At 64.7% G+C, this 45,445-nt stretch carries 43 protein-coding genes; 13 read left to right on the top strand and 30 right to left on the bottom strand.

The genetic code is table 11. The annotated features are described in order from the left end of the window. Positions 1-186 precede the first annotated feature (186 nt). From FXB38_RS06740 to FXB38_RS06700, 9 genes are all read right to left on the bottom strand, one after another. Positions 187-378, bottom strand: a complete 192-nt coding sequence (locus tag FXB38_RS06740) for a hypothetical protein (protein ID WP_148749969.1) — start codon at positions 376-378, stop codon at positions 187-189. 66 nt (positions 379-444) lie between these two features. Further along, on the bottom strand, positions 445-1,287 hold the full coding sequence (locus FXB38_RS06735; RefSeq protein ID WP_148749968.1) for a hypothetical protein: 843 nt from the start codon (positions 1,285-1,287) through the stop codon (positions 445-447). A gap of 247 nt (positions 1,288-1,534) precedes the next feature. Next, positions 1,535-3,424 (bottom strand): PQQ-binding-like beta-propeller repeat protein, encoded by a 1,890-nt coding sequence (locus FXB38_RS45320; protein ID WP_148749967.1) that lies wholly within the window; start codon positions 3,422-3,424, stop codon positions 1,535-1,537. A 2-nt stretch (positions 3,425-3,426) separates the two neighbouring features. Continuing rightward, the gene (locus FXB38_RS06725) at positions 3,427-3,891 is read right to left on the bottom strand and encodes a hypothetical protein (protein ID WP_148749966.1); all 465 of its coding nucleotides are present in this window, start codon (positions 3,889-3,891) and stop codon (positions 3,427-3,429) included. Between the two features lie 10 nt (positions 3,892-3,901). Further along, positions 3,902-5,644 (bottom strand): alpha-amylase family protein, encoded by a 1,743-nt coding sequence (locus FXB38_RS06720; RefSeq protein ID WP_148749965.1) that lies wholly within the window; start codon positions 5,642-5,644, stop codon positions 3,902-3,904. 132 nt (positions 5,645-5,776) lie between these two features. Continuing rightward, the gene (locus tag FXB38_RS06715) at positions 5,777-6,448 is read right to left on the bottom strand and encodes a hypothetical protein (protein ID WP_148749964.1); all 672 of its coding nucleotides are present in this window, start codon (positions 6,446-6,448) and stop codon (positions 5,777-5,779) included. A gap of 87 nt (positions 6,449-6,535) precedes the next feature. After that, positions 6,536-7,282, bottom strand: coding sequence for a hypothetical protein (locus tag FXB38_RS06710; protein ID WP_187434703.1), 747 nt, complete (start codon positions 7,280-7,282; stop codon positions 6,536-6,538). Between the two features lie 133 nt (positions 7,283-7,415). After that, a complete protein-coding gene (locus FXB38_RS06705; RefSeq protein WP_148749963.1) occupies positions 7,416-7,664 on the bottom strand; it encodes a hypothetical protein in 249 nt (82 codons plus the stop codon). A 123-nt stretch (positions 7,665-7,787) separates the two neighbouring features. Next, positions 7,788-8,753, bottom strand: a complete 966-nt coding sequence (locus tag FXB38_RS06700) for an NAD(P)H-dependent flavin oxidoreductase (RefSeq protein ID WP_148749962.1) — start codon at positions 8,751-8,753, stop codon at positions 7,788-7,790. A 124-nt stretch (positions 8,754-8,877) separates the two neighbouring features. On the opposite strand from FXB38_RS06700, the gene FXB38_RS06695 reads away from it, so the two are divergent. Continuing rightward, positions 8,878-10,440, top strand: a complete 1,563-nt coding sequence (locus FXB38_RS06695; protein ID WP_148749961.1) for an AMP-binding protein — start codon at positions 8,878-8,880, stop codon at positions 10,438-10,440. Positions 10,441-10,782: 342 nt separating this feature from the next. Here FXB38_RS06695 and FXB38_RS06690 read toward each other — a convergent pair whose 3' ends face one another. The 7 genes from FXB38_RS06690 to FXB38_RS06660 all read right to left on the bottom strand — a co-directional run bounded on the left by FXB38_RS06690 (position 10,783) and on the right by FXB38_RS06660 (position 16,352). Next, positions 10,783-11,556, bottom strand: a complete 774-nt coding sequence (locus tag FXB38_RS06690) for a thioesterase family protein (RefSeq protein ID WP_148749960.1) — start codon at positions 11,554-11,556, stop codon at positions 10,783-10,785. An 11-nt stretch (positions 11,557-11,567) separates the two neighbouring features. Next, the gene (locus FXB38_RS06685) at positions 11,568-12,536 is read right to left on the bottom strand and encodes an NAD(P)H-dependent flavin oxidoreductase (protein ID WP_148749959.1); all 969 of its coding nucleotides are present in this window, start codon (positions 12,534-12,536) and stop codon (positions 11,568-11,570) included. Positions 12,537-12,798: 262 nt separating this feature from the next. Continuing rightward, positions 12,799-14,199, bottom strand: coding sequence for an aspartate ammonia-lyase (locus tag FXB38_RS06680; RefSeq protein WP_148749958.1), 1,401 nt, complete (start codon positions 14,197-14,199; stop codon positions 12,799-12,801). A gap of 27 nt (positions 14,200-14,226) precedes the next feature. After that, positions 14,227-14,748: a hypothetical protein gene (locus FXB38_RS06675; protein WP_148749957.1), complete on the bottom strand. Its 522-nt coding sequence runs from the start codon at positions 14,746-14,748 to the stop codon at positions 14,227-14,229. Positions 14,749-14,829: 81 nt separating this feature from the next. Beyond that, positions 14,830-15,411, bottom strand: a complete 582-nt coding sequence (locus FXB38_RS06670; protein ID WP_148749956.1) for a YqaA family protein — start codon at positions 15,409-15,411, stop codon at positions 14,830-14,832. A gap of 56 nt (positions 15,412-15,467) precedes the next feature. Further along, positions 15,468-15,872 (bottom strand): phosphoribosyl-ATP diphosphatase, encoded by a 405-nt coding sequence (gene hisE / locus FXB38_RS06665; protein WP_148749955.1) that lies wholly within the window; start codon positions 15,870-15,872, stop codon positions 15,468-15,470. Between the two features lie 102 nt (positions 15,873-15,974). Next, the gene (locus FXB38_RS06660; protein WP_246229709.1) at positions 15,975-16,352 is read right to left on the bottom strand and encodes a hypothetical protein; all 378 of its coding nucleotides are present in this window, start codon (positions 16,350-16,352) and stop codon (positions 15,975-15,977) included. 227 nt (positions 16,353-16,579) lie between these two features. Here FXB38_RS06660 and FXB38_RS06655 point away from each other — a divergent pair, with 227 nt between their 5' ends. From FXB38_RS06655 to FXB38_RS06635, 5 genes are all read left to right on the top strand, one after another. Further along, entirely contained in the window at positions 16,580-17,620 is a 1,041-nt protein-coding gene (locus tag FXB38_RS06655) for an ABC transporter substrate-binding protein (protein WP_148749954.1), read from the top strand. A gap of 90 nt (positions 17,621-17,710) precedes the next feature. After that, complete coding sequence (locus FXB38_RS06650; RefSeq protein WP_148749953.1) at positions 17,711-19,519, top strand: glucan ABC transporter ATP-binding protein/ permease; 1,809 nt, start codon at positions 17,711-17,713, stop codon at positions 19,517-19,519. Between the two features lie 188 nt (positions 19,520-19,707). Beyond that, entirely contained in the window at positions 19,708-21,192 is a 1,485-nt protein-coding gene (locus tag FXB38_RS06645; RefSeq protein ID WP_148749952.1) for a D-alanyl-D-alanine carboxypeptidase family protein, read from the top strand. A 194-nt stretch (positions 21,193-21,386) separates the two neighbouring features. Next, entirely contained in the window at positions 21,387-23,072 is a 1,686-nt protein-coding gene (locus FXB38_RS06640; RefSeq protein WP_148749951.1) for a long-chain fatty acid--CoA ligase, read from the top strand. A gap of 206 nt (positions 23,073-23,278) precedes the next feature. Beyond that, a complete protein-coding gene (locus tag FXB38_RS06635) occupies positions 23,279-23,764 on the top strand; it encodes a peroxiredoxin (protein WP_148749950.1) in 486 nt (161 codons plus the stop codon). Between the two features lie 175 nt (positions 23,765-23,939). Here the strand turns inward: FXB38_RS06635 and rnhA are convergent, their stop codons facing one another. From rnhA to ispH, 3 genes are read right to left on the bottom strand one after another with little or no spacing between them, the layout of a single operon-like run. After that, a complete protein-coding gene (gene rnhA, locus FXB38_RS06630) occupies positions 23,940-24,404 on the bottom strand; it encodes a ribonuclease HI (RefSeq protein WP_148749949.1) in 465 nt (154 codons plus the stop codon). Then, positions 24,401-25,384: a homoserine kinase gene (locus tag FXB38_RS06625; protein ID WP_148749948.1), complete on the bottom strand. Its 984-nt coding sequence runs from the start codon at positions 25,382-25,384 to the stop codon at positions 24,401-24,403. Before FXB38_RS06625 ends, rnhA begins: the two co-directional genes overlap by 4 nt. A 6-nt stretch (positions 25,385-25,390) precedes the next feature. Continuing rightward, positions 25,391-26,359: a 4-hydroxy-3-methylbut-2-enyl diphosphate reductase gene (gene ispH / locus FXB38_RS06620; RefSeq protein ID WP_148749947.1), complete on the bottom strand. Its 969-nt coding sequence runs from the start codon at positions 26,357-26,359 to the stop codon at positions 25,391-25,393. 264 nt (positions 26,360-26,623) lie between these two features. Between ispH and FXB38_RS06615 the strand changes: the two genes are divergently transcribed. Then, a complete protein-coding gene (locus FXB38_RS06615) occupies positions 26,624-27,319 on the top strand; it encodes a DUF1013 domain-containing protein (RefSeq protein ID WP_187434702.1) in 696 nt (231 codons plus the stop codon). Positions 27,320-27,405: 86 nt separating this feature from the next. Here the strand turns inward: FXB38_RS06615 and FXB38_RS06610 are convergent, their stop codons facing one another. The 4 genes from FXB38_RS06610 to FXB38_RS06595 form a co-directional block, all read right to left on the bottom strand. After that, the gene (locus FXB38_RS06610) at positions 27,406-27,675 is read right to left on the bottom strand and encodes a hypothetical protein (protein WP_148749945.1); all 270 of its coding nucleotides are present in this window, start codon (positions 27,673-27,675) and stop codon (positions 27,406-27,408) included. A 64-nt stretch (positions 27,676-27,739) separates the two neighbouring features. Then, the gene (locus FXB38_RS06605) at positions 27,740-29,662 is read right to left on the bottom strand and encodes a propionyl-CoA synthetase (RefSeq protein ID WP_148749944.1); all 1,923 of its coding nucleotides are present in this window, start codon (positions 29,660-29,662) and stop codon (positions 27,740-27,742) included. A gap of 155 nt (positions 29,663-29,817) precedes the next feature. After that, entirely contained in the window at positions 29,818-31,194 is a 1,377-nt protein-coding gene (locus tag FXB38_RS06600) for a tetratricopeptide repeat protein (RefSeq protein ID WP_148749943.1), read from the bottom strand. A gap of 68 nt (positions 31,195-31,262) precedes the next feature. Continuing rightward, the gene (locus FXB38_RS06595; protein ID WP_187434701.1) at positions 31,263-32,027 is read right to left on the bottom strand and encodes a tetratricopeptide repeat protein; all 765 of its coding nucleotides are present in this window, start codon (positions 32,025-32,027) and stop codon (positions 31,263-31,265) included. A 70-nt stretch (positions 32,028-32,097) separates the two neighbouring features. Here FXB38_RS06595 and FXB38_RS06590 point away from each other — a divergent pair, with 70 nt between their 5' ends. Further along, positions 32,098-33,675, top strand: coding sequence for a cation:proton antiporter (locus FXB38_RS06590; RefSeq protein WP_148749941.1), 1,578 nt, complete (start codon positions 32,098-32,100; stop codon positions 33,673-33,675). 177 nt (positions 33,676-33,852) lie between these two features. Here the strand turns inward: FXB38_RS06590 and FXB38_RS06585 are convergent, their stop codons facing one another. From FXB38_RS06585 to FXB38_RS06565, 5 genes are all read right to left on the bottom strand, one after another. Then, positions 33,853-34,659 (bottom strand): SDR family NAD(P)-dependent oxidoreductase, encoded by an 807-nt coding sequence (locus tag FXB38_RS06585; protein WP_148749940.1) that lies wholly within the window; start codon positions 34,657-34,659, stop codon positions 33,853-33,855. Positions 34,660-34,670: 11 nt separating this feature from the next. Continuing rightward, positions 34,671-35,090 carry a DUF1850 domain-containing protein gene (locus FXB38_RS06580; protein WP_148749939.1) on the bottom strand — a complete coding sequence of 140 codons (420 nt, stop codon included), beginning with the start codon at positions 35,088-35,090 and terminating at the stop codon, positions 34,671-34,673. After that, the gene (locus FXB38_RS06575; protein ID WP_187434700.1) at positions 35,051-37,162 is read right to left on the bottom strand and encodes a TRAP transporter permease; all 2,112 of its coding nucleotides are present in this window, start codon (positions 37,160-37,162) and stop codon (positions 35,051-35,053) included. Before FXB38_RS06575 ends, FXB38_RS06580 begins: the two co-directional genes overlap by 40 nt. Positions 37,163-37,324: 162 nt before the next feature. Beyond that, entirely contained in the window at positions 37,325-38,272 is a 948-nt protein-coding gene (locus tag FXB38_RS06570; RefSeq protein ID WP_148749938.1) for a TAXI family TRAP transporter solute-binding subunit, read from the bottom strand. 187 nt (positions 38,273-38,459) lie between these two features. Continuing rightward, positions 38,460-38,939: a hypothetical protein gene (locus FXB38_RS06565; RefSeq protein ID WP_187434699.1), complete on the bottom strand. Its 480-nt coding sequence runs from the start codon at positions 38,937-38,939 to the stop codon at positions 38,460-38,462. A gap of 194 nt (positions 38,940-39,133) precedes the next feature. Between FXB38_RS06565 and FXB38_RS06560 the strand changes: the two genes are divergently transcribed. After that, the gene (locus tag FXB38_RS06560; RefSeq protein WP_148749991.1) at positions 39,134-39,436 is read left to right on the top strand and encodes a hypothetical protein; all 303 of its coding nucleotides are present in this window, start codon (positions 39,134-39,136) and stop codon (positions 39,434-39,436) included. 62 nt (positions 39,437-39,498) lie between these two features. Here FXB38_RS06560 and FXB38_RS06555 read toward each other — a convergent pair whose 3' ends face one another. After that, positions 39,499-40,719: a hypothetical protein gene (locus FXB38_RS06555; RefSeq protein WP_148749937.1), complete on the bottom strand. Its 1,221-nt coding sequence runs from the start codon at positions 40,717-40,719 to the stop codon at positions 39,499-39,501. 69 nt (positions 40,720-40,788) lie between these two features. Continuing rightward, positions 40,789-41,415, bottom strand: a complete 627-nt coding sequence (locus FXB38_RS06550) for an NUDIX hydrolase (protein ID WP_187434698.1) — start codon at positions 41,413-41,415, stop codon at positions 40,789-40,791. A 72-nt stretch (positions 41,416-41,487) separates the two neighbouring features. Between FXB38_RS06550 and FXB38_RS06545 the strand changes: the two genes are divergently transcribed. From FXB38_RS06545 to FXB38_RS06530, 4 genes are all read left to right on the top strand, one after another. Continuing rightward, positions 41,488-41,913, top strand: a complete 426-nt coding sequence (locus FXB38_RS06545) for a PaaI family thioesterase (RefSeq protein ID WP_187434697.1) — start codon at positions 41,488-41,490, stop codon at positions 41,911-41,913. A gap of 164 nt (positions 41,914-42,077) precedes the next feature. Then, the gene (locus FXB38_RS06540) at positions 42,078-43,100 is read left to right on the top strand and encodes an aldo/keto reductase (protein ID WP_148749934.1); all 1,023 of its coding nucleotides are present in this window, start codon (positions 42,078-42,080) and stop codon (positions 43,098-43,100) included. Between the two features lie 15 nt (positions 43,101-43,115). Next, the gene (locus FXB38_RS06535; RefSeq protein WP_148749933.1) at positions 43,116-44,429 is read left to right on the top strand and encodes a tetratricopeptide repeat protein; all 1,314 of its coding nucleotides are present in this window, start codon (positions 43,116-43,118) and stop codon (positions 44,427-44,429) included. A gap of 214 nt (positions 44,430-44,643) precedes the next feature. Then, positions 44,644-45,222, top strand: coding sequence for a hypothetical protein (locus FXB38_RS06530; protein ID WP_148749990.1), 579 nt, complete (start codon positions 44,644-44,646; stop codon positions 45,220-45,222). Positions 45,223-45,445: the final 223 nt, after the last annotated feature.

Raw genomic sequence — 45,445 nt, 5'->3', positions numbered from 1 at the left:
CGCTCGATCAGCCAATCAGCCCGCTCAGCAACCCGAACATCGCCAAAAGACATCGCAGGCCCTCCGTCCCAGACAGGTCGAAAGGCCTTGAATCACATCCATAAACTCCGGGGAATCACTTTCGGGCATCCCATAGCCCAGGAGCGGGAGGGTGAACAACGTAGCCGTCGCGGTGGGAATCACGCCCTAACCGTTGGAACGATCCTTTTCCGGCGAGATCTTGTTGGCTTCGTCGCGCGCCTTGCGCGCCGCTTCATCGGTGATCTCACGAGGCGTCGGCGCGCGGCCGGGCTTCGCGCCCGATTCCGCGTCGCGGATCGTCGAACGCAATTCTTCGGCCCTCCGCTTGCGGGCCTTCTCGTCGTCATCCGCGCTCATGCGTGTCACCTCCATCGACGCTCCAGTTCACACCAAGCTAATGGCATCTGGAGCGCCGACAAGGCCTCAGGAACCGCTGACCGCCTTGATCGCTTCCCGCAATGCGGCCGCGCGGCTCGTGAACGGATCGTCCTTTGCCGGCTTGCCCTTGAGCGCGCGCATGGACTGTTTGGCGCTGGGGCTGCCCTTGTCGAGCGCTTTGGCGCGACTTGCCTCTGTACATCGGTCGATGGCCGCGCGAACGTTGGTGCCTGTGAGCTTGAGGCCCTCGATCGGTCCATCAGCCGCCTTTGCACCTCCAAACCAGTTGCGCTGCCACCAGGTCTTTGTCGACGGCACGTACCAGCTCAAGTAGCCGTCCTTCAGGACCTGCCGCGGTTCCTTCAGCGATCCGGTGTAGCTGTAGCGGACGCCCGCCGCGGGCATCGGATCGAAATAGTTTGGCGTATAGAAGTCGGAGACCTGGATGCCGTTGATGGTGTAGGCGCAATCCGCCGCCTCGCAGGGATCGCAGACTTCGACCAGGAAGTTGACCCGTCCTTGGCTCTTGACTGGCGACTCGCCGGCAACCGTGCGGCGGCCGAATGGATCGGCGAGCATCTCCAGGCATTCGTGGCTGGCTGTCAGCGACCAGGAGCGATCGTACATGACCAGCGAGAACGGCTGGCCGTGCTTGTCCTCATGGTAGCCCGCAGCCGAAGGATCGCCGATGTCGTCCTTGATGATGATCGGCCAATAATCCAGCGGCACGTCTTCCAGATGTTCATAGGCGGCGACATCGGCGTTGATTTTCCAGATCGGCCCGAAATCGCGCGAAACCTGCTTGGACAGAGCGCCGGCGACCTTAGCCAGCTCGGCCGGCTTAATCTTCGATTCTTCGGAAACAAGTGCAACATGGGCTGTCAGCATGAATGGCTCCAATGAGTACGTTACGATCAAAATTTGGAGGCGCGGGGCGTTCCGAGAGGATTGAAATTCATTGCGCCGAAAATACTGCGAGTGCGCCGCACAACCATAGAGAAACATCTAGATAATATTCAATTTCACAAGCAGATGCAATCGGCCTTTGCTGCCCTCTCCGGACAGTTGCGATGGACAACGGACGTATCCGTGCCGAGAACCGGACGGCACAAGCGCACCGGTTTGGAGCGGCCCTCTAGTTCGTCAGCCCATAGACGTCGAGCTGGCCGTTATAGGTCGGGCGATAGATGCGGCCCTTCCAGACGATCGGGCGGTTGAACTTGGGATGCATGAAGGCGTGCTCTGGACCCCAGTTCTCGCTGTCCCAGATCGCCTGAAGCCGCTTCGAGCCATCCGGATTCGTCGCAAAATTCTGCGCGTCGTAGACCAGGAAACGTCCGGGGCTCAGCATCATGTTGCTGTCCTTGTAGGGGACCATTGCGACGATGATGGCATCAGCGCCGTTGTTGGCCGCGAGCGTGATGCTCCAGCCGGGCATGCCGCCCGATGGACGCGGCGATTGCGGCGAGGCGATCTCGTTGGATCCGGCGAGATAGGTCGAGGTCCCGTCGGCCGCGATCGACCACGCCCGCAGCGCGCTGTTCTCGCCGCCGACGACATGCATTACGCCATGCATGGAGGACGAAAACAGCAGCGGCGTGCCATGCAGATGCCGCGTCGCGCCGCCCGGCCACAGATTCAGCTCCATCGGCGAGGCCGGCGCCGGCGGCACGGTGGGATCGAAGAACGTATAGAGGATCGGCGGCTTCTTGAGCTTGGCATAGTTGGCGGCGAAGTGACCGGCCTGAAGATCGCCCGGTTGCGTGTCCCCAAGCACCGCGGCATTGCCGGTGTAGAGAATGCCGTCCTTGCCCGCCGCAAGCACGGCGTGAGCCGATGCGACATAGACCGGCCCGCCCGAGCCGAAGTCCTGGTCGCTCCATGCCGATTCCTTCATCGCCGCCAGGTGATGCGCCACGACCGGCGCGATCTGTGCATCCATTGCGTCGGGCCCGGACGTCACCGCGACATGCGCCGTCTCGCGCGCATGAAGCGGCGTGAGCGCCATTCCCATCCGCTTGGCATGGCCGATCACCGCGGTCAGCGAGACATTCGACGGCAGCGCGTGCGCATCGTCATCGTCGTCGAGCAGCGCCGCAGCCGCGGCGCCGACCCGGTTGGCATCTGTCCACGGCGTCCACCACGACAGCACCTCGAAATGCGCGAGAGGTCCAGTGTGCAAGGCCAGCCGCACCACACTCTCGCCGAAATCGCCTTGGTGCGGCGAGAACGCGCCGTTGCCGGTGATGACATAGATCGAGCCGTCGGGGGCAATGGCGGGACCGGCCCCGCTCTGCCACAGCCCGCCGCCGGAGCCGGTCACGGTGGAGCACCATGCAGCCGCAATATGCCAGTCATGGACGTCAACCGCGATCAACCAGCCCCGCGCCGCCGCCGAGGTCTCCCTGACCGTGCCGAAGGGAATCAGCACGTGGTTCTGCGTCAGCGTCAGTGCGCTGCGTTGCTTGCGCTGGATCGAGACGAATTTCTGCACGGGCAGGCCACCTGGCGGGGTGTAGACCGCGCCCTCCAGATTCAACAGCTTGTCATGCACCTTCGAGCCGTCGCTGATCCGCAAGCCCGCGAGAAAATGCTGGGCCCTGGCAACGCTGCCATCATCGCTGATCCAGGCGCAGGCATAGAGAATGCCGGTGGCTTCGTCGATCACGGGGGTCGAGAGGATCCCCCAATCGACATTGGTCATGTGACCGTCGATGGCCAGCGTTCCGACGATGGGACGGCCGAGATTCGTCGCCCAGATTTTTTCGCCGGTGACCGCATCGAAGGCGTAGACCCAGTTGCCCATGGTGGCCTGGAAGATCAGGTCGCGGGTCTTGCCATCAGGTGTGTGCACGCCGCCGACAGCGAGCGGCTGCGCCTCGAGCCGGGGATCGTCGGGAATAGGAATGCTGAAGAGCTTTGCGATGCCCCTGGTCCGGACGGCGGTCGCCGTCAGTACCGTCTCGGCATTGGTCGCGCCGGTCCTGGCCAGATTATAGCTACGGGTGGTGACGGAGGCGGCCATGGTCAGGCTCCCCAGGCAAGGAGGCTTCCGGCCGCGATCAGGCTGGCCGCAGCAAGTGGTCGCGCATCGCGCGAGCCTGCGCGGCACCAGCTCAGCACGACGGCTCCGCAGGCAAAGCCGAGTCCGGCCATGATCGCGCTCGACAGCGCAAGGGCCGGCGCATCGCCCGTGCGCGACACGACATTGTCGATCGCCAGCAGCGGCGGCAACACATAGAGCCATCCCGGTGCATTCACGAGACGTTGCGCGATGGGCAGTCCGACGAGAAGCGCCGCACCGCTCGCCATCAGCAGCATCGCTGCAAGCCCACCTGCGGGCGGCAGGCTGACGCCGAGTGCCGAGCCGAGCCCGTCGCACAGGCCGAACATCAGTGCGAGCGGCAGCACATGCCGCCCCGGCACGACGAAAGACAGCGCAAAGGCGGCAATGAGGCTGTCGGCGGACGTCCACAACAGATGCAATGACATTGGGATCCTCTCAAACGATTTGTGGAGCAAGGTAGGTGACGTCGACGGAAAACGGCGCGCCGTGCTCCGGCAACTGCCGGCCCGCGACGCGAATATGATGCTCGCCGGTCGCGCCGGCCGTTCCTTCCGCGCTGACATGGTCGCCGCTGCAGACGGCCTCGACCACACTGTGCCCTTGCGCATCGGTGACGGTGACCTTGAGCGAGCCACCTGCCGGCACGCCGTGGCGATCGAGGCTGACCTCGATGACGATCCTGCTGCCCTGCTCCACCCAGATCCGCGCCGTCTCGGTCTCGGCATTGCCGGCCGGCAGCGTGTCGAGATCGGCGGCGCCGAAGATCGTTTGCGTGGTGTGACGGGGATGGCGGATGGACGCGAGATTCAGGCCCGCGCGCGAGAAGCACAGATAGCTCTGGCCCTTGCTGAAGACGTTGCTCGGGATCGTGAAGCTTGCGACACCGTTTCCGTCGGTCCGGATATCGTCGTGATGACCGCTATAGTCCTGCAATTGCACGTTGGCCCCGAACGCGGTCTGGCAGCTGATTGTGCGCGCATTCATGGTGTCGAAGTTCAACGCGGTCAGCAGGCCGGGCGCGCCGATCCTGTTGAGCACGATCACCTTGTCATCGAGAAAGCGGCCGCTGCTCGGCCCATTGGCAAGGTGCTCGTGGATCCAGACCAGATTGTCGATCCACGGCTTCAGCCCGTAGGCGCCGGGCCAGACGCTGGACGGGAAATAATCCTTGCCGTAGACGAACGGGTAGCCCTCGACCGACAGCAGGAAGGCGTAGGCCAGAAGCTTGTTGCTGATGACTTGCTGACCCGGCGAGGTATCGGTATCAGGATTGTCAACGAAGGTGCACGTGAGATCGGGACGCCAGCTCGTATAGCCAGCGCCGTCCAAGGCCCGCGCATTGCCGCCGTCGCAGGCGGATTGCAGCGCCCAATGCATCGGGAAATCGGCGACCAGCGACCGGCCATTGAGCGGCGGCTGCGTCGCCCAGCCGTTGAGGATCGCGCGATTGCCGTCGAAATACTCCGAATAGAAGAACTTCGAGGCCATCACGCCATGGGTCATGAACTCGCGCACGAACGGCGCCCAGGTGCCCTTGACGTCGTCGAAGCGTGCGCCGTCCGCGCCGGTGGTGCGGAACACCCATTCGCCGAAGTCGAGCGCATCCTCGATCGTGACGCGCGGCGGCCGGCAGCGCTGGTAGGACAGCTCGCGACCGAACGGAAAATCGTTGGGCGGGCTCGGCACGTCGTCATCGGGCAGATCGTCCGGCGGCACGCCGCGAAACCAGCCGGGCGAGGTGGCGTGCCGTCCGTTCAGCGACTGCCCGTCCGCGCCGAGATAGCGGAACACGCCGGGGCCGCCATTCTCGCCGCTGCGTTGATGCAGAACGAGATCGAGATAGACGTCGATATCGCAGGCATGCGCGACGGCGACCAGACGCGTCAGCGACGCCCTGGTGCCGTAGCGCGTGGCGACCGAGCCTTGCTGGCTCTTGCTGCCGATGTCGCGGGGATCGAACACGCCATAGCCGTCACAGCCCGGCCCGGCACCGCCTTGCGCCTTCGACGTCGGCGGCAGCTGGATTGCGGTGAAGCCGACATTGCGCAGTGCGCGAACATGCGTTGCGAGGAAATCGAGCAGCCAGGGTGCGCCGCGCCCGTCGACCGGCGCAGGCACGGTCACGCGTTCGCCGTGCGGACCGAAGAAGCGTCCCCAAGCTAGCAGCGCTACTCCCATGACGCGGCCTCTGTCTGGCGGCGTCAATCATGCCTTGGACGGAGATCATCCGGAAGTTGAAATTTACGGCAAGCGCTGCCACAGAACGAACCGCCGCTCACGTTCGCGTGCGCGGCGACGCTGCGTCAGATGCTAATCGTCGTCGGGGCCGAACAGCATGAAGCCACCGCGCGGACGGCGGGCAACATCGCGCGCATAGGAATCCTCGCGAATGTTGCGCGCGACATCATCCCAGTCGGTCAGATCGCGCCCGCCGCGTGCATCACGCGTGTCATAATGGCGTCGCTCGGCCCAGCGCTCACGACGCTCCGCACGTCGCCGCTCGGACGCGGCGCGCCGCACGTCAGAATCCCTGGCCTTGGCATAGGCGCTGTCAGGTGAGGATGCCGGTTCGGTCGAGGCCTGTTGCTCGATGGGTTTTGTCGCTTGCGGAGGCGACGCAGGCACCGGCTTGGGCGGCTCGACCGCGGCCGTTGCCTGGGGAGGCGGCGGTGCGGCCGCGGCATCGATCTGAGCACTCTGAGCGTCGGGCTTCACGTCGGGTTTGGCTTCAGCCTGCGCGGGCGCCGCGATCATCGCGCCAAAACTTTGCGATCCAGTGAGATATTGCACGCGCTCCGATGGCGCGTTTGTCGTGACCGGCGCGGCGGCTTCCGCGTGTTGCGCTATCTTGCCGGCATCCGGCCCCTGCTTGGGCGCGATCGGCTGCATGATATCGCCGGCGACGATGCCGCCGCCGAGACCAATGGCGATGGCGGCGACAATCGATCCGGCGCCGACGAAATAGGCTGTCGAGGCGCGCATTGGTCCACTCCCTGTTTGGAGCGGGCAACGCCTGTTGATTACCGGATGTTCCTGACGAGAGTGCGGTTCCTCTAAGGAACCCAAACCTCAGATTTGCTGCGCGACGTTCTCGAGTCCGATGATGCGGGCGAGCTTGCGCACTTCTTCCTTCTGGTCGTCACGCAGCTGGAACAGCAGCGGCATCGCGGCCGACTTCAACTGCTGAACCTCGTCGCAGTTCGGATCGATCTGCACGTTCGGCCCGTTGGGATTGGAGAGCTTGTTGGCCGAGATCTTGCGGGCGACGTTGCGCAGCGCAGACTCGACCGAGGGCCAGTAATATTCCTGCGACGACGACAGCTTCAAGCGATCCCTGATGCCGGATATCTGCACCTCGGAGAGCAGCGAATAGGTCTTTTGCGGCTGCGGTTTCGCGACGGCCTTCGGCTTCGGTGCAGCCTCGATGGCGGCGGTAGTTTCCGCCGCAGCGGGCGCCTCATTCACGTTCGGCGATGAATTTGTCGATGCACTTGTCGATGAACTTGTCTTGGCCGTCGGGAAATCGGACGGGGTGGCGGCAGCAAAAGCCTGGCGCAGCGGTTCGATCAGCGCGGGGGCCTGAGACAGTCTGTCAGCGGGAACCTGCACCGGATCGATCGCGGCCGAGGCCAGCGCCAGCGTCGGAACCAGCCGGTCGGCCTTGGCGGCGCGGTTGGCGGCGACCGGCTTGGCCGGGGCCTGCGTCATCATCTCGGCGCTGACGCTGGGCACGCTGTCACGGCCGAGAATGGCAGTGGTGGCGGCACCGAGGACGAGGAAACAGGTCAGCACAATGATGGTGATGGCTCTGGACAAACGTCTCTCCGGAAGGACCGCTTCACGATGTTGTCAACGGTGCCCGGGAAAAGGGCACGAATTAAGGCTCGAGTGTGCCTTTGCGGCGACAATCACCCTGCCTGCAACGACAAGGCCGAAGAGCCAAATGAAATCAGGCAGCTGCGGCCAGATCGTAGGCGTCCTGGATGTCGGCGACGATCTCGGAGGCCTCCCAGACGGCGCGCGGCTCGACCGATTGCAGCGTCACCGTCCAATTGCCGCCCCGGCGGGTGCGGGGGACGCTGAGGATGTCGAAGCGGACATTGCGGCAGAGCGGGTGGCGGGCCAGCGCATGGGCGACGCGGACGCGGATGTCGTCCAGCGTTGCGGCTGTCTTGCTGTTGAGAAAATCGAAATCCATCGCCTGTCCCTCTCGTCCCGATTGGCGGCCGTGAGGGGATTCTTGGCGGGCGATGGTTAATCTGCCGTTAAGCGCCGGCTTGGGGAGCCATGCGGGATTAACCGTGCTGGGCGGCGCGGAACGCTATCGCCCCGTTGCGTCGCGGTACTCCGCGACCGTCCGGGTCACGAGATCGGCAACCGCCATCACGTCCGTGACGCCCGATGTCGAATGCCCGCCGCTCCAGATGTCGCGCCAGCGCTCGGGCCGGCTCTCGCGCGCGGCGACATCGATGTCCTTGCCGATGTCGATGGCGCCGCGTGCCGGGAGGTCGTCGGGATCGAGGCCCGCAGCGACGATCGACGGCTTCAGCATGCTGGTTTGCAAGCCGGTAAACGCGGTGGTGAGCAGAATGTCGTCGGCGCTGCTCTCGACCAGCATCTGCTTGTGGCGTTCGTCCGCCATGCTCTCGCGCGTAGCGATGAACTTTGTGCCCATATAGCCGAGATCGCAGCCGAGCACTTCGGCCGCATGCAGCGCGCGGCCATCGCTGATGCCGCCGGCGAGCACGATGATGCCGTCGTAAAATGCGCGCACCGCGCGGACGAACGCGAACGGGTTGAGCCAGCCGGTCTGTCCGCCCGCGCCCGCGGTGAGCAGCACCAGGCCGTCGGCGCCGGCTGCCGCCGCGCGTTCGGCGTGGCGGATGGAGGCCACATCCGCCAGCACCAATGCGCCGGCACCATGCAGCGGCTTCAACACCGGCGCCGGCGAGCCGACCGAGGTGATGACGATCTCAGGCTTGTGCTTGAGCAGCACGGCGAGATCCTGCTCCAGCTGCGCGTTCGAGCGATGCACGATCAAATTCGGACAGAGCGGCGCGGCCTTGCGGCCGGTTTGATCCTCGTGCTGACGCAACCGCGTTGCGATTTCGGTGAACCATTCATCGAGCTGTTCCGTGCTGCGGCAGTTCGCGGTTGGAAAGCTGCCGATCACCCCGTTGCGGCAGGCCGCGACCATCAGCTCGACACCGGAGACCAGAAACATCGGCGCTGCGATCAAAGGCAGGCCGAGACGATCGCGAAAACGTTGCAGTCGATCGGATGTCAACCATGCCTCCTGATCACTCTTGGCTCCGCGCGCGGGCTTTGCCGTTCCATCCCGCATTCTCTGTGCTAGCGTCATCGGCAACATTGGCACGTGAGAAGCCGATGACAAAGCAACGAGGAAACATATGTCCGATCCGCTCCACGCGTCGTCCCCGACTTGTGCGCAGACGCTACGGGCCCTGGCGCGCTACCCCGGCCGCATTGCTTTCGCCTGGCCCGGCGGATCGCTGAGTTATCAAGGCACGCTCGACCTGATCGGACGATTCCAGAGCGTATTCATGCGGCTCGGTTTGCAGCCCGGCTCGCGCGTCGCCTTCCTCACCGCGAACCGCGCCGACACCTGGTGCGCCGGTATCGCCGCGCAATTGTCGCGATGCTGCATCACCTGGCTGCATCCGCTGGGATCGGAGACGGACCAACTGTTCCAGCTCGAAGATTCCGAGGCCGAAGTGCTGGTGGTCGACGTGGCCGCCTTCCGCGATCGCGGTGGAGAGCTCGCTGCAAAAGCAACGCGGCTCAAGGCGGTCTTCACCATCGGGCCGGCCGACGACGGTGTCGATCTCTTGCAGGCGATCGAGGGCGCGGGACATGCCAGCGCGCGGTGCCTCGCAAGTCTCGACGATCTCTCCACGCTGAACTACACCGGCGGCACCACCGGCAAGTCCAAGGGCGCGCTGCGCCATCATCGCGAGAACGCGGGCGCTGCCGGCGCGATCCTCGCCGATTTCGAGATTCCGGACGCCGCGCGCTATCTCACGGTCGCCCCGATCAGCCATGTCGCGGGCACCAAGGTGCTGCCGACACTGATGCGCGGCGGCACCGTGCACATGCTGAAGGGGTTCGATCCCGAGGCGGTGCTGGCGACGATCGCACGCGAGCGCATCAATTTCACGCTGTTCGTGCCGACCATGATCTATGTGCTGCTCGACCATCCCGCGCTCGGCAAGACCGATCTCTCATCGCTTGAGCTTGTGCTCTACGGGGCGTCGGCGATGTCGCCGAGCCGGCTGATCGAAGGCATCGAGCGCATCGGCCCGGTGTTCTCGCAGCTCTACGGCCAGACCGAATGCTATCCGGTCTCGGTGCTGCGCAAGAGGGATCACGATTCCAAGACGCCGGAGCTGTTTCTGTCCTGCGGCTTCCCGAGTGCGGCCTGCGAGGTCAGGATTCTCGACGACAGCGACCAAGAGGTGAAGACCGGTGACGCCGGCGAAATCTGCGTGCGCGCGCCGCATGTGATGACGGAATACTGGAAGCGGCCTGATATCACCGCGCAGACACTGAAGAACGGTTGGGTCCACACCGGCGACATCGCGCGCCAGAACGAGCGCGGCTACCTATTCATCCTCGATCGCAAGAAGGACATGATCGTCACCGGCGGCTTCAACATCTTTCCGCGCGAGATCGAGGACGTGCTGTCGCAGCATGCCGATGTTGCGATGGTCGCCGTCGTCGGCATCCCCGACGAGAAATGGGGCGAGGCGGTCACGGCCATCGTCGTGCCGCGCGATGGCACAAAGCCCGATCCGGACGAGCTGATCGATCTGGTGCGGAGGCGTAAGGGTTCCGCGCATGCGCCGAAACAGATCCAGTTCGTCAAGCAGCTGCCGATGACCGGCGTCGGCAAGGTCGACAAGAAGGTGCTGCGCGCAGGCTTCTGGAGCGGACGGGACCGGATGGTCGGGTAAATACCCCGGAATTCTACGGGGTCGTGTGGCCCCGGCACCACAATGCGTGACAGAGTGCGCGTCTGCGCGGGCCGCGCGATTGCCGGCGAATCAGGGAATCAACTAGACCGCTGATGGGGCTGGGAAGCGGAGTAAGACATGCGAGTCGCTTCCCTGGAAAGTGCAGTCGCCGCGGTCACGTTGATCACGGCCATCATCGTGGTGCTGTGGGAGATCAAGATCTTCTACGGCGTGTGAACAGGCAGGATGCCCTGGTCGAACACGACCAAGCATCCCTTCCGCGGCGGCGGAAGCCTGCCGTTCAAGTGGCACAAGCAGCGATCACGTCGCCTGCCATCACACTCACCGCTTCTCGATCACCAGGCTCTGCACCGCGCGGCCGAAATAGCCTTGGCGATCGGCCAGCCGCGACATCGCAAGCCCGGCGCCATCCGGGCCGATCCAGGATTCGCCGTCGAGCAAGATCCAGTCGCCGACCGGCTGGCGCGCCAGGCTCACCGAGAGGTCGGCGTTGATGTAGGTCCAGGTGCGGAAGTCGAGCGTCGAGGCGGTGCCGTTGGAGAAATCGGCGGCGACCACGGCCCGCATCGCCTGCGAGACCGCCTCGCCTTCGACCAGCGGATGGTCGAGGCGAAACCAGATCGCACCGGCACCGGCCTGGCCGAAGCGGCCGCGTGCGGCGCGCATCGAGACCATGCCCGCGAACGGGCTGGTCGCGCCGTGACCGTCCTCGACCAGCGAGTCCTCGGGCGACGGCAGCGTGACCGGCAACTCCCTGACGTCATCGGGCAGCGGCTGCGCCTGTTGCTTGATCTTGAGCACGGTGGCGCCGACGACCTGTACGCCGTCGGCGAGCAGCTTGACCTCGCAGAGCTGGATCTTGCGACCCTCGCGCAGCACCGTGGTCTCGATCGTGAGCGGCGCCACCGGCACCGGGCGCATCAGGTCGATGGTGACGCGTGCGATGTTCATCGCGACCTGTGTCGGAATACGCTCCGCGGCCCACGTCACCAGCGCCGATGGCGCCGAGCCGTGCTGCATGCGCCGGTCCCACGGCCCTGCGGCATTGGGGCTGGTGACGACGCTGTTGCCGTCGACGCGGTAGATGGCGGTCATTGCGAGAGCTATCACAACGGCGGATCGATCGCCTCGTCGTATTCCTTCTTGAAACGCGCGATCATCTCGGCGGCGGGCACGATGCCATCGACGCTGCCGATGCCCTGGCCCGAGCCCCAGATCTCCTTCCAGGCCTTCGGCTTGGCGCGCTCGCCGGAGGCGTCGGTGCCAAAGTTCATCTTGGAGGGATCGGAGGTCGGCAGGTTTTCCGGATCCATGCCGGCGGCGAGGATCGAGGGCTTCAGATAATTGCCGTGCACGCCGGTGAAGAGGTTGGAATAGACGATGTCGTCGGCGCTCGCACCCGCGATCATCTCCTTGTAGGTCTCGACCGCGTTGGCCTCCTTGGTCGCGATGAAGGCCGAGCCGATATAGGCGAAGTCGGCGCCGAGAACGCGCGCGGCGCGGATCGCCTTGCCGTTGCCGATGGCGCCCGACAGCGCGATCGGGCCGTCGAACCATTTCCGCGTTTCGGCTACGAAAGCGAGCGGCGAGATGGTGCCGGCATGGCCACCGGCGCCGGCCGCGACCAGGATCAGGCCGTCGGCACCCTTCTCGATCGCCTTGTGGGCGAATTTCTGATTGATCACGTCGTGGAAGACGATGCCGCCCCAGCCGTGAACGGCTTGATTGAGCTCCTCGCGTGCGCCAAGCGAGGAGATGATCATCGGCACCTTGTACTTGGCGCAGAGCTGCATGTCGTGGTCGAGCCGGTTATTCGACTTGTGCACGATCTGGTTGACCGCGAACGGCGCCGACGGCTTGTCGGGATGCGCGCGGTCGTAGGCCGCGAGCTCTTCGGTGATCCGCGCCAGCCACTCGTCGAGCAATTCCGGCGGCCGCGCGTTCAGCGACGGGAACGAGCCGACCACGCCCGCCTTGCACTGCGCAATCACGAGGTCGGGCACCGAGATGATGAAGAGCGGCGAACCGATCACGGGGATCGACAGGCGTCCCTTGAACAGAGCAGGCATGGACATTGCGGAGCGATCCTTTGCTGGCAGACGCATTGAAGGTTGGGAGCCATACCAACAAGGCAATCTTTCCACTGTCAAGTATTGCGTTTTGACGCCGTGGCGGATGCCGTTACCGCAATTCCAATGCGCGGAATTCTTTTGTCCGTCATTCCGGGGCGACGCGCAGCGTCGAACCCGGAATCCATTGGGCGCCGGCGCGAATAGCGAAATGGATTCCGGGCTCGCGCTACGCGCGCCCCCGGAATGACGGGAGGAGAGAGCACCATCACCCAAGCAAATCCGGATTGATCAGCCGCTCGAACGAGAACATCTCGTCCCATTTTTCCTGCGTCAGCAGCTTGCGTTCGGTCACCACGATCTGGTGCAGCGACTTGCCGCTCTTGTAGCCCTCGCGCGCGATCTCGGCGCATTGCTTGTAGCCGAGCAGCGGCTTCAGCACGGTGACGATGCCGAGCGAGTTCAGCACCATGTTGCGGGTGTGTTCCTCGTTGGCGGTGATACCGACCACGCAATTCTCGCGCAGGCTGTTGACCGCGCGCTCCATGGTGCGGATCGAGAAGAACAGCGCAAACGAGATCACCGGCTCCATCACGTTGAGCTGGAGCTGGCCGGCACTCGCAGCGAGCGTCACCGTGGTGTCGAGCCCGATGACGAGGAAGCTGGTCTGGTTCACGACCTCGGGGATGACAGGATTGACCTTGCCCGGCATGATCGAGGAGCCCGGCTGCAATTGCGGCAGGTTGATCTCGTTGAAGCCGGCGCGCGGGCCGGAGGCGAGCAGGCGGATGTCGTTGCAGATTTTCGTCAGCTTGCTCGCGGTGCGCTTGAGCACGCCGGAGAGCTGCACATAGGCGCCGGTGTCCGAGGTCGCCTCCACGAGATCGCCGGCGAGAATGAAGTCGACGCCGGTCAGCGCGCTGAGATGCCGGACCGCGAGTTTTGGGTAGCCGACCGCTGCCGTCACGGAGGTGCCGATCGCGGTGGCGCCGAGATTGATCTCGCGCAGCAGCGCGCGCGCCTCGGAGATGCGGTCGACTTCCTCGCCGATCGTGGTGCCCCAGCCGCGAAATTCGGCGCCGAGCGACATCGGCACCGCGTCCTGGAGATGCGTGCGCCCCATCTTCAGCACGCGTTCGAACTCGCGGCCCTTGGCGAAGAAGGCCTCCCGGAGCTGGCGCAGCGCCATCATGTAGCTCTCGAGCCGCAGGATCAGCGCCAGCCGGAATGCGGTCGGATAGGTGTCGTTGGTCGACTGGCCGTAATTGACGTGGTCGTTCGGGCTGACGTGCTGGTAATCGCCCTTGTTGAAGCCGAGCGATTCCAGCGCGAGGTTGGCGATCACCTCGTTGGCGTTCATGTTGGTCGAAGTACCGGCGCCGCCCTGGATGAAGTCGGTGACGAACTGGTCCATCATATCGCCGGCGATGACGCGGTCGCACCCGACGATGATCGCGTCCGCCACCTTCGTGTCGATCGCGCCGAGATCGCGATTGGCCATCGCGGCGGCCTTCTTCACGTAACCCAGCGCCTTCACGAAGTAAGGCTCCTGGTTCATCGGAATGCCGGTGATGTGGAAGTTTTCCTTACCCCGGATGGTCTGGACGCCGTAGTAGATGTCGTCGGCGATCTCACGCTGTCCGAGGAAGTCCTGCTCAGTGCGGCTCATGGGCGCTCCTTTGGTCGCGCGACGTCCTCAGTTCTGGCACAGCGCGCTGGTGACGACGGTATCGGTGCGGCAATCATCCGGTTTGCGTTGCCTGCCCGGAATGAGAACCTTGGCCGAGCACTTCTCGGCGGAATCGGTGTTCAAGCTCTTGCCTTCCTTGTAGCCCTTGCCCTGGCAGAGCTGATCGGCAGCGAGCTTGCAGTCGGGCCCGCCGCTTGGCGAGACCGGACAGGCCGCACGCCCCGACACCATGGTGGACGGCCGCGCCAGGCGCGACAGATCGTTCATGGTCTCGCTCGGGCTTTTGATCGGCGGCAGGATCGAGGGCAGCTTGTCGAACAGCTTGCCCATTTCGTTGATCAGTCCGGGGTTTTCCGAAGCTGCAGGCGTCGATGGCGGCGGCGCGGCCTGCGGCCCCTGCTCCTGCAGACCGAGCGTCGGCGGCGCCGATTGCGCCCACCCGGTCCCGCCAGCACCGGGCAGGAGCAGCAGCACCGCCGAGATCAGCGTCCCGAGCCGCACTGCCGGAGTTCCGGATCGAACCATCATGGGGCAACCGTAGCCGAAGCCGGCGCGGCGTGAAAGCGTTGGGGATCCAACTCCCGGAATCCAGATCCTGGAATCTAAGTCCTAGATCAGCTTGATCGCGACCACGAAGCCGAGCACCAGCACGGCAGCGCCGAGCGCCACCCACAGGGCGAGATGCCGCTCGATCCGCTCGCGGATCCAGTCGCCATAGCGATTGAGGAGGATCGCTACGATGAAGAAGCGCCCGCCGCGCGCGACAATCGAGCACAGGATGAAAAGAACGAGATTGTAGCCGGCAAAGCCCGAGGTGATGGTGACGAGCTTGTAGGGGATCGGCGTCAGGCCCTTGAGCAGGATGATCACCGCGCCCCATTCCGCGTAGGAGGCGCGGAAAGCATCGACCTTGCCGCCGAGGCCGTAGACCTGGATCAGCCAATGGCCGACCGAGTCGAACAGCAGCGCACCAATGGCGTAGCCGAGCAGACCGCCGACCACCGAGGTGGCCGTGCAGATCGCGGCGTAGAGCCAGGCGCGCTGCGGACGCGCCAGCGACATCGGGATCAGCATCACGTCCGGGGGAACTGGAAAGAACGAGCTTTCGGCGAAAGCCACGGCCCCCATGATCCAGAGCGCGTAAGGCTTGTGGGCGGCGTCGATGCACCAATCGTAGATACGTTTCAGCATGCGCCGCGATGAAGCACCATGGGACGGATTTGTCCATCGTGGAGTTTTGTGACGCTTTAGTGCCGTTTGCGCGCCGCGCGGCCCTCGAGCGCGACAATTGGCCGCCGGGCCGAAATACGCGGTGACGCGACCTTGGGCAGCTTCATCGGCGATTTCGGCAGCTTTTCGGCAATGCCCAACATGTCCTCACGCCGCGACATTTCACGCCAGACGTCTTCGGGGCGCACGCCGGCGGAAGCCCATAGCACGGTGAGATTGTAGAGCAGATCGGCGCTTTCCCGGACCACGGCCTCGGCGTCGCCGTTGACCGCATCGATCACGACCTCGATCGCCTCTTCGGCCAGCTTCTTCGCCATTTTGGAGGGCCCACGCTGAAACAGCCGGGCAGTGCGCGATGTTGCCGGATCAAGGTCCCTGGCCGCGAGGACAGCCAGATATAGCCGCTCAAGCGAATCACTCATGTACGCAAAACTACTCTAAACAAATGGTCGACGCGTTAACGCCTAACAATAAAAGGCAAAAGGCCGGAGCGACAAGCGCGCCGGCCTTTCGTGGTCAACGACTTACCAACAACCCGCGCCGCCTCGGCTGCAGGTGGCAAAGGGGTCGCGACTGCCACTGCCATTGGTGCCCAGGTATTCGCGATCGTTCCTGTAATAACCCGGGCCGCCGTAATAGGCCGGGCCGTTATCGTAATAGACCGGGCCGCCGCCGTAATAGGCCGGGGCATCATAGGCATACGCATCGCGGGTTGCGGCGATCGCGAGCCCGGTGCCGATGGCGCCGGCAATGGCTGCACCGGCAAAGGCCGCGCCGCCGCCCCCATGCCAGTGGCGGCCGCCTGCGAACGATGCGCTGGGGGCGGCGATTGTCAGCGCCAGCACCGCCGCGGTGGCGAGAACGGCCTTGCGGCCCGTAAACTTCGAAAATCGGTCAAACATGGCGTGGACCCTCCTTGGGACCTGCATTGGTGCCTCGAGACAGGCTCATGTCTTTCAAACATCCGCATTCCATGTTGGGTTCCCCAACCCCAACAGAAGATGAACGTGGTTGCGTGATCGTGACGCAACCACTGCTCATCCGCCGTTCATGTTGATGTGAACACACTCGTCGCCGGCCGGCGCTGCGAGCGTCACGAAACCACAACAATGCGGAACCGGCGCGACCGATGGTTGGATTCAAGACGATCGTCACTCACGGCCTGCTGGTCCTCGCGATCGTGCTTGCCGCGCGCCATGTGGACGCGGCCGAGACCGTGGCGCCGCCTGTGGCGATCCACGTCACCTTCGACCGTCCGGTCGATGCGAGCATGGCGCCGTTCTTCATGGCCGCAAAGGACGGCAAGTTCGGCGCCGAGCACCTCAACGTCTCCTTCAACAGCGCGGCCGGATCGCCGGAAGCACTTGCGCGCGTTGCTACCGGCAATAGCGAGCTCGCGCTCGTCGACATCAACGAGCTCATTCGTTTTCGCGACAAGGCCGATGCGCCGCCGGTTAAGGCGGTGTTCGTGCTGTTCAACCGCGCGCCCTACGCAATCGTCGCCCGCAAGAGCCGCGGCATCCATTTGCTCTCCGATCTCGACGGCAAGGCCGTCGGCGTCGCCGACAGCGATCTGTCGATCCGGCTGTGGCCGGCGCTGGCACGGCAGAACGGCATCGACGTCTCGCATGTCAAATTCTTCAAGATGAGTGCGGCGGTGCGCGAGCCGGTGCTCTCGGCGGGACAGGTCGACGCCGTCGCCGGGTTCTCCTATCTCTCCGCGGTGAATTTGCGCGACCGCGGCGTGCCGGCCGATGATCTCGCCGTGCTGCGTTATGCCGACTATGGCTGCGAGGCCTACGGTTTTGCCGTCGTCGCCAGTCCCGCTTTCGCCACGGCGAAGCCGGACGCGCTGAAGGGTTTTGTCCGCGCGCTGATTGCGGGCATCACCACAGCCGCGAAGGAGCCGGCGCGCGCGGCGGACGAGGCCGCCGGCCGCATCGACGACAGCGACCGCGACCTCGAACTCGCGCGCCTGCGCACCGTGCTCGCCGACAACATCCTGACCGACGAGGTCCGACGCAACGGCCTCGGCGGCGTCGATCCGGCGCGCCTGGAGCGCTCGATCGACCAGATCGCCGAGGATTTCAGATTCCACAAGCGTCCGGCGGCGGGCGACATCTTCGATGGCCGGTTCCTGCCGCCGGTTGAAAGCCGGCTCAGCAATTGAGCAAAACCGGCAGCTTCTGCTGTATCTCGCGGGCGATCCCTGCTTAGAATATCTGCTCGTCCCGTTTGATCCGCCAGAGTCCGACCTCGCATGTCCATTTTCAGCCTCTACACCCGTGTTCTCGAGCTGCTCGGAAAAGAAGCGCGGCTGGGCTGGTTGTTGGCAGTCGCTAATCTCCTGCTTGCCGCCTCGCAATTCGCCGAACCGGTGCTGTTTGGCCGCATCGTCGACGTGCTCTCCGGCAAGACGGTAGCCGGCTCAAGCTCGGCCTGGCCGTTCCTGATCGCCTGGGTCGCGTTCGGGCTGTTCACCATCGGCTGCAGCGCGCTCGTGGCGTTGCAGGCCGACCGGCTCTCCCACCGCCAGCGCCAGGCGGTGTTGACCAGCTATTTCGAGCACATTCTGCAACTGCCCCTGACCTTCCACTCCGGCACCCATTCGGGCCGGCTGATGAAGGTCATGCTGAACGGCACAGATGCGCTGTGGCGGCTGTGGCTCGGCTTCTTCCGCGAGCATTTTGCCGCGATCCTCTCGGTCGTGGTGCTGCTGCCGCTGTCGCTCTATCTGAATTGGCGACTCGCGATCCTGCTGTTCGTACTCTGCATCGTCTTCACCGCACTGACGACCTTCGTCGTGCGCAGGACCTTTGGCATGCAGATGGCGGTCGAGGAGCAATATAGCGAGCTCTCGGCGCGCGCCTCCGATGCGCTCGGCAACGTCGCGCTGGTGCAGAGCTTCGTCCGCGTCGAGTCCGAGGTGCAGGGCCTGCGCTCCGTCGCCGATCAGTTGCTCGCGGCCCAAATGCCGGTGCTGTCATGGTGGGCGCTCGTCACTGTGATCACACGCGCCTCCACCACCATCACCGTGCTCGCGATCTTCACGCTCGGCATCGCTCTGCACGACCAGGGCCTGACCTCGGTCGGCGAGATCGTGATGTTCGTGAGCTTCGCGACGCTCTTGATCCAGAAGCTCGAGCAGGTCGTGAGCTTCATCAACAGCGTATTCATGGAAGCGCCGCGCCTGCGCGAGTTCTTCAACGTTCTCGACGCCGTGCCCGCGGTGCACGACCGCTCCGACGCGATCGATGCGGGGCGGCTCTCCGGCCTGGTCGAGTTCAATGACGTCACGTTCTCTTATGACGGCAAGCGGCCGGCGGTCGAGGATCTCTCCTTCACCGCGCTGCCCGGCCAGACCATTGCGCTGGTCGGCCCGACCGGCGCCGGCAAGTCGACCGCGATCGCGCTCTTGCATCGCGCCTTCGATCCCCAGTCCGGCTTCATCAAGATCGACGGCATGGACGTGCGCGGTGTGACGCTGACCTCGCTGCGGCGGAATATCGGCGTCGTGTTCCAGGAAGCGCTGCTGTTCAACCGCTCGATCGCGGAGAATTTGCGCGTCGGCAAGCCGGACGCAACCGACGCCGAGATGCGCAAGGCGGCCGAGCGCGCACAGGCGCTCGAGTTCATCGAGCGTAGCGGCGGTTTCGAGACCAATGCCGGCGAGCGCGGCCGCATGCTGTCCGGCGGCGAGCGGCAACGGCTGTCGGTCGCACGCGCGCTGCTGAAGGACCCGCCGATCCTGATCCTGGACGAGGCGACCAGCGCGCTCGACGCCATCACCGAGGCCAAGCTGAATGCCGCTCTCGATGAAGTGATGAAGGGCCGCACCACCTTCGTGATCGCCCACCGCCTCTCCACCATCCGCAATGCCACGCGGATCCTGGTGTTCGAGGACGGACGGGTGATCGAAAGCGGAACTTTCGATGAACTCGTGGCCAAAGGCGGCCATTTTGCCGAACTCGCCAAGGCCCAGTTCATGGTGCAGGAAAGTGCTCAGGCAAATGCGCGGCCCAGCGCGGGTGCCGCCGAGGCCGCGGCCTCTGCCGCCAAATCCCCTTAACAAGTCCCCGTAGCACCGTCGAAATTCAGCCTATTTCATCGCGGAATACGCAGCCGAAACCCCTGTTCTCGACGCACGAGCCGGTATAGGTTTGCGCTGCCGCAAGCGGCGGCGCTGGATTTCAGAACCGAACATCAGATCACGAGAACCGTCCGAACTGGCGGATCTCCAAGGACCGGAATCGGATAGTGCACGCCTTTCGCCCGCTGCTTCGCAAGTCTCTGTTCAACCTGTTCGCCGCAGCGCTCGCGGTCGGTGCGCTGCTCGTACCGCGCGTCGCAAATGCTGAAGCACTGCTTCTGATCGAAGCCGACACCGGCAAGGTGCTGCAAGCGGACAACGCGACCAATCCCTGGTATCCGGCCTCCGTCACCAAGATCATGACTGCCTATGTGACGCTGAAGGCGGTGAAGGACGGCAAGATCACGCTCGACACGCTGCTGACGGTGTCGCCGACGGCCGCCTCGCAATCGCCCTCGAAGATGGGCCTCCGTCCGGGGACACAGCTCACCGTCGACAACGCACTGAAGATGATGATGGTCAAGTCGGCGAACGACATGGCCGTGGTGCTCGCCGAAGGCCTCGGCGGTTCGATCGACGGCTTCTCCGTGATGATGAACGACACCGCGAAGAAGCTCGGCATGACGCAGACGAACTACGTCAATCCGAACGGCCTGCCTGCAGATGGACACGTCACCTCGGCACGCGACCTCGGGATTCTCGCGCGCTCGTTCCTGCGCGACCTGCCGGAATACGAATATTTCGTGCATATCCCGGCGATCCGCTTCGGCAAGCGCGTCACTGGCAATTTCAACAAGCTGATCGGCCGCTATCCCGGCGCCGACGGTTTCAAGACCGGCTTCATCTGCGCCTCCGGCTACAACCTCGTGGCCTCCGCCACGCGCAACGGCCGCCGCCTGATCGCGGTGGTGCTCGGCGCCAATTCCGGCACCGCGCGTGCGGTGAAGGCGGCGCAGCTGCTCGAGCGCGGCTTCAGCCAGGATAATCTGTCGTGGCTGCGGCCCTCGCTCGGCACCGTCGAGAACCTCGTGCCCGTCGACGCCTCGCCGCCGAATTTGCGCGAGGAGATGTGCGGCGGTCACCGCAAGCGGCCGGCCAGTGACGACGACGATGCGCTGATCGCGACCAACGGCGGCGGCACGACCGGGTCTGCCACCGGCGGCGAAGCCCAGGTGACGTTCTTCACCGCAGGGCTCCAGCCGCCGCTGATGAGGGCGTCCGAGCTGATGGCCTCGGCGCCTGCAGCCGCAGAGCCCATGGTGGTCTATACCGGCCCGACCCGCACCGGCGCGGCCCTGGTCGCGGCGGTCGCAGCCGACACCGATCAGCAGACCCCGCCGAAGGCGCGTGGCAAGAAGTCGCGCGCCGCCAAGAAGCCCGATGCCGGCAGCGACGCCAAGACTGACGGCAAGACTGACACCAAGACTGCCGCGGCGAAACCGGCCGCCACCAAGCCCGACGCGGCCGCGAAGAGTGACACCAAGAGCGCGGCAAAGCCGGCGGCGAGCAAGCGTGCCGCGGCCAAGTCTGATGCGGCGGCCAAGCCTTCTGATAAGCCTGCGGAGAAGCCGGCGGCGAGTGGCGATCAGACTGCCAAGCCGGCCAAGCCCAAAGCCGCCACCAAGCCGAAGCCCGCGCCCAACAACAGCTAGGTTAAGGCTCAAGGCCGCCTGGCTACGCCCGCACTTCGCACTGCGGCAGCGATCTGCGACGATTCCGGTAGCCACTCTCCAGCCTTTGCCCTAAGCCTCGACCGCCTTGCCAGCCGTTCCGGCAGGCTCGATACTGCCGGCAATGAGGCAAGCCCGAGACACAACGGGCTCTGGTGCAAGAGAGGGGAGTTTCCATGGAGCGCATCTGGCTCAAGCAATATCCGCCCGGCGTGCCCGCTGATATCGAGCCGACTCAATACGCGTCGCTGGTCGACCTCCTTGAGGAGAGTTTTGCCAAGTTCGCCGACCGCAAGGCGTTCATCTGCATGGACAAGGCGATCAGCTATCGCGACCTCGACCAGATGTCGCTGGCGCTCGCTGCTTACCTGCAGGGACGCGGCCTGCAGCGCGGCGCGCGCGTCGCCATCATGATGCCGAACGTGCTGCAATATCCGGTCGCCACCGCCGCGGTGCTGCGCGCCGGCTTTGCCGTGGTCAACGTCAATCCGCTCTACACCCCGCGCGAGCTCGAGCATCAGCTCAAGGATTCCGGCGCCGAAGCGATCATCGTGCTGGAGAACTTTGCGCACACCGTCGAGCAGGTGATCGCGAAGACGCAGGTCAAGCACGTCATCGTCGCCAGCATGGGCGACCTGCTCGGCTTCAAGGGCGTGATCGTCAATCTCGTCGTCCGCCGCGTCAAGAAGATGGTGCCGACCTGGTCGCTGCCGGGCGCTGTCTCGTTCAACGATGCGCTCTCGGCCGGCCGGGGTGCAACCCTCAACAAGCCAAAGCTGTCGCCCGGCGACGTCGCCTTCCTGCAATATACCGGCGGCACCACCGGTGTCTCCAAGGGCGCCACGCTGCTCCATCGCAATATCGTCGCCAACGTGCTGCAGAACGATGCTTGGCTGCAGCCGGCGATGACCACGCCGCCGCATGTCGATCAGCTCATGATCGTCTGTGCGCTGCCGCTCTATCACATCTTCGCACTGACGGCCTGCTACCTACTCGCGGTGCGCGCCGGCGGCTGCAATCTCCTGATCCCCAACCCGCGCGACATCGCCGGCTTCGTCAAGGAGCTCGCGAAATACCAGGTCAACAGCTTCCCGGCGGTGAACACGCTCTACAACGGCTTGATGCACCATCCCGACTTCAAGAAGCTCGACTTCTCCAAGCTGAAGATTTCCAACGGCGGCGGCATGGCGGTACAGCGCCCGGTGGCGGAGCAGTGGAAAGCCGTGACCGGCTGCTTCATCGCCGAAGGCTACGGCCTGTCGGAGACTGCGCCGACGCTGACTTGCAATCCCGCGACCACAACCGAATTCTCGGGATCGATCGGGATTCCCGTGCCCTCGACCTGGATCTCGATCCGCGACGACGACGGCAATGAACTCCCGCTCGGCCAGCCCGGCGAGATCTGCTCCAAGGGCCCGCAGGTGATGTCGGGCTACTGGAACAGGCCGGAGGAGACCGCGAAGGTGATGACCGCGGACGGCTATTTCCGCACCGGCGACATCGGCATCATGGACGAGAAGGGCTACACCAAGATCGTGGACCGCAAGAAGGACATGATCCTGGTCTCCGGATTTAACGTCTATCCGAACGAGATCGAGGAAGTGATCGCGAGCCATCCGGGCGTGCTGGAATGCGCCGTGATCGGCGTTCCCGACAGCGGGTCCGGCGAAGCGGTGAAGGCGTTCGTGGTGAAGAAGGACCCGAACCTCACGGCGGAGGGCGTCATCAAGTTCTGCCGCGAGCAGCTCACCGGCTACAAGGTACCCAAGCAGATCGAATTCCGCGCCGACCTGCCCAAGACCAATGTCGGCAAGATCCTGCGCCGCGAACTGCGCGACGAGAAGAAGGCTCAGGCGGCGTAAGGCCGCCTCTCTCCGCCGTCATTCGAGGAGCTCTTCGCGACGAAGCAATCCAGAGTGTCACCGCGGCGACATCTCTGGATTGCTTCGCTCCGCTCGCAATGACGAGAAAATTGGCAGCCACTGCTCATCACACCGCTGTGAAGCCGTTTCCCTCCGCCGGTAAAATGCTCTAGAACAGCCCCGCCCCTTTCCACGGAGAATTCACGATGACCATTCAGATTGGCGACAAGCTGCCCGAGGCGAAATTCCGCGTGATGACGGCGGAAGGGCCGCAGGTGAAGACCACCGACGATATCTTCAAGGGCAAAAAGGTGGCGCTGTTCGCGGTGCCCGGCGCCTACACCGGCACCTGCCACAAGATGCATCTGCCGAGCATCTTCCTCAACGCCTATGCCATCAAGGACAAGGGCGTCGACACCATTGCGATCGTCTCCGTCAACGATGCCTTCGTCATGAACGCCTGGAAGCGCGACACCGACCAGCGCGACGAAGCGATCTTCCTCGCCGACGGCAACGCCGACTTCGCCAAGGCGATCGGCATGGAGCTGGACGCCTCCGGCAACGGCCTCGGCATCCGCTCCAAGCGCTATTCGATGCTGGTCGAGGACGGCGTGGTCAAGAAGCTGAACCTGGAGGCGATGCCCGGCAAGGTCGAGGTATCCGGCGGCGATACGCTGCTGGGACAGCTCTGAGCTTGAGGCGCCGCTCTCAGCCACAAATGACACTGTCATGCCCCGCGAAAGCGGGGCATCCAGTATTCCAGAGACGTCGAGATTCATTACAGCCGCCGCAGCGTGCTGGATCGCCCGGTCGAGCCGGGCGATGACAGTTGAGAATGAGGTCGCGTCGGCGACGACGTCGATGCCCCTACTCTGCGACCCGCTGCTGCAACCGCGCCTTGACGATCCCGTCGCGCGCCAGTTGATCGGCCCGCTCGTTCTCGGGATGCCCGGCGTGGCCTTTCACCCAGTGCCAGCGTACCTCATGCGCCTTCAGCGCGGTATCCAAGCGCTGCCATAGCTCGACATTCTTGACCGGCTTCTTGTCGGCGGTGCGCCAGCCGTTGCGCTTCCAGCCGTGGATCCAGCCGGTGATGCCCTGCCGGACATACTGGCTGTCGGTGTAGAGATCGACGGTGCATGGCTTCTTCAGCGCTTCGAGCGCCGAGATCGCCGCCATCAATTCCATCTGGTTGTTGGTGGTGTGGCGTTCGCCGCCGTTCAGCTCTTTTTCCTTGTCGCCGAACTTCAGGATCGCGCCCCAGCCGCCGGGCCCGGGATTTCCCGAGCAGGCGCCGTCGGTATAGATCGTGACATTGGGAAGCTCGCTCACGCGACCAGTCCTGACGGCAGCAGCCCGTAGTCGCGCGCGCTGGAGACGCTCTGGTGGAAGCGCAGCTTGCGAAAATACTCGAGCGGATCCTTCGGCTTGACCAGCGCGCCCGGCGGCACGTTGAGCCAGTCGACCAGCCGCGTGAGGAGGAAGCGGATCGCCGCACCGCGCGCCAGCAGCGGCAACGCAGCCTCTTCCGCCTCGGAGAGCTTTCGCACACGGCCATAGGCGTTCAGGAAGGCGCGCGCCTTGGTGACGTTGAAGGAGTGGTCCGGCTCGAAGCACCAGGCGTTCAGGCAGATCGCGACGTCATAGGCCAGCATGTCGTTGCAGGCGAAGGTGAAGTCGATGATCCCCGAGAGCTTGTCGCCGAGGAAGAAGACGTTGTCGTTGAAGAGGTCGGCGTGGATCACGCCCTCGGGCAGATTGCTCGGCCAGAGGCCACCCGAGAGATGGTCGAGCTCGGCCGCGAGAAATGCGCGCAGGCCCGGCTGCACCTCGTCGGCACGGTGTGCTGCCGCATCGAACAGCGGCCGCCAGCCCGCGACCGACAGCGCATTGGCACGCTTGATCGCAAAATTGGCGCCGGCCAGATGCATCCGGGCGAGGCCCTCGCCGACGCCGGCGCAATGCGTCGCGTTCGGCTTGCGCGGCCAGACGCCTTCGAGAAAGGTGATGATCGCCGCGGGGCGTCCCGACAGCTCGCGCAACGCTTCGCCGTCCTTCGCCTTCACCGGCAGCGGGCAGCTGACGCCGTGCTCGGCGAGATGCGTCATCAGCGCGAGGAAGTACGGCAGATCTTTCTTCGCCACGCGCTTCTCGTAGAGCGTGAGGATGAACGAGCCTTGGGTGGTGTGCAGGAGGAAGTTGGAATTTTCGACGCCCTCGGCGATGCCCTTGTAGGAGAGCAACTCGCCGAGATCGTATTGCCTCAGGAAATCCGCAAGCTCGTCGGCGGCAACGTCGGTGTAGACCGCCATGCAGGTTTACTCGGCGGCGGCTTCGGGGCGCACCTGGCGCGGCAGCGGGAAGAACTCGTTCTCTTCGGCGGCCGAGACCGTTTCCACGTGCAGCGTGTAGCGCTCGGCGAACGCGTCCATGATCTCCTCGACGATCACTTCCGGCGCCGACGCGCCCGCGGTGATGCCGAGGCTGGTGATGTTTTCGAACCGCGTCCAGTCGAGGTCGGCAGCGCGCTGCGCCAGCACCGCAACCTTGCAGCCCTCGCGCTCGGCGACCTCGCGCAGGCGCTGCGAGTTCGACGAGTTCGGCGCGCCGACCACGATCAGGGCGTCGACCACCGGCGCCACCTTCTTCACCGCGAGCTGGCGGTTGGTGGTGGCGTAGCAGATGTCTTCCTTGTGCGGCCCATTGATGTTCGGGAAGCGCTCCTTGAGCAGCGCCACGATCTCCGCGGTGTCGTCGATCGACAGTGTGGTCTGGGTCACGAAGGCGAGGTTGTTGGGGTCCTTCGGAGCGATGGTCTTGGCGTCCTCGGCGGTCTCGATCAGGGTGACGGCGCCGACCGGCAGCTGGCCGAGCGTGCCGACCACTTCGGGATGATGCGAATGGCCGATCAGAAAGATCTCGCGGCCGCGCTTGAAGTGGATCGCGGCCTCGCGGTGCACCTTGGTCACCAGCGGACAGGTCGCATCCAGCGAGAATAAATTGCGCGACGTGGCGTCGGCCGGAACCGACTTCGGCACGCCATGGGCCGAGAACACCACCGGCGCGGTGGTGTTTTCCGGGATCTCGGCGAGCTCCTCGACGAAGATGGCGCCCTTCTTCTTCAACCCGTCGACGACGTATTTGTTATGTACAATCTCATGGCGAACATAGACGGGGGCGCCGTATTTATCGAGCGCCCGTTCCACGGTGTCGATCGCCCGAACCACCCCAGCGCAGAAGCCGCGGGGAGAACAAAGCACTAACTTGAGGTCTGGTTTGGCTGACATTGAGCGATCTCGGGACCGAATCACCCACTCGCCTTCTGGCGGGGAACGGTCGATGGATGGAAAAGGGCCTGAAACGGTCTGCTTGGACTTATAGCGACTTGAGAGGGAATTGGGCCCCCTTTCGGGCGCTGTCAAGGCACTATCTATAGCAGAACCATTGCGTGGCTACCCCCTCCGGGCTTATATAGCGCGAATTCCCTGTCATCGCTGATGACCACCGGTTTCGCCTCCAGAGGGGTGGGCGAAGCACAAAGGAGATTTGCCATGAGCAACGCACCTCTGATGCCCAAGGCGACCGCCGTCTGGCTGCTCGACAACACCGCGCTGACCTTCGACCAGGTCGCCGATTTCACCAAGATGCACCCTCTCGAGGTGCGCGCGATCGCCGACGGTGACGCCGCGCAAGGCATCAAGGGCATGGACCCGATTTCCAACGGCCAGCTGACCCGCGAGGAGATCGAGAAGGGCGAGAAGAACCAAGACTACCGGCTCCGTCTCCAGGAGAGCAAGGTCGTGCTGCCGCCCCAGCCCAAGCGCAAGGGCCCGCGCTACACCCCGGTGTCGCGCCGCCACGAGCGCCCCAGCGCCATCCTCTGGCTGTTGCGCAGCCATCCGGAGCTCAAGGACGCCCAGATCATGCGCCTGGTCGGCACCACCAAGAGCACGATCGCCAGCGTCCGCGACCGCACCCACTGGAACACCTCCCAGCTGACCCCGATCGACCCGGTCACCCTCGGCCTCTGCTCGCAGATCGAGCTCGATTTCGAAGTGGCGCGTGCGGCCAAGGAAAAGCCGATCGACGCAGCCTATGGCGGCGCCACCCTGCTGCCGGCCTCCGAGACCACCAAGAAGGACGAGTTCGAGCCGTCGGAGAAGTCGGGCGACGACCTCAACGTCGATGCCGTGTTCGCCAAGCTCAAGACTCTCGGCGGCAAGAAGCAGGAGCAAGAGGAGGAGTAGGCCTCGCTGTTTGTTTGCGATCGAATGCACTTCAAACGCGGTGGGGCAACCTGCCGCGTTTTCGTTTGCGGCTTCCTTTGGCGGCCTTACGGTCGATCGGGATGGTTCAGCATGTATTCGCCGAGATCACGCTGGCGACGATCGGCGCGTGAGGTGGCGGCACTGCGCTGCACGTCGCGGTCCTTGCGGCAGGCCACATATTCCGGCGAGCCCACGGCATAACCGCGGCTCTGGCACACCGCATCATCGTCGTCTCCGCCCATCGCCGTCGGCGTCTGGTAACGCGCCGAGCAGGCGGAGAGAGCGATGGCGAGCAGGACGGCTGCAAGCAGGCGCGGTGCGGTGGCGAGTGGCATACGAGGTCCCCTGTTGGCCCGCCCTGTTTAGCGCGGAATACGGAGAATATAAGTCACAGCACGCTCACACCCGCCCCTTCAGCGCCTCCCCGATCTCGTCAAGCACCTTGGGGTCCTCAATCGTGGCGGGCATGGCCCACACCTCGCCGTCGGCGATCTTCTTGATGGTGCCGCGCAAGATCTTGCCCGAGCGTGTCTTGGGCAGGCGGGCGACAGTGATGGCGAGCTTGAAGGCGGCGACAGGGCCGAGCCGGTCGCGCACAAGTGCTACGATCTCGTTCTCGATCTCGGCGGGCGGGCGCTTCACGCCGGCTTTCAGCACGAGGAAGCCGCAAGGCACCTCGCCCTTGATCGCGTCCTTGACGCCGAGCACGGCGCATTCGGCGACATCCGGATGCGAAGCCAGAATCTCCTCCATGCCGCCGGTGGAGAGCCTGTGGCCGGCGACATTGATGATGTCGTCGGTGCGGCCCATGACGAAGACATAGCCGTCCTCATCCTTGTAGCCGGCATCCGAGGTCTTGTAGTAGCCGGGGAATTCGCTGAGGTAGGCTTCCTTGAAGCGCGCATCCTGATTCCACAGTGTCGGCAGGCAACCCGGCGGCATCGGCAGCTTGATGACGATCGAGCCCATGGTGTTGGGACCGACGGGTTTTGCCGCGTCGTCGACGACATCGACCTGATAGCCCGGCATCGGCACCGTCGGCGAGCCGTGCTTCACCGGCAGCTGGCCCAGCCCCACCGGATTGCCGGCAATGCACCAGCCGGTCTCGGTCTGCCACCAATGGTCGATGACAGGCACCTTCAGCTGCTGCTCCGCCCATTCCACTGTCGGCGGATCGGCACGCTCGCCCGCGAGGAACAGCGTGCGGAATTTCGACAGATCGTATTGCCGGATGAACTTGCCTTCCGGATCCTCCTTCCGGATCGCGCGGAACGCAGTCGGCGCGGTGAAGAAGGCAACCGCGTTGTGCTGGCTGATCACGCGCCAGAACGCACCGGCGTCGGGCGTGCCGACGGGCTTGCCCTCATACATGATCGAGGTCGCGCCGTGCAGCAGCGGGCCGTAGATGATGTAGCTGTGGCCGACCACCCAGCCGATGTCGGAGCCGCACCACCAGACCTCGCCCGGCTTGACGCCATAGAGGTTGAACATCGACCATTTCACTGCGACCAGATGCCCGCCATTGTCGCGCACGACGCCCTTGGGGATACCGGTCGTGCCTGACGTATAGAGAATGTAGAGCGGATCGGTGGCGGCAACGGGCACGCAAGGCGCCTTCTTGCCGTCGTTCATCGCCTTGCGGCGCAGGCTCGCCCAGTCATAGTCGCGCTTTGGCGTGAGATCGCAGATCAGCTGCGGACGCTGCAGCACGATGCAGGCCTTGGGCTTCGCAGACGCGAGCTTGATCGCCTCGTCGAGCAGCGGCTTGTACTGCACGATGCGGCCCGGCTCGACGCCGCAGCTTGCGGAGAGAATGAGTTTTGGCTGCGCATCGTCGATGCGGGTCGCAAGCTCTTTTGCGGCAAAGCCGCCGAACACCACTGAATGCACCGCACCGATGCGCGCGCAGGCGAGCATCGCGACCACGGCCTCTGGCACCATCGGCATATAGAGGATGACGCGGTCACCCTTGGCGACGCCAAAATCCTGCATGATGGCGGCGAGCGCCTGCACCTCGGCCAGCAGCTCGGCATAGGTGAATCTGGTGACCGAATTGGTCAGCGGCGAATCGTGGATCAGCGCGACCTGCTCGGCGCGGCCGCGTTCGACGTGGCGGTCGAGCGCGTTGTAGCAGGTGTTGACGACGCCGCCGCTGAACCAGCGGCCGTAGACGCCTTGCGCGGGGTCGAAGATTGTCTTCGGCGGCTCGATCCAGTCGATTTCCTTCGCCGCCTCGGCCCAAAAGCCCTCGGGATCGGCCAGCGAGCGCGCATGGACCTCGTGATAAAGGCTGTTTCCGCCGGCGTTTCCTCGGACATTCATTCCCGCGCTCCCGTTCCCTTTATTGGCCTCGCCTCGACCTGACCGCGGGATGTCAGTCCCGCCATGACAGGGATCAAGTGCCGGCCTTGCTTGAGGGGTATTTTCCCGGGAACGGGCCGCGGTTCAAGCTGAAAAGGATGGACGTCGCCCCCTTCCTAGCCCTCCATCGCATTCAGCCGCTGCAACCGGTCCAGCATGACCTTCTTCAAATCGTAGCCGGGGCGGCGGAAGCTGGCGTCGCGGGTGGCGAGGAAATCATGCTGGGATTTGCGCAGATCAGCGGCCGAGCGCCGGCTCATCGACTTCAGCACGCGCTCATAGGCCTCGGCGAGCTGGCGGTCGAGCATGCCAAGCTGCGGATCGGCGCAGATCACCTTTTCCACCTCGCGCTTCGCATCCGCGCAATCGAATGACGGGCCGTTGCCGGAATTCGCAGCCAACGGCTGCGGTGACCCGGCGCCGAACTTCTCGATCTCCGCCATCATGGTGCGGCGGCCGTCCGCGGCGTTGGTGTTGCCGGGGTCGAGCCGCAGCGCCGTCTCGTAATCGGCCAGCGCCTTCTTGCGGTCGCCCATCTTGGTATAGAGCACGGCGCGGTTGTTGTAGGTCTTGGCGAAATTCGGATCGAGCTTCAGCGCGTCGTTGTAGTCGCTGAGCGCCGCGCCGAACTCGCCCTTGAACTGGTAGGAATCACCACGGTTGGTGAAGAAATTCGGCCGCGGTGCCAGCCGCAGCGCCTGGTCGTAATCGGCGATCGCCTTGTCGTAGTCCTTCATCGCGGCATAGGAGAGCCCGCGATTGTCGTAATGTTCCGGCACCTTCGGATCGAGCCTGATCGCCTCGCTGTCGTCGGCGATCGACCTGTCGAGCTGGCCGAGCTTCTTGTAGGCCGCACCACGATTGGTGTAGCTGCGCGCCCGGTTCGGATCGAGCAGCAAGGCCTCGCTAAGATCGCTCACCGCCCTGTCGTTGTCGCCGTTGAGATAATAGGTTGCGCCGCGGTCGGACCAGGCCTGCGCATAATCCGGCTTCAGCTTGATTGCCTGGTCGTAATCGGCAAGCGCCCGGTCGAGCCGGCGCTGATTGGTATAGGCCACGCCGCGCAGCTCATAGGCTTCGGCATCCTGCGGATCGAGCTCGATCGCCTTGCTGAGATCGGACGTGGCGCGGTTGAGATCGCCACCCGCCTCGCGCAACAGGTCGCCGCGCAGGCGCCAGGCGCGGGCGTTCTTGCCGTCGAGCGCGATGGCGCGGTCGATATCCCGCAGCGCCTGCGTCAGACCGCCGGAGGTCCGCGCATTGGCATCGGCCCGAACCAGCAGCGCCGCGACGCGCTCGGGATTTGGATTTGCGGCCTGGTCGATGATGGCGCTGCATGCCGGGATCAGCTCGGCTGGGGCGGCCTTGCTGCCGGCCACGCAATCGACGCCGGCTGAGGCTGGGCCAACGAGAACCAGGCTCATCGCAGCGCCTAGCAGAAGCGCGCGCAGCGGGATTTTGGATGTTTGCGCGGGAGAACGCGTGCCGCACATGAGGAAGGCTCCGTAACATCAGGTGTTCACCATTGTCGCGGCGGCCGGGGATAGGGTTCAAATGCCGGCTAGTATCCGTCCACCCCGTTCAGCCGCTGCAGCCGATCCTGCATGGCCTTCTTCAAATCATACCCCGGCCGGCCAAATCCGGCATTGCGACGCGCGATGAAATCATCCTGCTCGCGTTGGAATTTCCTTGCCTCGCCCGTGTCGTGCGCCTCGCGCAGCACGCGCGCATTGGCTGCATAGACCTCGCGGTCGAGGTCGGCGAGCTCGCGGTTTGCGCAGATCGCCTTCTCGACCGGGCGGCGCGCGCCTGCGCAATTGAAGCTGGGCTTACCAGCGACCGCCATCTGCGCGCCGATCCGCTCGAGCTCACGCGCGATCGCCTGGTGATTGGCCTTGGCTTTTTCGTGGTTGGGATTGATCCGGAGCGCCGCACCAAAATCCTGCACCGCCTTGGGCTTGTCGCCCTTCTTCAGCCAGAGCTCACCGCGCGCATTGAAGACGTCGGCGAGCGTGGGATCGAGCAACAACGCGCGGCTATCGTCGGCGATGGCCCGGTCGATCTGGTCATGCCGCGCCAGCAGCGCGCCGCGCGCGATCAGGGCCTTGATCAGATCGGGTTTTGCCGTCTTCTCGTTGTCGATGACGGCGGCGCAGGCCGGGCCCGCTTTGTCCATGTCATCGGCCGCGGTTGCGGACAGGCATGCCGCGACGTCGATCTGCGCGGTGGCGGCCGGCTCGCCCCCGGTCGCGGCCCAAGCGGCACCGAGCGAAAGCGTTGAGAGCGCCACGGCTCCGGACAATCGAAGGAGTTTTTGAAAACGCATGCTCGCTGCAGCCGGAAGGTCTTGCCATGAGACGGTACTATCCATCATACGGCCGAATTGGTGCTAGCTTATGGCGCCGCTCACATCGGTTTCGGGGATCGTCGTGTCGACATTCGAATGGATCATCGCGCTTCTGCTCGGCGCCGTTGCATTATCGGCGCTGGCGCGGCGGATCAAGGTCCCCTACCCGACCTTTCTCGCCGTCGGCGGCGCGCTGATCCCTTTCGTGCCGAACAGCCCGACCTGGGCGCTGCAGCCGGACCTGGCGCTGGCGCTTTTTGTCGCACCGGTGCTGCTGGACGCCGCCTTCGATACTTCCTTGCGCGATCTCCGCAACAACTGGGTTCCGGTCTCGACCCTGGTTGTGGCCGCGGTCGGCCTGACCACGGTCGGCGTCGCCATTGTCGCGCACCGGCTCTTTCCTGATATGCCCTGGGCCGCCGCGGTGGCGCTCGGCGCGATCGTGGCGCCGCCGGATGCGGCAGCGGCGGTCGCGATCCTGAGCCAGGTCAAGCTGCCCTACCGCATGGTGAAGGTGCTGGAGGGCGAGAGCCTGCTCAACGATGCCAGCGCGCTGCTGATCTACCGCATCGCTGTCGGCGCGGTCGTCACCGAGCATCTGACGTGGAGCGAGGTCGCGCCGACCATGGCGCTGGCGCTGGTCGGCAGCGTGCTGGCCGGCCTTCTTGCGGGGCGCATCATCCCGCCCATCATGGAGCGCGTCAGGGAAGTGCCGAGCGCGATCATCGTGCAGTTCGCCACCACCTTCATGATCTGGATCGCCGCCGAGCATCTCGGCCTCTCCGGCATCCTCACCATCGTCGTCTACGCCATCACGATCGCGCAGACGGCGCCGGCGCGCATGCCGGCGCGGCTGCGCGTGCCGTCCTACGCGGTGTGGGAGACCACGGTGTTCGTGCTCAACGTGCTCGCCTTCATGCTGATCGGCATGCAGATGCGGCCGATCTGGACCAAGCTGAACGCGGACGTGCGCTGGGAATATTGCGTGGCTGCGGCGTGGATCCTGCTCACGGTCATTCTGGTCCGGCTGCTCTGGATTACATTCTATCGCACGACCCTGCGCGTGCTGATCGCTCATGGCATCTATCACCCCAAGGATCCGAAGCAGGTCGCTTCGCCCAAGGGCGGCCTCATCATCTCCTGGTGCGGCATGCGCGGCCTGGTCACGCTCGCGACCGCCTTCGCGCTGCCGGAGAATTTTCCTTATCGCGACTTCATCGTCTTCATCGCCTTCGCGGTCGTGCTGGGCTCGCTGGTGATCCAGGGCCTGACGCTGCGGCCGCTGATCCTCGCTTTCGGCCTCAAGGATGACGATCCCGTTGGCATCGAGGTCGCGCGCGCCCGCGCCATCGCCTATCGCGCCGCGCTCGATGCAATCGAGGACGATCCGTCGGAAGAGGCCGAGATCCTGCGGCTCGAATACCGCGCCATCCTGATGCAGGCCGACGACGATCCGCACGGCGGCATCGCCAACGGCGAATTGCCCGCCGATCCCCTGCGCCGTCGCGCCATCGACGCCGCGCGCAAATCGATCTTCAGCCTGCGCGCCACCGAGGTGATCGGTGACGACGCGTTTCACCGGATCGAGGAGGAGCTGGATCGGGCGGAGTTGAGTGCGGGGGGATGATGCGCAAACACCACTGTCGTCCCGGACAAGCGTAGCGCAGATCCGGGACCCATACGCCGCAGCAATCGCTTTGTGAAGACTCGGAGTTGCCTGCTGCGCGTCAAACCACTCCCTGTGGTTATGGATCCCGGGCTCGCGCTGTGCGCGCCCCGGACGACAGGGAGTTTGAGGCGATGCTTACGCCCCCGCCTTGCAGGTGATCCCGCCGTCGACCACGAGCTCGATCCCCGTCACATATTTCGACTCGTCCGACGCCAGGAACAGCGCGGCGTTGGCGACATCGAAGGCGTCGCCCATGTGGCCCATCGGCACTTGCGCATCGCGGGCGCGCCACATCGCTTCCACATCGCCCTTGGCGTAGCTGTTGGCGAGGCCGGCGGAATGCTCCACCATCGGCGTCTTCATCAGGCCGGGCAGGATCGCACTCACCCGCACATGGTGCCGCGCGAACTCGATCGCGGTGGTGCGCGTCATCTGGTTCATCGCGGCCTTGGAGGCGCCGTAGGTGACGTAGGAGATGCCCATGTGGCGGATCGAGGCGATCGAGGAGATGTTGATGATCGAGCCGCCGCCCTGCGTCACCATGACGGGAATGACGTGCTTCATGGCGAAATAGGCGCTCTTGAGGTTGATGCTGAAGACGCGGTCCCAGCTCTCCTCGGTCACCTCGACCACGCTGCCCATCTCGGCGATGCCGACATTGTTGTCGAGCACGTCGATGCGGCCATAGGCCTTGAGGCACGCCGCGACCATCGCCTCGATCTCGGCAGGCCGCGACACGTCCGCGGTGAACGCGGTCGCCTTGCCGCCCTCGCCGGTGATGATCTTGGCGGTCTCCTCGGCGGCCGCACCGTTGCGGTCGACGCAAAACACCTGCGCGCCCTCGCGCGCAAAGGTCACCGCCGCCGCCTTGCCGTTGCCCCAGCCGGGCCCGATCGAGCCGGCCCCCACCACCATCGCAACCTTGCCCTTGAGCCGGTCCATCGCGTGTCTCCTTATCTCTGCTGTTCGTCGCAGATGCTCATCTTGGTGACGTTAGCACCGACGGGATGGCCGACAATCTCGGAAAGCGTCCGGCACGTCCCGTCATGGCATAGCCGCCATTCGCCGGCAGCGCCCGAATTGCCGAGCACGACCTCCGGCATCGGCGCGCGCGCAGGCCTCCACTGAAACCAGCCGTCGACGAGCCGCGCTTCCGGCGGCGGCTCCATGCCGGGGCCGGTGCCCTTGACGCGGGCCTGCATCAGTTCGAGGCCTGCAGGCGTGACGCGCCAGTCTTCCTGCCACTCGACCTTCGCGATCGAATGCGTCCATGCAAGCGTGAACGCGGACAGCGCCAGCGCCTTCACGCCGCCGGCTGTTGCGAGGCAGAGGCTCACACCGCCTCGACCACGGCCGGCGGACGCTGCCGCCATTGCCACAGCACCAGCGCCGCCGAGAGAACGAAGCCCGCGGTGTCGCTGAACGGAAAATCGCCGAGCAGGCACATCGCGGCGCCGAGCGCCACCAGACGCTCGAGTAGCGTCAGCCGCGTGAACAGGAAGCCGATCGCGACCATGCCGAACAGCGCGATCGCCACCAGCGCCTTGAAACTCGCGAGCGCGACCGCGCCGTAGAAGCCTAGCTTGGCCGCCATGGGGTCGCCGGCTTGCAGCATCAAGGCCGGCGAATAGACGAAGATGAAGGGAATGACGTAGCCGGCAAGCGCGATGCGCATCGCTTCCCACCCGATCTTGTCCGGGTTCTCCTTCGCGATCGGCGCTGCCGCCAGTGCGGCCAGCGCCACCGGCGGCGAGAGATCGGCCATGATGCCGTAATAGAACGCGAACATGTGGCTCGCGATCAGCGGCACGCCGAGTTTCGCCAGCGCGGGCGCTGCGAGCGCAGCCGTGATGATGTAGGTCGGGATCGTCGGGATGCCGGTGCCGAGCAGGATCGACAGCAGCATGGTCATGATCAGCGCCAGGAACAGGCTCTTCTCGCCGAGCCCGATCACCCAGCCGCCGAAGATGGTACCGACGCCGGTCTGGGACATCATGCCGATGATGACGCCGACGATGGCGCAGGCCATGCCGACGGTGATGGCGGATTTTGCGCTCTCCGCAAGCGAGTCACGGCAGGAGCGCAGTGCCGCCATCCCGCCGCGGATGAAAGCCGTGATCACGATCAGCGCGACGACGACGCAGCCGACCGGCACGATCTTCAACCCGTCGTGCGACAGCGCGGCGACGACGAGCGCAAGACCGATCCAGAAGATGGTGCGGATCAGCATGGAGGAGGCACCGGCCGCGATGCTGGTCCCGAGGATCAACCCGACCGTCAGCGCGAGGCCCATGCTGCCTGCATAGAGCGGCGTGAAGCCCTCGAACAGCATGTAGACCAGGGCCGCGAGCGGCAGCACGAGGTACCAGCCCTTGACCAGTGCGTTCCAGGCACTGGGAGTTTCCGAGCGCTTCATGCCGACGAGGCCGTGCTTGCCGGCTTCGAGATGCACCATCCAGAAGGCCGAGGCGAAGTAGAGCACCGCAGGGATGGCGGCGGCCTTGACGATCTCCGAATACTGGACGCCGAGCGTCTCCGCCATGATGAAGGCGACCGCGCCCATCACCGGCGGCATGATCTGCCCGCCCATCGAGGCCGTGGCCTCGACGCCCGCCGCAAATGCGCGGCGATAGCCGAACCTGATCATCAGCGGAATCGTGAACTGGCCGACGGTGACGACGTTGGCGACGCCCGAGCCCGAGATCGTGCCCATCATGCCCGAGGCAAACACCGCGACTTTCGCAGGGCCGCCGCGGGTGCGGCCGAACAGGCCGAGCGAGACGTCGGTGAACAGCTGGATCATGCCGGCGCGCTCCAGGAACGAGCCGAACAGGATGAACAGGAAGATGTAGGTCGCCGACACGTAGATCGGCACGCCGTAAAAGCCTTCGGTGCCGTAGGCGAGATGCGTGATGATCTGGTCGAAATCATAGCCGCGATGGTTCAGCGGCGACGGCAGATATTGCCCGAAGAACCAGTAGACGAGACACGCGCCGCACATCAGCGGCAGCGCCGCGCCCATCAGGCGCCGGGTGCCCTCGAAGATCAGCACCGCGAGCAGCGTGCCGACGGCGAGGTCAAGCCTGGTCGGATCGCCGTCGCGCGCGATCAGGTCGGCATAGAAGATCCACTGATAGAGCCCGCAAAAGAAACCGGCACCGCCGATCACCCAGCCGAGCGCGCGGCCAAGACTGCTCTTCGCGGTGAAGTTGGCGATCAGGCCGAACGTGAGCAGGACAAGGAAGCCGACATGGACGCCGCGCACCACCTGGCTCGGCAGATAGTTGAAGGCGGCAACATAGAGCTGGAAGGTCGCGAACGCGATGCCGATCCAGTAGGCGAGCGTGCCCCACCAGCCCGGGCCAAAGCCTTCCGGAAAACCGTGCTCGAAATTGTCGAACTCGACCTTGATCGGCTCCGCGGAGCTCTCCGCCTTTTCCAGCATTACAAATCGCCCCAGTCCAAGCCCATTCAATCTATAGCAGCAACACGATCCACCCGGACCGTCATGGCCGGGCTCGTCCCGGCCATCCACGGCTTAAAGCTCATCCTAGAACGTGGATGCCCGGGACAAGCCCGGGCAAGACGTCGACGGAGAAGGCGCGCCTTACTTGATCAGCCCTTTTTCCTTGTAATAGCGGATCGCGCCGGGATGCAGCGGGATCGGGCTGCCGGTGGCGGCCGTCTCGAGCTTGATCTCCTTGCCGGCCGCGTGCGCGTTGGCAAGCTCGGGCAGCGACTCGTAGACCAGCTTTGTCATTTGATAGGCAAGGTCGTCGGACACGGCTGAACTGGTGACGAGATAGTTCACCACGGCCGCGGTCGGGACGTCCTTGTCCTGCCCGCTATAGGTGTTGGCGGGAATGATCGTCGAGATGAAGGGCGGGCCGATCTTGTCGACGGTCTCCTTCGGCACGGCCACCACACTGATCGCGCTCGAGCTCGAGAGATCCTTCAGCGAGGCGACGCCGAGGCCGGCCGATTGCAGCGTCGCACCGAGCTGGCGGTTCTTCATGAGGTCGACGGATTCGGCGAACGGCAGGTATTCGACCTTGCCGAGATCCTTGTAGGTCATGCCGGCGGCCGAAAGGATGGCGCGCGAGTTCAGCTCGGTGCCCGATTTGGGCGCGCCGACCGACAGGCTCTTGCCCTTGAGGTCGGCGAGCGTCTTGATGCCGCTCTCGGCGGTCGCGACGATCTGGATGTAGTTCGGATAAATCGCGCCGATGGTGCGCAGCTTGTCCAGCTTGGTCTTGAAGCCGGCTTCCTCGTCGCCTTCCCAGGCGGCCTTCAGCGAGTCGCCCAGCGTGAACGCCAGCTCGCCGCGACCCTGCTGCAGCAGGATCAGGTTCTCGACCGACGCCTTGGTGGCCTGCACCTGCGTCTTCACGTTCGGAATCTTGTCGCCGTAGATCTTCCCGATCGCGACGCCGAGCGGATAGTAGACGCCGGAGGTGCCGCCGGTCAGCACGTTGATGAAGGATTGCGCATGCGCGCAAGGTGCCGACGCCGCCACAGCAAGAGCCGCGGCCACGCCGAAAATCGTCCGTTTCATGGTTGTTTCACTCCCCAAACCGGCGGCGAAATTGGCCGGATGAGGGGAGCGGGTCAACCCATCCAAAAGGCAAAACAGGACTGCGGTAAACGGCCGATTCGCCTTGATTTTTCAGGGAACTCGGCAGGTGCGGCGACATGGCGCAGCCGGGGTCATTGGACCGCGGCTCGCCGTCATTCGAGAGCCGTTACTGAAAGGTCATGTCCAGGCACTTGGAGATGTCGGAGCCGAGGCCGGAGGAGATGGTGATGCAGCCGCGGATCTTCTGCGCGGCCATGTCGGCGGCCCAGATCGAGTAGCCGCCGGGGCCGAAGAACGAGTTGGTGTTCGGCGGCTCGGTCTCGGTCGCGTCGAAATCATAGTGCCCGTCGGTCTCGAAGATGCGCGGCTTCTTGGTGCAGCCGCCATCGGTCTGGACGTTGATGACTTCCTTGTTGTCGCGGGTCAGCGCCAGCGAGACCTGACAGCGGAAATATTCCGAGGTCTTGGTATTGAAGAGATAGGTGTAGGACTTGCAGGTCGCGGTGTTGAGCTTGCCCGGCGCAAGGCCGCGGCTGCACGAAATCCGCTGGTTGTGGCTGAGCTGGTAATCATCGGCCCGGGCGGCCGGCGCGAGCGCCGTCAGCGACACCCCGGCAATCCAGCAAAATTTAATGACATGGCGCATTCGAATCATCCCCACCAATATCTTTGTCGTGTTGCGTTCTAGACTGAAAGCGGAACATAGTCGCGAGGGGACGAAGGGAAAATCACAAACTACTGGGCAAGACGTGATGCGCTGCGGCGTCATCGCGGATTGACGCGGAAACGTCGTTCGTGATTTGTTCAAGCAGAGCACCTCAACGACGGGGAGGATGGATGATGGCATTTTCAATCAAGACATTTGCAATTGCAGCCGCGCTGGGCGCGCTCGCCGCCCCCGCATGCGCGCAGAACGCGGCGACGCCGTGGGAGCTCAAGCCGGACACCGGATATGCCTATGACAAGGAAGGCAAGACGTTTTCCTACAAGATGGGCACCAGCAATGCCGGCGAGCTGCTGAAGGGAGCCAGGAAAGTGCCCAAAGGCACGCTGTTCTTCATCGGCCAGAACGGCCAGCTCTACATGCGCAGCGGGCAGTATCTCGAGGGCGACGGCAGGTTCAAGTTCGGGTCGGATCGGTAGGGCGGGCGATAGCGGCGCGCTCCCTCGCCCCGTTCTTACTGAGCGAGGCGAAGAGACACCGTCTAAAACGCCGCCGTCAGCTCCCGCGCGCCGGAATTGTTGCTGTTGCTGTCCATCCGCGCATCCGTCACCGCGAGCAGCTTCGCCACCGTGTTGTGGCGGATCGCGACCGGATTGCGCTCGTAGCCGCCGCGCTGGAAGAAGTTCGATGTCGGCACCTGCTCGCGCATCGCCTGCGGCATGGTCACCATGTCGAGGCCGGTACCGTCGCCGGTGAGGTTCATCATCTCGAGCTCGGCGGCGGTGAGCGGACGGGTGTAGCCCTTGGCGCGTGCGAACAGCACCGAGGTCAAGAGCTTGTGGGTCTGCAGCATCGGCCCGATGTCGATGTCCAGCACCATCGCATGCATGGCCCAACCCTGCGCGGTGTCGCCGATCTTCTCATGCTCCGACCAGGTGTCAGGCACCGATTTCGCATGCGCCACCATCTTCTTCAGAACGCCGAGCTTGTGCTCGAGCGACTGGCGCGCCGGCCCTGAGCTGCGAGCCACCTTGTCGGAGAGCGCACGGATGAACTCATGGCCCTGCTCGGCCAGCAGCTCGACGCTGTTGGTGGTGAGCAGCTGGTTGTAGCCCATCGCGGTCGAGATCGCGCGCTTGCCGCCGTGCTCGATGCCCGCCTGCACGTCAAAATTGCCGGTGCCGCCGGTCTCGAACGAATAGACCCGCACCGCCTGCTCGCGCGTGAGCCCGGAGGAGAGCGCGTAGCGCGCATAGGCGCGCTTGAACTCGACCTCGTTGGTCGGACGCTGCGGCGTGAATTGATAGAGATCCTGAGCGGCGCGCAAGAGATCGGAAGCCACCGGAAGCGGCTTGCGCGTGGGGCGCTCCGGCGTTTCCTCCGGCTCGGGGTTCACCGGCCGCTTCGGCCCGGTATAGACCGGCGGCTGGTCCAGCACGTAATCGTCGAGCGTGATCTGCTGCCCGCTGCGCCGCTTGGCATTGCGGCCACGGCGCTTTTCCGTGACCTGGCCCCAATAGGCGCCGGCCTCGGCATCGAAGGCGCCGCGGATCTGCTGATACTCGGCCAGCTTGCGGCGATATTCGAGCACCGCCGGCGACGCGCCGCCCCCGCTTTGCGCAAAAAACTGCGACAGAAGCTGGGCGTTGGCATTGCTGACGGCGGGCGGCAGCGCATCGGACTCGCCGCCACGCGCGGCGGAGACGAGCAGGACAAACGCCAGTGGAACCAGCGCCAGTTGTTTTCGAATCGAATGATGCATGCTGCCCTTTTAGCAGGCATCCGGTAACCGTCACGTTAACGCGCCGTTTACCTCTTTTTGTTGCTTGCGTCACTTCCAGGCGAACACCGGCTGTTCCAGGTCGCCGACGCGGGTCTGCCGCCCCGCGAGTACCTCGCGGAACTGGTAGATCAGCGCCGCCGTCGGCGCATGGATCAGGCTCATCTGGTGATGGAAGCGGATCACACGACGGCTGCTTTCGGCGATATCCGTGAAATCGAAGGCATCATCGCGCTCGATCGTGTCGAGCGAGATGCGATGGACGGAGGCGACCTCGTCCGGGTTCGGCGTGATCGCATTGCTCTCGGCAGCCCAGACCACGACCGGCGTGATCAGATAGCCGGAGCGCGTCGGATAGTCGTCGAGCAGACCGAGCACGGCGTCGACCGGAAGCTTGAGCGCGAGCTCCTCGTCGAGCTCGCGCAGCGCCGCCTCGACCGGCGTCTCGCCGGCATCGCAGCGTCCGCCCGGCAACGCCCACTGGCCGCGATGCGCACGCAAGCTCGATGCGCGCCTGGTCAGCAGAAACGCGGTGTCGTCGCCGTCATTGGATGCGGTCAGCGCCAGCACCACAGCGGCGCGCTTCAGCGCCGAGGGCTCGGCCGCATCGGGCAGCCGCGCGAATGCCGCGCAGGCGTCTGCGATATTCCGTCTGGTGGCATCGCCGAAAGCTCTCATGATGCTTGACTACACCAGGACCGCGCTCGATGAAACGAGGAGAGATCAAGCGTTGCAAGGATGGACGGAGCGATGACCAGCAGGACCGCCGCAAAGCTCAAATCGGACGGCTGGACCATCCTGGAGACCACGGGCTTCATGCACCTGGTCGGCCCGTTGTGGGAACGCAAGGTCGACGGCCAATACGAATTCGCAATCGCCACCGAAGACAAGCACCACAACCGCCGCGGCATGGTCCAGGGCGGCGTGATGATGACCTTCGCGGACCGCACCTGCGGCATGACCGCCCGCTACGTCTCGGGCAAGGAGTACATGGCGACGGTGCAGCTCGACACCCATTTCGTGGAAGCGGGCAAGATCGGCGACATCCTGATCTCCCGCCCCCGCGTGGTGCGCGCGACGCGCAACCTGATCTTCATGAGCACCGAGGTGAGCGTCGACGACCGCTGCATCGTGATGGCGAACGGTGTGTTCAAGATTTTGAAGGGGCCGGTGTAGTCCTGCGCCGTCAGGCCGCTACCGCCCTCTCCACGTCATTGCGAGCGCAGCGAAGCAATCCAGAAATCTCTCCGCCGACGCATCTCTGGATTGCTTCGCTGCGCTCGCAATGACGGAGTGAGGCGGATATGCTGACGCCCACAAAAAGCAGCAAGGACAGCCCCATGCAATACCGCCAGCTCGGCCGCTCCGGCCTGAAAGTGTCGCCGATCTGCCTGGGCACCATGATGTTCGGCGGGCCAACGGATGAAGCGGCATCAACGCGGATCATTGCCAAGGCCCATGAAGCCGGCATCAACTTCATCGACACCGCGGACGCCTATTCGAAGGGCGGCTCCGAGGAGGTCGTGGGCCGCGCGATCGGCAACAACCGTCACGCCTGGGTGCTTGCGACGAAGCTCGCGAATCCCATGAACACCGGGACGGGCAACGATCCCAATCGCGTCGGGCTGTCGCGGCGCTGGGTGTTGCAGGCCGCCGACGAGAGCCTGAAGCGGCTCGGCACCGACCACATCGACATCTACTATCTGCACAAGGAAGACCACGCGACGCCGCTGGAGGAGACGGTGCGCGCGATGGGCGATTTGATCCGCGCCGGCAAAATCCGCTACTTCGGCGTCTCCAACTACCGCGCCTGGCGCGTCGCCGAGATTTGCAACATCTGCGACCGGCTCGGCATCGACCGTCCGGTGGCGAGCCAACCCTATTACAACGCGATGAACCGCATGCCCGAGGTCGAGCACTTTCCGGCCTGCGCCTATTACGGCCTCGGCATCGTGCCCTATAGCCCGCTGGCGCGCGGCGTGCTCACCGGCAAGTACAAGCCGGACGCAGCCCCCGACAAGGAAACGCGCGCGGGCCGCAACGACACCCGCATGATGCAGACCGAATGGCGGCCGGAATCGCTCCAGCTCGCGCAGGAGATAAAGGGCCACGCCGAGAAGAACGGCATCACCGCCGGCCAGTTCGCGGTGGCCTGGGTGCTCAACTCCGCCTTCGTCTCGTCGATCGTCGCAGGCCCGCGCACCGAGGAGCAGTGGGACGGATACATAAGCGCGCTCGACTACAGCTTCACTGCGGAGGATGAAGCGCTGATCGACCGCCTGGTCGTGCCGGGCCATCCATCGACGCCGGGCTACAACGACCCCGCCTATCCGATCGAGGGACGCCGCGCGCGGACGGCTTGAAATCCGGAGACAACGATGGCGCTTGAAGACCGCTACGGACTGCCGCTCTCCACCACCTCGCACGAGGCAGCAAGCGCCTATCGTGAAGGCATCGATCTTATGCTCGCCGGCTGGACTGGCACGACGGAGACGCTGGAGCGCGCGATCGCCGCCGATCCGGATTTTGCGCTGGCCCACATCGCCCGCGCCCGCGTGCATGCGTTCTACCAGCAGGGCGATCTTGCACGGCAGAAGGGATCGCTGGCGCGCGAGCTTGTGGCCAGACGCGGCACGGAGCGCGAGCGCTCGCATGTCGAGACGCTGGCGCTCGCTATCGAGGGACGCGGGCCCGACGCGATCGCCGCGATGTTCAAGCATGTCGAGAGCTGGCCGCGCGATGCCGTGGTGCTGTCGCTGCCGCTTGGCGCGTTCGGCCTGTTCGCCTTCTCCGGCATGGCCGATCACGATCGCGCGCGGCATGAGCTCTGCGAACGCGTCGCGCATCACTATGGCGAGGACTGGTGGTTTCTCACCATGTCCGGCTGGGCGATGACCGAGAATGGCGACGTCGCCCGTGGCCGCGCCGTCACCGAGCGCGGCTTCAATTTGCGCCGCGCGAACGCCCACGCCGCACATGCCGTGTTGCATGCGATGTTCGAGGACGGCTCGATCGAGGCGGCCGACCGTCTCGTCGACGAATGGCTTCCGACTTACGACCGCGCCGGCATCCTGCACGGCCATATCCTCTGGCATCAGGCGCTCGGCGCGCTGGAGCACGGCGATGCGGCCCGCGCGCTCAAAATCTATGACGACGTGCTGCAGCCCTCCGCCACGCAGGCGCCGCCGCTCAACGTCATCACCGACGGCGCCTCGCTGCTCTGGCGCCTGTCGGCCTACGGCCACGCCGTGCCAAGGGCGCTCTGGGTTGAGGCCGACGCCACGGCTCAAAAACTCTTCCCGAAGTCGAGCCTGCCCTTCGCCGACGTCCACATGGCGCTGTTTGCGGCCGCGACGCAAAATCGCGCGGCGCTCGCAGCACGCCTGACCGTGATCGAGCAGCGCCTTGCCGATGGCATGCTGCCTGCCGGCCCCGTGGTGCCGGCGATCTGCCGCGCGCTCGCGGCGTTCGCGGACGAGAATTACGCGGTTTGCGTGCGCGAGCTCGCGCCTGTCCTCCCTGAGGTCGTGCGCATTGGCGGCAGCCATGCCCAGCGCGAGCTGGTCGAGGACACTTTCCTTGTCGCCCTGATGCGCAGCGGCGAGCTGCCGCGTGCCCGCAGCCTGCTTGGCACCCGCCTGCATCGCCGGCCGTCCTTGCGCGATAGGCGCTGGCAGGCGGCGACGGCCTAGTTCTGCCACGAAAAAAACACCGGCCTGGCGGCAAGTGCCTGCCGGGACGGATTGGAGCGATTGGGGCGAATCGCCGATGGGTGGCGCGGTGGTATTCCAGACGGGCTTTGTCGAACGCTTGGCGGTGCAAACGGGATCGCAACCAGTTTGCGATTCGATGGTGATTGGGCGGAACTTTCGCCCGTCCGTGGCCCCCTGGCACATGATCCTGACGATGCGCCTCAGCCGGCCGGTTCTGGCTGCACTCCTCCTCTCCCTCGCAAGCCCTTGTTTTGCCGGATCTTCCAGCACGATCCCGGTGAACAATCCGCCGATCCGGCTGAATAATTTCATCGACATGCTGGCGCTGATGTCGGGCCATTGCAAAACGCTCAGGGTTGCCGGGCGCGCCTTTGCCTGCAAGACCGTGGCATTCGCCCATGACGACAAGGGCCGAGTCAATTTCGCGGTCGCCGTCGACGATCCCTCCGACGAGAACCACGTCGTGTCGTTCTCCGGCGAGAACGGGAAGCGGGCGGACGACAATTCCTATGAGCTGCCGATCGACCGCATGCTGCTCAACTCCAAGACCCGGCCGAAGGTCGACGGCCTGCCGGTGCCGGCGGAGCAGACCTCCACCGGCACCTGCCGCCAGACCGGCAATTTCGCTGCGAAGAAGGTCAACGACGTCACCTGCTCTGCCACCGACAACGAGGGCCGCAAATACGAGCTGCTGTTCGTCTCCGACGGCAAGCCAGTGAGCGTGCGCCGCATCAGGCAGTCCTCACCGTCGATCCAGGATCCGTTCAAGTAGCGGCATCGCCGAGAAAGACGCCATTCTCGCTGCCCTGTCCGAGCGGCATGGCTTTCCCGATCCGCATCCATGAGGGGGCGCTGCCCGCGCAATCCACTCTCGTGTCCCGGACGCGGTGCAGCGCGTCGCGCTGCTCCGCAGAGCCGGGACCCAGGCTGCAAAGAGTACTCGTGGAAACATGGGCCCCGGCTCTGCAGCGCACCGTCGAAGAGACGCTGCGCTG

The sequence above is a fragment of the Bradyrhizobium cytisi genome, from assembly GCF_008123515.1.
Classification (GTDB): domain Bacteria; phylum Pseudomonadota; class Alphaproteobacteria; order Rhizobiales; family Xanthobacteraceae; genus Bradyrhizobium; species Bradyrhizobium cytisi.
The sequence above is the reverse complement of the archived record's forward strand: the minus strand, read 5'-3'. Positions and strand labels throughout refer to the sequence as shown.

Excerpts from the sequence above, each read along its gene's own strand:
- FXB38_RS06740 (WP_148749969.1), bottom strand. The coding sequence starts at position 378 with ATGAGCGCGGATGACGACGAGAAGGCCCGCAAGCGGAGGGCCGAAGAA.
- FXB38_RS06735 (WP_148749968.1), bottom strand. The coding sequence starts at position 1,287 with ATGCTGACAGCCCATGTTGCACTTGTTTCCGAAGAATCGAAGATTAAG.
- FXB38_RS45320 (WP_148749967.1), bottom strand. The coding sequence starts at position 3,424 with ATGGCCGCCTCCGTCACCACCCGTAGCTATAATCTGGCCAGGACCGGC.
- FXB38_RS06725 (WP_148749966.1), bottom strand. The coding sequence starts at position 3,891 with ATGTCATTGCATCTGTTGTGGACGTCCGCCGACAGCCTCATTGCCGCC.
- FXB38_RS06720 (WP_148749965.1), bottom strand. The coding sequence starts at position 5,644 with ATGGGAGTAGCGCTGCTAGCTTGGGGACGCTTCTTCGGTCCGCACGGC.
- FXB38_RS06715 (WP_148749964.1), bottom strand. The coding sequence starts at position 6,448 with ATGCGCGCCTCGACAGCCTATTTCGTCGGCGCCGGATCGATTGTCGCC.
- FXB38_RS06705 (WP_148749963.1), bottom strand. The coding sequence starts at position 7,664 with ATGGATTTCGATTTTCTCAACAGCAAGACAGCCGCAACGCTGGACGAC.
- FXB38_RS06695 (WP_148749961.1), top strand. The coding sequence starts at position 8,878 with ATGTCCGATCCGCTCCACGCGTCGTCCCCGACTTGTGCGCAGACGCTA.
- FXB38_RS06690 (WP_148749960.1), bottom strand. The coding sequence starts at position 11,556 with ATGACCGCCATCTACCGCGTCGACGGCAACAGCGTCGTCACCAGCCCC.
- FXB38_RS06685 (WP_148749959.1), bottom strand. The coding sequence starts at position 12,536 with ATGTCCATGCCTGCTCTGTTCAAGGGACGCCTGTCGATCCCCGTGATC.
- FXB38_RS06680 (WP_148749958.1), bottom strand. The coding sequence starts at position 14,199 with ATGAGCCGCACTGAGCAGGACTTCCTCGGACAGCGTGAGATCGCCGAC.
- FXB38_RS06675 (WP_148749957.1), bottom strand. The coding sequence starts at position 14,748 with ATGATGGTTCGATCCGGAACTCCGGCAGTGCGGCTCGGGACGCTGATC.
- FXB38_RS06670 (WP_148749956.1), bottom strand. The coding sequence starts at position 15,411 with ATGCTGAAACGTATCTACGATTGGTGCATCGACGCCGCCCACAAGCCT.
- hisE (WP_148749955.1), bottom strand. The coding sequence starts at position 15,872 with ATGAGTGATTCGCTTGAGCGGCTATATCTGGCTGTCCTCGCGGCCAGG.
- FXB38_RS06660 (WP_246229709.1), bottom strand. The coding sequence starts at position 16,352 with ATGTTTGACCGATTTTCGAAGTTTACGGGCCGCAAGGCCGTTCTCGCC.
- FXB38_RS06655 (WP_148749954.1), top strand. The coding sequence starts at position 16,580 with ATGGTTGGATTCAAGACGATCGTCACTCACGGCCTGCTGGTCCTCGCG.
- FXB38_RS06650 (WP_148749953.1), top strand. The coding sequence starts at position 17,711 with ATGTCCATTTTCAGCCTCTACACCCGTGTTCTCGAGCTGCTCGGAAAA.
- FXB38_RS06640 (WP_148749951.1), top strand. The coding sequence starts at position 21,387 with ATGGAGCGCATCTGGCTCAAGCAATATCCGCCCGGCGTGCCCGCTGAT.
- FXB38_RS06635 (WP_148749950.1), top strand. The coding sequence starts at position 23,279 with ATGACCATTCAGATTGGCGACAAGCTGCCCGAGGCGAAATTCCGCGTG.
- FXB38_RS06625 (WP_148749948.1), bottom strand. The coding sequence starts at position 25,384 with ATGGCGGTCTACACCGACGTTGCCGCCGACGAGCTTGCGGATTTCCTG.
- ispH (WP_148749947.1), bottom strand. The coding sequence starts at position 26,359 with ATGTCAGCCAAACCAGACCTCAAGTTAGTGCTTTGTTCTCCCCGCGGC.
- FXB38_RS06615 (WP_187434702.1), top strand. The coding sequence starts at position 26,624 with ATGAGCAACGCACCTCTGATGCCCAAGGCGACCGCCGTCTGGCTGCTC.
- FXB38_RS06610 (WP_148749945.1), bottom strand. The coding sequence starts at position 27,675 with ATGCCACTCGCCACCGCACCGCGCCTGCTTGCAGCCGTCCTGCTCGCC.
- FXB38_RS06605 (WP_148749944.1), bottom strand. The coding sequence starts at position 29,662 with ATGAATGTCCGAGGAAACGCCGGCGGAAACAGCCTTTATCACGAGGTC.
- FXB38_RS06600 (WP_148749943.1), bottom strand. The coding sequence starts at position 31,194 with ATGTGCGGCACGCGTTCTCCCGCGCAAACATCCAAAATCCCGCTGCGC.
- FXB38_RS06595 (WP_187434701.1), bottom strand. The coding sequence starts at position 32,027 with ATGCGTTTTCAAAAACTCCTTCGATTGTCCGGAGCCGTGGCGCTCTCA.
- FXB38_RS06590 (WP_148749941.1), top strand. The coding sequence starts at position 32,098 with ATGGCGCCGCTCACATCGGTTTCGGGGATCGTCGTGTCGACATTCGAA.
- FXB38_RS06585 (WP_148749940.1), bottom strand. The coding sequence starts at position 34,659 with ATGGACCGGCTCAAGGGCAAGGTTGCGATGGTGGTGGGGGCCGGCTCG.
- FXB38_RS06580 (WP_148749939.1), bottom strand. The coding sequence starts at position 35,090 with ATGGCGGCAGCGTCCGCCGGCCGTGGTCGAGGCGGTGTGAGCCTCTGC.
- FXB38_RS06575 (WP_187434700.1), bottom strand. The coding sequence starts at position 37,162 with ATGCTGGAAAAGGCGGAGAGCTCCGCGGAGCCGATCAAGGTCGAGTTC.
- FXB38_RS06570 (WP_148749938.1), bottom strand. The coding sequence starts at position 38,272 with ATGAAACGGACGATTTTCGGCGTGGCCGCGGCTCTTGCTGTGGCGGCG.
- FXB38_RS06565 (WP_187434699.1), bottom strand. The coding sequence starts at position 38,939 with ATGCGCCATGTCATTAAATTTTGCTGGATTGCCGGGGTGTCGCTGACG.
- FXB38_RS06560 (WP_148749991.1), top strand. The coding sequence starts at position 39,134 with ATGGCATTTTCAATCAAGACATTTGCAATTGCAGCCGCGCTGGGCGCG.
- FXB38_RS06555 (WP_148749937.1), bottom strand. The coding sequence starts at position 40,719 with ATGCATCATTCGATTCGAAAACAACTGGCGCTGGTTCCACTGGCGTTT.
- FXB38_RS06550 (WP_187434698.1), bottom strand. The coding sequence starts at position 41,415 with ATGAGAGCTTTCGGCGATGCCACCAGACGGAATATCGCAGACGCCTGC.
- FXB38_RS06545 (WP_187434697.1), top strand. The coding sequence starts at position 41,488 with ATGACCAGCAGGACCGCCGCAAAGCTCAAATCGGACGGCTGGACCATC.
- FXB38_RS06540 (WP_148749934.1), top strand. The coding sequence starts at position 42,078 with ATGCAATACCGCCAGCTCGGCCGCTCCGGCCTGAAAGTGTCGCCGATC.
- FXB38_RS06535 (WP_148749933.1), top strand. The coding sequence starts at position 43,116 with ATGGCGCTTGAAGACCGCTACGGACTGCCGCTCTCCACCACCTCGCAC.
- FXB38_RS06530 (WP_148749990.1), top strand. The coding sequence starts at position 44,644 with ATGCGCCTCAGCCGGCCGGTTCTGGCTGCACTCCTCCTCTCCCTCGCA.